Annotated in this window: 61 protein-coding genes and 1 pseudogene (2 of these 62 only partly in view); 15 read left to right on the forward strand and 47 right to left on the reverse strand. The window is 40.0% G+C overall.

Going from position 1 to position 57,671, the window contains the following annotated elements; all coding sequences use genetic code 11:
* From accD to dnaE, 4 genes are all read right to left on the reverse strand, one after another.
* Positions 1–75, reverse strand: the 5' portion of a protein-coding gene (gene accD, locus LIT25_20170; GenBank protein USK32878.1) for an acetyl-CoA carboxylase, carboxyltransferase subunit beta. Its footprint begins 789 nt before the window's first position; 75 of the gene's 864 nt are visible here — the first part of the coding sequence; its start codon is at positions 73–75; its stop codon lies beyond the left edge, outside the window.
* 216 nt (positions 76–291) lie between these two features.
* Positions 292–954: a GntR family transcriptional regulator gene (locus tag LIT25_20175; GenBank protein USK32879.1), complete on the reverse strand. Its 663-nt coding sequence runs from the start codon at positions 952–954 to the stop codon at positions 292–294.
* A gap of 10 nt (positions 955–964) precedes the next feature.
* Positions 965–2,200, reverse strand: a complete 1,236-nt coding sequence (locus tag LIT25_20180) for an NAD-dependent malic enzyme (GenBank protein ID USK32880.1) — start codon at positions 2,198–2,200, stop codon at positions 965–967.
* 123 nt (positions 2,201–2,323) lie between these two features.
* On the reverse strand, positions 2,324–5,686 hold the full coding sequence (dnaE, locus tag LIT25_20185; GenBank protein USK32881.1) for a DNA polymerase III subunit alpha: 3,363 nt from the start codon (positions 5,684–5,686) through the stop codon (positions 2,324–2,326).
* Between the two features lie 220 nt (positions 5,687–5,906).
* On the opposite strand from dnaE, the gene LIT25_20190 reads away from it, so the two are divergent.
* The 3 genes from LIT25_20190 to LIT25_20200 all read left to right on the forward strand — a co-directional run bounded on the left by LIT25_20190 (position 5,907) and on the right by LIT25_20200 (position 7,095).
* On the forward strand, positions 5,907–6,245 hold the full coding sequence (locus LIT25_20190; GenBank protein USK32882.1) for a YtrH family sporulation protein: 339 nt from the start codon (positions 5,907–5,909) through the stop codon (positions 6,243–6,245).
* Positions 6,242–6,745: a sporulation protein gene (locus LIT25_20195; protein ID USK32883.1), complete on the forward strand. Its 504-nt coding sequence runs from the start codon at positions 6,242–6,244 to the stop codon at positions 6,743–6,745. Before LIT25_20190 ends, LIT25_20195 begins: the two co-directional genes overlap by 4 nt.
* A gap of 167 nt (positions 6,746–6,912) precedes the next feature.
* Positions 6,913–7,095 carry a hypothetical protein gene (locus LIT25_20200; protein USK32884.1) on the forward strand — a complete coding sequence of 61 codons (183 nt, stop codon included), beginning with the start codon at positions 6,913–6,915 and terminating at the stop codon, positions 7,093–7,095.
* Between the two features lie 5 nt (positions 7,096–7,100).
* Here the strand turns inward: LIT25_20200 and LIT25_20205 are convergent, their stop codons facing one another.
* A complete protein-coding gene (locus LIT25_20205) occupies positions 7,101–8,036 on the reverse strand; it encodes a bifunctional oligoribonuclease/PAP phosphatase NrnA (protein USK32885.1) in 936 nt (311 codons plus the stop codon).
* A gap of 147 nt (positions 8,037–8,183) precedes the next feature.
* Here LIT25_20205 and LIT25_20210 point away from each other — a divergent pair, with 147 nt between their 5' ends.
* Positions 8,184–8,480 carry a YtpI family protein gene (locus LIT25_20210; protein USK32886.1) on the forward strand — a complete coding sequence of 99 codons (297 nt, stop codon included), beginning with the start codon at positions 8,184–8,186 and terminating at the stop codon, positions 8,478–8,480.
* Positions 8,481–8,645: 165 nt separating this feature from the next.
* On the opposite strand, the gene LIT25_20215 is transcribed toward LIT25_20210, so the two are convergent.
* The 10 genes and pseudogenes from LIT25_20215 to LIT25_20260 form a co-directional block, all read right to left on the reverse strand.
* The gene (locus tag LIT25_20215) at positions 8,646–9,965 is read right to left on the reverse strand and encodes a CBS domain-containing protein (protein ID USK32887.1); all 1,320 of its coding nucleotides are present in this window, start codon (positions 9,963–9,965) and stop codon (positions 8,646–8,648) included.
* A 69-nt stretch (positions 9,966–10,034) separates the two neighbouring features.
* The gene (locus tag LIT25_20220) at positions 10,035–10,277 is read right to left on the reverse strand and encodes a hypothetical protein (protein ID USK32888.1); all 243 of its coding nucleotides are present in this window, start codon (positions 10,275–10,277) and stop codon (positions 10,035–10,037) included.
* Positions 10,278–10,406: 129 nt separating this feature from the next.
* A complete protein-coding gene (locus tag LIT25_20225) occupies positions 10,407–11,087 on the reverse strand; it encodes a metal-dependent hydrolase (protein USK32889.1) in 681 nt (226 codons plus the stop codon).
* 355 nt (positions 11,088–11,442) lie between these two features.
* Complete coding sequence (locus tag LIT25_20230) at positions 11,443–11,655, reverse strand: hypothetical protein (GenBank protein USK36420.1); 213 nt, start codon at positions 11,653–11,655, stop codon at positions 11,443–11,445.
* Positions 11,656–11,673: 18 nt separating this feature from the next.
* A pseudogene (locus LIT25_20235) lies at positions 11,674–11,889 on the reverse strand (transposase).
* Positions 11,886–12,551, reverse strand: coding sequence for a transposase (locus LIT25_20240; protein USK36350.1), 666 nt, complete (start codon positions 12,549–12,551; stop codon positions 11,886–11,888). The pseudogene LIT25_20235 and the gene LIT25_20240 overlap by 4 nt, the downstream one beginning before the upstream one ends.
* Before the next feature lie 231 nt (positions 12,552–12,782).
* Positions 12,783–13,211, reverse strand: coding sequence for a CHRD domain-containing protein (locus LIT25_20245; GenBank protein USK32890.1), 429 nt, complete (start codon positions 13,209–13,211; stop codon positions 12,783–12,785).
* 122 nt (positions 13,212–13,333) lie between these two features.
* Positions 13,334–13,582 (reverse strand): hypothetical protein, encoded by a 249-nt coding sequence (locus LIT25_20250; GenBank protein USK32891.1) that lies wholly within the window; start codon positions 13,580–13,582, stop codon positions 13,334–13,336.
* A gap of 352 nt (positions 13,583–13,934) precedes the next feature.
* Positions 13,935–14,591 (reverse strand): response regulator transcription factor, encoded by a 657-nt coding sequence (locus LIT25_20255; protein USK32892.1) that lies wholly within the window; start codon positions 14,589–14,591, stop codon positions 13,935–13,937.
* Positions 14,563–15,789, reverse strand: a complete 1,227-nt coding sequence (locus LIT25_20260) for a sensor histidine kinase (GenBank protein USK32893.1) — start codon at positions 15,787–15,789, stop codon at positions 14,563–14,565. The genes LIT25_20255 and LIT25_20260 overlap by 29 nt, the downstream gene beginning before the upstream one ends.
* Before the next feature lie 209 nt (positions 15,790–15,998).
* On the opposite strand from LIT25_20260, the gene LIT25_20265 reads away from it, so the two are divergent.
* The 3 genes from LIT25_20265 (at position 15,999) to LIT25_20275 (ending at position 19,286) form a co-directional block, all read left to right on the forward strand.
* On the forward strand, positions 15,999–17,471 hold the full coding sequence (locus tag LIT25_20265; protein ID USK32894.1) for a beta-lactamase family protein: 1,473 nt from the start codon (positions 15,999–16,001) through the stop codon (positions 17,469–17,471).
* 377 nt (positions 17,472–17,848) lie between these two features.
* Positions 17,849–18,760, forward strand: a complete 912-nt coding sequence (locus LIT25_20270) for a hypothetical protein (protein ID USK32895.1) — start codon at positions 17,849–17,851, stop codon at positions 18,758–18,760.
* 229 nt (positions 18,761–18,989) lie between these two features.
* Entirely contained in the window at positions 18,990–19,286 is a 297-nt protein-coding gene (locus LIT25_20275) for a tyrosine-type recombinase/integrase (GenBank protein USK32896.1), read from the forward strand.
* Between the two features lie 176 nt (positions 19,287–19,462).
* Here LIT25_20275 and ald read toward each other — a convergent pair whose 3' ends face one another.
* Positions 19,463–20,581, reverse strand: coding sequence for an alanine dehydrogenase (gene ald, locus LIT25_20280; GenBank protein USK32897.1), 1,119 nt, complete (start codon positions 20,579–20,581; stop codon positions 19,463–19,465).
* A gap of 178 nt (positions 20,582–20,759) precedes the next feature.
* Positions 20,760–21,518: an SDR family oxidoreductase gene (locus tag LIT25_20285; protein ID USK32898.1), complete on the reverse strand. Its 759-nt coding sequence runs from the start codon at positions 21,516–21,518 to the stop codon at positions 20,760–20,762.
* A gap of 104 nt (positions 21,519–21,622) precedes the next feature.
* Between LIT25_20285 and LIT25_20290 the strand changes: the two genes are divergently transcribed.
* Positions 21,623–21,781: a hypothetical protein gene (locus LIT25_20290; GenBank protein USK32899.1), complete on the forward strand. Its 159-nt coding sequence runs from the start codon at positions 21,623–21,625 to the stop codon at positions 21,779–21,781.
* Between the two features lie 1,527 nt (positions 21,782–23,308).
* Here LIT25_20290 and LIT25_20295 read toward each other — a convergent pair.
* From LIT25_20295 to LIT25_20305, 3 genes are all read right to left on the reverse strand, one after another.
* On the reverse strand, positions 23,309–23,479 hold the full coding sequence (locus LIT25_20295; GenBank protein ID USK32900.1) for a hypothetical protein: 171 nt from the start codon (positions 23,477–23,479) through the stop codon (positions 23,309–23,311).
* A gap of 79 nt (positions 23,480–23,558) precedes the next feature.
* Positions 23,559–24,941 (reverse strand): argininosuccinate lyase, encoded by a 1,383-nt coding sequence (gene argH / locus LIT25_20300; protein USK32901.1) that lies wholly within the window; start codon positions 24,939–24,941, stop codon positions 23,559–23,561.
* Positions 24,938–26,149, reverse strand: a complete 1,212-nt coding sequence (locus tag LIT25_20305; GenBank protein USK32902.1) for an argininosuccinate synthase — start codon at positions 26,147–26,149, stop codon at positions 24,938–24,940. Before LIT25_20305 ends, argH begins: the two co-directional genes overlap by 4 nt.
* A 185-nt stretch (positions 26,150–26,334) precedes the next feature.
* Between LIT25_20305 and LIT25_20310 the strand changes: the two genes are divergently transcribed.
* Positions 26,335–26,646 carry a hypothetical protein gene (locus LIT25_20310; GenBank protein ID USK32903.1) on the forward strand — a complete coding sequence of 104 codons (312 nt, stop codon included), beginning with the start codon at positions 26,335–26,337 and terminating at the stop codon, positions 26,644–26,646.
* A gap of 56 nt (positions 26,647–26,702) precedes the next feature.
* Here the strand turns inward: LIT25_20310 and LIT25_20315 are convergent, their stop codons facing one another.
* From LIT25_20315 to sppA, 9 genes are all read right to left on the reverse strand, one after another.
* Positions 26,703–27,227, reverse strand: a complete 525-nt coding sequence (locus LIT25_20315; protein USK32904.1) for a MogA/MoaB family molybdenum cofactor biosynthesis protein — start codon at positions 27,225–27,227, stop codon at positions 26,703–26,705.
* Positions 27,224–28,069, reverse strand: coding sequence for an EcsC family protein (locus LIT25_20320; protein USK32905.1), 846 nt, complete (start codon positions 28,067–28,069; stop codon positions 27,224–27,226). Before LIT25_20320 ends, LIT25_20315 begins: the two co-directional genes overlap by 4 nt.
* A gap of 243 nt (positions 28,070–28,312) precedes the next feature.
* Complete coding sequence (locus LIT25_20325; GenBank protein ID USK32906.1) at positions 28,313–29,500, reverse strand: acetate kinase; 1,188 nt, start codon at positions 29,498–29,500, stop codon at positions 28,313–28,315.
* Positions 29,501–29,886: 386 nt separating this feature from the next.
* Entirely contained in the window at positions 29,887–30,879 is a 993-nt protein-coding gene (locus LIT25_20330; GenBank protein USK36351.1) for a class I SAM-dependent methyltransferase, read from the reverse strand.
* Between the two features lie 141 nt (positions 30,880–31,020).
* Positions 31,021–31,521, reverse strand: coding sequence for a thiol peroxidase (gene tpx / locus LIT25_20335; GenBank protein ID USK32907.1), 501 nt, complete (start codon positions 31,519–31,521; stop codon positions 31,021–31,023).
* A gap of 185 nt (positions 31,522–31,706) precedes the next feature.
* A complete protein-coding gene (gene ytfJ / locus LIT25_20340; protein USK32908.1) occupies positions 31,707–32,192 on the reverse strand; it encodes a GerW family sporulation protein in 486 nt (161 codons plus the stop codon).
* Between the two features lie 15 nt (positions 32,193–32,207).
* A complete protein-coding gene (locus LIT25_20345; protein ID USK32909.1) occupies positions 32,208–32,909 on the reverse strand; it encodes a DUF2953 domain-containing protein in 702 nt (233 codons plus the stop codon).
* Between the two features lie 57 nt (positions 32,910–32,966).
* Complete coding sequence (locus LIT25_20350; GenBank protein USK32910.1) at positions 32,967–33,482, reverse strand: RDD family protein; 516 nt, start codon at positions 33,480–33,482, stop codon at positions 32,967–32,969.
* Positions 33,483–33,497: 15 nt separating this feature from the next.
* Positions 33,498–34,502: a signal peptide peptidase SppA gene (gene sppA / locus LIT25_20355; GenBank protein USK32911.1), complete on the reverse strand. Its 1,005-nt coding sequence runs from the start codon at positions 34,500–34,502 to the stop codon at positions 33,498–33,500.
* Between the two features lie 245 nt (positions 34,503–34,747).
* On the opposite strand from sppA, the gene LIT25_20360 reads away from it, so the two are divergent.
* Entirely contained in the window at positions 34,748–35,551 is an 804-nt protein-coding gene (locus LIT25_20360) for an NAD kinase (protein USK32912.1), read from the forward strand.
* Between the two features lie 448 nt (positions 35,552–35,999).
* Here LIT25_20360 and LIT25_20365 read toward each other — a convergent pair whose 3' ends face one another.
* The 6 genes from LIT25_20365 to LIT25_20390 all read right to left on the reverse strand — a co-directional run bounded on the left by LIT25_20365 (position 36,000) and on the right by LIT25_20390 (position 42,285).
* Entirely contained in the window at positions 36,000–37,586 is a 1,587-nt protein-coding gene (locus LIT25_20365) for an amidohydrolase (GenBank protein USK32913.1), read from the reverse strand.
* 92 nt (positions 37,587–37,678) lie between these two features.
* Positions 37,679–39,256, reverse strand: a complete 1,578-nt coding sequence (locus LIT25_20370; GenBank protein USK32914.1) for an acyl--CoA ligase — start codon at positions 39,254–39,256, stop codon at positions 37,679–37,681.
* Between the two features lie 149 nt (positions 39,257–39,405).
* Positions 39,406–39,543 carry a hypothetical protein gene (locus LIT25_20375; GenBank protein ID USK32915.1) on the reverse strand — a complete coding sequence of 46 codons (138 nt, stop codon included), beginning with the start codon at positions 39,541–39,543 and terminating at the stop codon, positions 39,406–39,408.
* Between the two features lie 106 nt (positions 39,544–39,649).
* Complete coding sequence (locus LIT25_20380; protein USK32916.1) at positions 39,650–39,853, reverse strand: alpha/beta-type small acid-soluble spore protein; 204 nt, start codon at positions 39,851–39,853, stop codon at positions 39,650–39,652.
* Between the two features lie 88 nt (positions 39,854–39,941).
* A complete protein-coding gene (gene thiI / locus LIT25_20385; GenBank protein ID USK32917.1) occupies positions 39,942–41,141 on the reverse strand; it encodes a tRNA 4-thiouridine(8) synthase ThiI in 1,200 nt (399 codons plus the stop codon).
* A gap of 4 nt (positions 41,142–41,145) precedes the next feature.
* Complete coding sequence (locus LIT25_20390; protein ID USK32918.1) at positions 41,146–42,285, reverse strand: cysteine desulfurase; 1,140 nt, start codon at positions 42,283–42,285, stop codon at positions 41,146–41,148.
* Between the two features lie 261 nt (positions 42,286–42,546).
* On the opposite strand from LIT25_20390, the gene brnQ reads away from it, so the two are divergent.
* The gene (gene brnQ / locus LIT25_20395) at positions 42,547–43,905 is read left to right on the forward strand and encodes a branched-chain amino acid transport system II carrier protein (GenBank protein ID USK32919.1); all 1,359 of its coding nucleotides are present in this window, start codon (positions 42,547–42,549) and stop codon (positions 43,903–43,905) included.
* Between the two features lie 45 nt (positions 43,906–43,950).
* Here the strand turns inward: brnQ and ezrA are convergent, their stop codons facing one another.
* Complete coding sequence (gene ezrA, locus LIT25_20400; GenBank protein ID USK32920.1) at positions 43,951–45,654, reverse strand: septation ring formation regulator EzrA; 1,704 nt, start codon at positions 45,652–45,654, stop codon at positions 43,951–43,953.
* A gap of 228 nt (positions 45,655–45,882) precedes the next feature.
* On the opposite strand from ezrA, the gene hisJ reads away from it, so the two are divergent.
* On the forward strand, positions 45,883–46,704 hold the full coding sequence (gene hisJ, locus LIT25_20405; GenBank protein ID USK32921.1) for a histidinol-phosphatase HisJ: 822 nt from the start codon (positions 45,883–45,885) through the stop codon (positions 46,702–46,704).
* A 21-nt stretch (positions 46,705–46,725) separates the two neighbouring features.
* Here the strand turns inward: hisJ and refZ are convergent, their stop codons facing one another.
* Positions 46,726–47,364, reverse strand: a complete 639-nt coding sequence (gene refZ, locus LIT25_20410) for a forespore capture DNA-binding protein RefZ (GenBank protein USK36352.1) — start codon at positions 47,362–47,364, stop codon at positions 46,726–46,728.
* Between the two features lie 136 nt (positions 47,365–47,500).
* On the opposite strand from refZ, the gene LIT25_20415 reads away from it, so the two are divergent.
* Positions 47,501–47,980, forward strand: a complete 480-nt coding sequence (locus LIT25_20415) for a GAF domain-containing protein (GenBank protein USK32922.1) — start codon at positions 47,501–47,503, stop codon at positions 47,978–47,980.
* 36 nt (positions 47,981–48,016) lie between these two features.
* Here the strand turns inward: LIT25_20415 and megL are convergent, their stop codons facing one another.
* Both megL and LIT25_20425 read right to left on the reverse strand, forming a co-directional pair.
* Positions 48,017–49,201 (reverse strand): methionine gamma-lyase, encoded by a 1,185-nt coding sequence (gene megL, locus LIT25_20420; GenBank protein USK32923.1) that lies wholly within the window; start codon positions 49,199–49,201, stop codon positions 48,017–48,019.
* Positions 49,179–49,679, reverse strand: coding sequence for a hypothetical protein (locus LIT25_20425; GenBank protein ID USK32924.1), 501 nt, complete (start codon positions 49,677–49,679; stop codon positions 49,179–49,181). The genes megL and LIT25_20425 overlap by 23 nt, the downstream gene beginning before the upstream one ends.
* A 472-nt stretch (positions 49,680–50,151) precedes the next feature.
* On the opposite strand from LIT25_20425, the gene rpsD reads away from it, so the two are divergent.
* The gene (gene rpsD / locus LIT25_20430) at positions 50,152–50,754 is read left to right on the forward strand and encodes a 30S ribosomal protein S4 (protein USK32925.1); all 603 of its coding nucleotides are present in this window, start codon (positions 50,152–50,154) and stop codon (positions 50,752–50,754) included.
* A 296-nt stretch (positions 50,755–51,050) separates the two neighbouring features.
* Here rpsD and LIT25_20435 read toward each other — a convergent pair whose 3' ends face one another.
* Positions 51,051–51,170, reverse strand: a complete 120-nt coding sequence (locus LIT25_20435; protein ID USK32926.1) for a hypothetical protein — start codon at positions 51,168–51,170, stop codon at positions 51,051–51,053.
* Entirely contained in the window at positions 51,160–51,582 is a 423-nt protein-coding gene (locus LIT25_20440; GenBank protein USK32927.1) for a VanZ family protein, read from the reverse strand. Before LIT25_20440 ends, LIT25_20435 begins: the two co-directional genes overlap by 11 nt.
* Before the next feature lie 336 nt (positions 51,583–51,918).
* Between LIT25_20440 and LIT25_20445 the strand changes: the two genes are divergently transcribed.
* Entirely contained in the window at positions 51,919–52,293 is a 375-nt protein-coding gene (locus LIT25_20445; GenBank protein ID USK32928.1) for a YmaF family protein, read from the forward strand.
* A 295-nt stretch (positions 52,294–52,588) separates the two neighbouring features.
* On the opposite strand, the gene LIT25_20450 is transcribed toward LIT25_20445, so the two are convergent.
* From LIT25_20450 to LIT25_20475, 6 genes are all read right to left on the reverse strand, one after another.
* On the reverse strand, positions 52,589–52,807 hold the full coding sequence (locus LIT25_20450) for a hypothetical protein (protein ID USK32929.1): 219 nt from the start codon (positions 52,805–52,807) through the stop codon (positions 52,589–52,591).
* 255 nt (positions 52,808–53,062) lie between these two features.
* Positions 53,063–53,869: a histidinol-phosphatase gene (locus tag LIT25_20455; protein ID USK32930.1), complete on the reverse strand. Its 807-nt coding sequence runs from the start codon at positions 53,867–53,869 to the stop codon at positions 53,063–53,065.
* Between the two features lie 79 nt (positions 53,870–53,948).
* A complete protein-coding gene (locus tag LIT25_20460) occupies positions 53,949–55,229 on the reverse strand; it encodes a serine hydrolase (GenBank protein ID USK32931.1) in 1,281 nt (426 codons plus the stop codon).
* 15 nt (positions 55,230–55,244) lie between these two features.
* Positions 55,245–56,441, reverse strand: a complete 1,197-nt coding sequence (locus LIT25_20465; GenBank protein ID USK32932.1) for a phosphopentomutase — start codon at positions 56,439–56,441, stop codon at positions 55,245–55,247.
* A 5-nt stretch (positions 56,442–56,446) separates the two neighbouring features.
* Entirely contained in the window at positions 56,447–57,598 is a 1,152-nt protein-coding gene (locus tag LIT25_20470) for a YhfX family PLP-dependent enzyme (protein ID USK36353.1), read from the reverse strand.
* Between the two features lie 7 nt (positions 57,599–57,605).
* Positions 57,606–57,671 carry the end of an aminotransferase class V-fold PLP-dependent enzyme gene (locus tag LIT25_20475; GenBank protein ID USK32933.1) on the reverse strand. The gene runs 1,050 nt beyond the window's last position, so the window shows 66 of its 1,116 coding nt (coding positions 1,051–1,116); its start codon lies beyond the right edge, outside the window — the gene reads right to left on this strand; its stop codon occupies positions 57,606–57,608.

The following is a 57,671-nucleotide window of genomic DNA, read 5'->3' on the forward strand; positions in this document are numbered from 1 at the left end:
TGGAACATCATACTTTGCCTGCTCAGAGGGAATGGATGCATATTTCTTCTTTTTCGAAAATAAATCCTTTAACAAAACGTTGCCTCCTTTTCTATGAAAATAATTCGGTGTCTTTAGAAAGATCGTCTGACTGATTAGAAATGATCTCTTTTAGCCATATCTATCTACTTTAACGAACCATCTTCAATTTTTTTGTAAAAAGGTGTCATGTCCTATTCGACATTTTCTTTAAACGATCGGAATTCATATTAATTCCAGCATCTATGTCAGCTACAGCGCCTAACTCCTCGGTCAGAGCTTTTTCTGCCTGTCGGAGCTTGACAAGGCGCTTGCGTTTTTCTTATTTGTTAGAGTGTAAAAAGATTCAAAAACCATCTTTTCATCTTTTGAAGCAAGTCCGTCAATTATTTTCTCATAAACGATGTCGCTGCCTGAGCCTGAATGATGATCTGTCTGTATTACTTTTAAATACTCATTCAGAACAGACCATATCCGGAGTAAAAGATAGTTGTCCGACAGCTGCATGAACTTAGCCATAATGTCCATATGTCCCAGGTTCTGCTCCTGAATAGCGATGGCGAGATTCTTTAACTCTTCTTCATTATTATCTTTCTCAAGCAATAGCTTTAATGCATTTGATTCCAAAAGAACATTCATTTCAATTAAATCTGCGATAGCATTCTTATCCTGTAAAATAAACGTTCCGAGAATTTCAACAAGACCATGTTCGCGGAAATTCTTAATATACGTTCCTTCACCGCGTCTTGTTTCAATCATCCCAAGCAGCTCGAGCGCCCGAAGTGCTTCTCTGACAGATGATCTCCCTGCATTTAAGCGTTCTGCGAGCTCTCGTTCAGATGGTATTTTATCTCCTGCTGATAGACCGTCTTCGTGGATAATGGACCTGATTTGACGAAGTATCTCAATATATACTTTCGACTTCGGTTCACTCACTGTACACCACTCACTTTGTTTCGATGATCGCTAACTGTTTAGTCTTCTCAGCTATTTCATTTGGGTCAGCCTTTAATCTTGCCACACCAGTTTCCATCGCCGCTGTAGCTACTGCTGCAGCTACAGCAGGAGCAACACGTGCATCGAATGGAGCTGGAATGACATAGTCAGCGGATAATTCTTCTGCGCTTATTAATGAAGCAATCGCTTCTACAGCGGCAATTTTCATTTGCTCGTTAATATGTGTAGCACGCACATCAAGTGCACCTCGGAAAATTCCCGGGAACGCAAGAACATTGTTGACTTGGTTTGGGAAATCTGAACGGCCGGTGCCAATAACCATCGCTCCTGCTTCTTTTGCATCACTTGGCATGATTTCCGGTACTGGATTCGCCATCGCGAAAATGATTGGATCGCTTTTCATCGTAGCAATCATTTCTTTTGTTAACGCACCCTCAACTGAAACGCCAATAAATACGTCCGCATCTTTAATGACATCTGCCAATGAGCCTTCAGCACGGTCACGGTTCGTAAATTTCGCTACTTCCGCCTTCACGTTATTCATGCCAAATGAACGTCCTTCAAAGATCGCCCCTTTTGAATCGCACATAATAATATCACGCACGCCATAGCGGTATAAAAGCTTGATAATTGCTATTCCTGCTGCACCTGCTCCATTTGCAACCACTTTAATGTTAGACATTTGTTTTCCTGTAAACTTAAGTGCATTCACAAGTCCTGCAACAGTAACAATAGCAGTTCCGTGCTGATCATCATGAAAAACAGGAATGTTTGTTTCTTTCTTCAATCTCTCTTCAATAACAAAACAATTTGGTGCTGCAATATCTTCAAGATTGATGCCTCCGAATGTAGGCTCAAGCAATTTGACCGTTTCTACAATTTTATCCACATCTGTCGTATTCAAACAAATCGGAAATGCATCAACTCCCGCAAAGCTTTTGAACAGTACCGCTTTGCCTTCCATTACAGGGAGTGCTGCCTCCGGCCCGATATTTCCAAGGCCAAGCACGGCAGTGCCATCTGATACTACTGCCACCATGTTGCCTTTCATTGTATAATCGTACACTTTATTTTTGTCGTCATATATTGCCTTACAAGGTTCAGCGACCCCTGGAGAATAAGCTAAGCTTAAGTCTTTAGCATTTCTGACTGGTACTTTTGATTTTGATTCTAGCTTTCCTTTATGAATTAGATGCATATGTAATGCTTCTTCTCGCAATGACATCTTCTCACTCCTTAGGGTCATATTGGAGGTGGTCTGACCACTCCAGCCAATAATAAATCATAACATATTTTTAGTTATTGTAAAGTCTTGTATTTTTTAACTTACCGTTTAAATGTGCCGAATCTAATCTTTCACTGCAATATTCTGATTGCCCAAAAGGTCTTTCAGCTCCGATAAACATCGGTCATTCGCATCCACAAAGTAGTCTCTTGGCAGCTGGACGGTTCTTTTGTCCTTCTCGTAATAAAGAAAAACAGGTGTGCTGCCGCGATGACGTTTGAGAGTATCTTGTACAGTCTGCAGTTTCCCTTCAGCCAGATGAGTCTCTTCGATTTTAAGGAATAGTGTTTTCGTTCTTTTCTCGAGATCCTGGGTGGTCTCTGCATCAGATATAATCAGCTGCATCCGATCGTTGCGATTCTCAATCTTCCCGCTTAGTACAGCGACTTTACCTTGAGAAAAAATATCCCCTGCTTTAGTATAAACAGACGGAAAAGCGACCGCTTCAAGTTCCCCGCTCTCATCACTTAATGCAAGAAAAGCCATAACTTCGCCTTTTTTTGTCCGGATTGTGCGTATCGCTGTAATAAATACCCCTACCTTTACCTTTTGATGAAGCAATTGCCGGGCATCACTGATTTTTACAATCCCAAACCGATTAAATAAGTATGAGTGCGCTGATGCAGGATGACTTGAAAAGTAAAATCCCAGTGCTTCCTTTTCGAATTTAAGCATTTCTTCAATTTTGAACGGTTCAACTTCTATATATTTCGGCTTTATACTGAATTCTTCCTCTTCTAAAAATAAATCATATTGATTTTCATCATCTGAAGAAAAAAGGGCAGCATGCTCGATAGCTAAATCAAGACTTGCAAGGAGCGTAGATCTTTCCACCTCAAACTCATCCATTGCTCCGGAAAAGACAAGAGATTCCATCACTTTTCGGTTGACGATTTTCGTTGATACCCTCACACAAAAATCAAATAGATCGGTAAATTCCCTTTTCTTTCTTGCCTGATATATTTCTTTAACAGCATTTGTTCCTACATTTTTAATTGCATTCAGACTAAACCGGATGCTGCCTTTTTCTACAATAAAAGGATATTCGCTCTTGTTAATAGACGGCGGCAAAACAGCCACACCGTGCTGCTTGGCCTCTCTAATATATTGAGCCACTTTTTCATCATTGCCGATCACACTTGTTAAAAGCGCCGCCATAAAATAAACAGGGTAATGGGCTTTCAAATAAGCAAGCTGAAACGAAATCATGCTGTAGGCAACTGCGTGGCTCCTGTTAAATCCGTAGTTGGCAAATTTAACAATTAAATCATAAATACTGTTTGCAGAGGCTTCATCATAGCCGTTATCTATGCAGCCTGATACAAAATGCTCTCTTTCCTGATCAAGCATTTCTTTAATTTTTTTCCCTACTGCTCTTCTCAATAAATCAGCTTCACCCAAAGAAAACCCAGCCATTTTCGAAGCTATTTCCATGATCTGCTCCTGATACACGATGACGCCATTGGTTGTCTTTAAGATAGGCTCTAAAGCAGGGTGCGGGTATTCGATCTTTTCTCTGTGATGCTTCCGATTTATAAATAGAGGAATATTTTCCATTGGACCCGGGCGAAAAAGGGCATTTACGGCCACTATATCCTCAAGATCCGTTGGTTTCAGCCTTCTAAGAACGCTCCGCATTCCATCAGACTCCAGCTGAAAGACCCCAGTTGTATCTCCTTGTCCGAGCAGTTCAAATGTTTTTTCATCCTTATATGAAATTTGGGAGAAATCGATTTTCTTTTTCTCATTCCGTTCAATAAGATTTGTTATTTTTTCGATCAGCGTCAAGTTTCTCAATCCAAGAAAATCCATTTTCAGCAATCCAAGGTCTTCAAGATAATCCATCGAAAACTGAGTTAAATAAATCCCATTATGCCCATCCTGTATGGGAATGATGTCCGTTAACGGCTCGCTGCTTAGCACTACCCCGGCAGCATGTGTGGATGTATGGCGCGGAAGCCCTTCTATCTTCATGGCCGTTCCATAAATTTTCTTATAAAGATCCGACTCCGAAAGAAGGTTTTGCAGATCTTTGGACTCTGAATAAGCCTGCTTTAAAGTCGTACCTGGTTTAGAAGGAATGAGCTTGGCCAGTACATCTGCTTCTTTTGCTGATGCTCCCATGACTCTTCCGACATCCCGAAGTGACGCTTTAGCTGCAAGCGTTCCGAATGTCACAATTTGAGCAACATGCATGGACCCGTATTTTTCTGCAACATAGGCAATCATTTCATCCCGTTTTGTATCTGGAAAATCAATATCTATATCGGGCATGTTGATTCGTTCCGGATTTAAAAACCGTTCAAATAAAAGATGGTGCTCTATCGGATCTACATCTGTAATCTTTAATACGTACGCTACAAGGGATCCTGCAGCAGACCCCCTCCCAGGCCCCGTCAAAATGTGATGATCGTGGGCATACTTCATAAAGTCCCAAACAATTAAGAAATAATCACTGAACTTCATTTGTTTAATAACATCCAGTTCATACTCGAGCCTTTTAAAATATGTATCCTTCGCTTCTGAAAAACGGTGTTTCAATCCTTGCAGGCAGAGTCTCTCCAAATATTCATCAGCGGATTGGCCGCCTGGTGCAGGGTATTTTGGAAGCTGTGTTTTTCCAAGCTCAAGTGATACATTACATTCATTTGCAATCTTCAGCGTGTTCTCCAAGGCTTCAGGACAATCTTGAAAAAGTTCAGCCATTTCAGACGGTGATTTAAAGTAATACTGATTCGAAGGCAATGCATAATCGCTGTCATCTTCCATTTTCGAACCATTTTTAATAGACAGCAAACAATTATGTGCAAAGGCATCCTCTTTTTCTATATAATGAACATCATTTGCTGCTACAAGCGGAAGGCCTGTCTGATTGCTTATTTGGAGCAGCTCTTCAGCCATTTTAAGATCCTCTTGAAGGAAATGCTTTTGAACAGATAAATAAAAGTCTCCTTCATTAAAAAGGCTTCTATATATCTTTAAAATCCTGACTGCTTCTTCACTGTTTCCCTCTTGTATATACTTTTCAGCTAGCCCAGTTCTACCAGGGGTAAAAGCCATTAAACCGCCGCTGTATGATTTCAGCCATCTGCTCTTAATTCCTTCAGGCGATTTTGTTTGAAGAACACTGCTGATTTTCAATAGATTCCGGTAGCCATCGTTATTTTTCGCAAGCAATACCAGCGGATACCCTGTACTTTCACCGGTCTCTTCTAAGATGACTGAAGCCGTCAGTCCGATAATCGGCTTTATGCCGTGTTTTTTGCATTGTTTATAAAAAGCAACCGCTCCATACATCGTGTGAAAATCTGTAATAGCGAGAGCCTTTAATTGAAATGATTCAGCTTTTTCAATTAACTTGTTAATTCTTGCTGAACTATTCAGCAGACTGTAGGCACTTTGAACTTGAAGGTGAACAAATGGCAATCTATGTTCCCATCCTTTCTGACAGCTGTATATTGTATAAAATTTTGTTCATCTATGTCTAGCTCCACCGCCTGATTCCTCGGGTCAGATCGGCTCCGCTTTTCTTACAATCTCATAGTAATATTATATTCCTGTTTGAAAAGTGACACAAATTGAAGATTTCTCATCACATACTTCCCTCTGTTTGTCCATATACATGTTAGTAAGGGGATGATGAAAAATGGAGGTTAAAGAAGCTTTTATACCAGCCTTTATTAATAGTTATTTTATAGCGCTCGGAGTAATCTTAGGCGGTTCAATCATCGGCGGCGTAGGAGCATACTTAGCCGGAGAGCCTCCTCTGTCAACGATTTACAGTCTTGCAAACAGATTGAAAATTTGGGCGCTTGTCGCTGCTATCGGCGGTACGTTTGATACGTTTTACAGCTTTGAAAGAGGATTTTTTGAAGGTGAAACACGTGATGTCATCAAACAGATTCTGCTTATTATCTCAGCAATGGGCGGGGCACAGACAGGCTGGCTTCTTATTTCATGGCTGACTCAGGAGCAGCCGCAATGAGAATACCGCCTTTATACAAAAGACCTTCCTGGCAGCGACTATTCGCAGGAATGGTTCTCGGCGCCGTCGTCAGCTGGTGTATCTTTCTCTACATTTACGGTGAATGGCAGGAAGAGCTTATTACCAAGATTGAAGATCAGGCATATACAATTGAGGAATTAAAAAAAACAAATATAAGCTATAAAGAAGAAATTGAGACTCTCAATAAAATCAATCAGGAAAAACTAAGAGTCCAAAACATCCATGTGACACTGATCAATGGGGAAAGGTATCAATTCACGTCACTTATGACCTATATGATCCAAGATCATGTAAAAGAGGATATTTCTGATGTCATTGCAAAGGATTTGGAAAGTGTATATAAAAGCCGGAAGCTGATGAAAAAAGCCATTGAAAATAAGGTATATAAAATTGATGACAAGCAATACAAGGTGGAAATTGAGGAAATGTTCATATACACCACCCTATTCATCGAGCTTAAAGTAGCATTCGCAAAGTAGAAACCGGGACTTACGAACCGAACAGATGGATCCTGTATAAGCATATCTAAATAAATTGAATTATTTTTTGAAATTTCAATTAATTAAATCGCACTCCCTCGCGTCTTTGGGGTAAAATGGTGATAGCATCAGACCCGATCACCCACTATAAAGAAGGAGGGAATGTGATGTATGTATTAAATCACAAAAAGATGGCCCGCGAAAAAGCAGAACGGCTGAAAGAAGGTTTCTCCGCTTATGCAGAGTCTGCGGAGCTCGCTTCATTAATTAAAAAAGAACTGCTTGCACAAAAACTGACCTTCCATGAAGATTCAACAGAATTTGGATATTGGTTTATTCCTGTAAAATAAAGCGATTAACCCTGACACACCTTTTCAAGATCTGCTAGAACCTGCTCTGCTTCTTCCCAGTTATAGATCGATGCCCCTGAAGCAAGCGGGTGCCCTCCGCCGCGATATTTCTTTGCCAATTCATTGATAATCGGCCCTTTAGATCTTAAGCGCACTCTAATTTGATCGGATTCCTCTACAAAGAAGACCCATGCCCGAAGACCTTCAATATTGCCAAGCATTCCAACCAATTGAGAAGCCTCAGATGCACTTACTTCAAATTTTTCAAGAATTTCTTTTGTAAGGATCATCGATGCAGCACCCGAAGATGACAGTTTAAAATTTTGCAGAACGTATCCGCTCAGCTTTGCTGCATTCACCTTTGTCTTATATAACCCATCATAAATTTCTGTGAAAGCAAAGTTATACTCAACTAGCTCACTTGCGTATCTCAGCGTTTTTTTCGTCGTGCTCGGAAAAAGAAAACGGCCTGTATCTCCCACTATGCCTGCATAAATAAGCTGAGCTGCTTTATCAGGCAAAACGAGTCCATCTTCTTTCCCTGAAAGGTAAAATTCATAAATCATTTCACTGACAGAACTTGCATTAGTATCAACCCATAAGAAATCTCCATACGGATCTTCATTAGGATGATGATCAATCTTAATTAATTTAGCGCCTTTATGGTAGCGCTGATCGCAAATACGCTCCTGATTGGCTGTATCACAGACAATCACTAAAGCGCCCTCAAAATCCTGGTCTGTTACGGTGTCCATCTTATACAAAAATTCAAGAGTCGGCTCCCCAAGTCCCGCAAGTAAAACTTTTTTATCAGGAAATGATGCTTTAATGATTTCAGCTAATCCGCACTGTGATCCGTATGCATCCGGATCAGGCCGCACATGCCGGTGAATAATGATCGATTGATATTCTTTTATGGCTGACAGTATTTCACTTTTCATATGTAATCTCCTTTGCATACCTGCTTATAGACTAATTAAATCATAAAAACCACCGTGCAGAAAAGCGAATCTTCTCTTTGGTTATGGCAATTCACTTCAAGAATGATTAAAATAGAGGATGTAAGTTTAATATGGAGGTTATACTTAATGCCTGTACTCGTAATTCTGATTATCTTTGCATTTTCCTTTTATCTCTTCTATAAAGTGAAATTCTACAGAACAAAAAAACCTATGGAGAAGCAGTGGCTCTCTGCAAAATCAAGCATTGCACTTGGAATTTTCGTCTTTTTCTTTGGACTCAATCAATTATTTCTTTTTCATTCAACTGTATCATTAGTCGTTGGAATCATTTTTATGATCGTCGGAATCGCCAGCAGCTGGGCAGGATATAAAGCTTATAAACATTATTTGCCTTTTGCCGTTAAGGAATCCAAACAAGGCTGATTAGAAAGCGGAAGCACCTTGGTCAGCGCAGGCATGGCGGATCTGCTCTGACCGAGGTGCTGGGAGCTGGGAGCTGCCACTTGCCATCCATACGCAAAATGTTATCCTTTCTTATTGCTTAAAAAAGAAAAAGGACGGCTCTCCGTCCTTTTTTATATTCCTGCATTAACTTCTCTCAATAAGCTGGACCATCATCATTGCTTTTCCAACAACAACGCCATTGCTGAACACTTCAACATCTATTTTTCCAAACTTGCGTCCGACTTCAAGTATTTTCGGATGAATCTCAAGTATACTATCCATCTGAACAGGTTTCATGAAATAAATGGTTATATTCTCAACAACAATTTCGCCTTTTTTTTGTGCTCGCAAATAGCGGTTGGTTGCTTCTGTGACGACTATTGTAAACACTCCATAAGAAATCGTGCCAAGATGATTGGTCATTTGGGGACTGACCTGAAAGCGATACACATTTGCCTTTTTTGCATCCTCGGCAATCACCACAAATTGGTTTGTCACAATATCATCCAGTTTTTCGCCGATTTGAGGTTGTCTTTGAATCATCTGCAGCGCCTGGAGCACGTCCTGACGGCTGATCATTCCTTCAAGACGATTGTTCTGATCGACAACCGGCAATACTTCGATGCCTTCCCAGACCATCATTTGTGCTGAAGATGCTACGGATGTTTTTCCGATAACGGTAATCGGGTTTTTCGTCATCACTTTTTCTACAAGGACATGGCGATCATACCCCATCACATCTTTAGATGTAACCATTCCCTGTACTTTTAAATTATGATCGACAACAGGAAAACGGCCGTGGCCTGTTTTATAATTATGCTGATACCATTCCTCAATTGGATCGGTTGTTTTCAGGCATACAGTCTTATCCAGCGATGTTAAGATGTCCTCTACAAGAACAATTTCTTTTTTAATAAGCTGATCGTAAATGGCCCTGTTGATCATGGTTGCAACAGTAAAGGTGTCATAGCTCGTTGAAATAATCGGAAGCTCTGCCTCATCGGCAATTTTTTTTACATGCTCGTCTGTGTCAAAGCCGCCTGTTATCAGCACGGCGGCACCCGCCTCAATTGCAAGCTGATGGGCATTCGTGCGGTTCCCTACAATCAGCAGGTTGCCTGCGCCTGTATAACGCATCATTGCTTCTAATTTCATTGCGCCGATGACAAACTTATTCAGCGTTTTATGAAGTCCCGCACGACCTCCAAGTACTTGTCCATCAACAATATTTACAACCTCAGCATAAGTGAGTTTTTCGATGTTTTCTTTTTTCTTTTTTTCAATGCGTATTGTTCCAACCCGCTCTATCGTGCTGACATACCCTTTGTTTTCTGCTTCTTTTATCGCACGATAAGCTGTACCCTCGCTCACACTCATATCTTTTGCAATCTGCCGGACCGAGATCTTTTCTCCGATCGGGAGGGAATCAATACGCTGCAGTATTTGTTCATGCTTCGTTGCCAAGCTTCTTCACCCTTTTTCATCAGCCATTCTAATCTTCCAATTTCATTATAAGGGTGTGAACGCTTTATATCAACGAGCGGCTGCACGCTGCTTTGTTTTTGCCTGGTATTTACGCACAGCTGAATGTTTTGTTAAACGTTTTTTAGGAGTATAAATCAGTCCCGTCATATTGCCGCCTATCACAAATAAAGCAAATATCAGCCAAACGAGAGAAAATAAGCTTTCAAGTGAACTGCTGCTTGAAAAATCCAGACGGGGCAAGGCAAAATACACAACAGCTCCCGCAAGTAAGATATAAAGAATACGCATCATTGACCAACTCCTTTTTACAGCTTGTTTCATTTTATGCGCTGGTGCTCTCATTCATGCGAAAACACCTGGGATATAAGAGAAGAAAAATAGACATAGAAAAAAGCGGAGGAATAACCCCCGCCTGCGTTTTTACAGTTTAATAGATTCTCCAGCTTCCATGACTTTTCCGGTTTTGCCTGAGAGCCTGCTGACAAATTCTTTTGGATCCTGTTCAATGACAGGAAACGTATTATAATGTATTGGAACTACGGTCTTTGCTTTAATCCACTTTGCTGCAATCGCCGCATCCTCAGGACCCATTGTAAAATTATCCCCGATTGGCAAAAAGGCAAGGTCTATATCTTCAAATTCGCCAAGAAGTTTCATGTCTGAATAGAGAGCTGTATCCCCTGCATGGTAAACCGTTTTCCCCTCTTTTTTAAAGAGAATTCCGGCTGGCATGCCTGTATAAATGATTTTTTGTTCCTCTTCCTCATAGCTAGAACCATGAAATGCCTGTGTTAATTTAACCGTTCCAAATTCAAATTTGTGCGATCCGCCAATGTGCATAGGATGAACATTTAATCCTTTCCATCCTAAATATGTAGCAAGTTCAAAAGGAGCAACAACCAGGGCATTGTTTTGTTTCGCAAGCTGAATGGTATCGCCGACGTGGTCATTATGACCATGCGTCAGTAAAATAACATCAACTTTCAAATCTTCAACCTTCAAGTCTGTCTGGCCATTTCCATTTATAAATGGATCAATGACAATCGTATGTTTATCCGTTTGAATTTTTACAACTGAATGTCCATGGTATGAAACCTTCATTTTCTCACTCCTAATCCTTTGATAATTTTATCGTACTAGATATGACCATTGATGTCACATTATAACCTCCCATAAAAATAGGAAACTAGAATATCCTTAAAAACTTGGCTCGAAGGCAAAGCGTTGACGGTGGTATACATACTGATATGCGTGGGTTGGCTACCACATTTCATTCCATCCGTCATGGAGCTGCCTCGGACTAACGGCGCACGTTCAGTTCTTCGACCTAGTGCATAGTTGAACATGAGGGTTCTCCTTCCCGGGGATTTGCCTCCGAGCCAAATCTTCAATCTCATCATAAATACCTAATTGGAAAAATTAACAGTCAGATTTACGCAGGGTAACATTAATTTACTTAAGCAACTTTCGATTCACTTACTTGTTTATTTTCAATGGCACAACCAATAGCCCAAATAAATCCAAGCAACTCTCTAGCAACAGCTACGACAGCTACTTTTCCACCTTTTCCTTTAGCAGAGATGCGATGATATTTCATATGAAGACGGTGTTGAGCCTTCCAAGAAATACGTTTTGCCTCTGGATCTTGACCTTCTTGACGTTTAAGCAATTCACCTTTAAGAGATGGTCGATGACGATATGACCAACAAACTTCTACTATAGATCGTCTAATCTGAGCGTTTCCCGTTTTAGTAATAGAACCTTGCCAACGATTGGACCCACTAGAGTACTCTTTAAGAACGAGACCAGCGTATGACATCAGTTGCCTTGGATTTGAAAAGCGAGAAAACTGCCCAATTTCAGCGACCAAAGTAACGGCTGTGACTTCTGCGACTCCTCTCAATGTTTGAAGGCTTGAATGACCGGAGCATGTTCACTTTGAATAGCTTCTTCATGAATTTGAGTTTCTAGTCGTTTCATACGCTCCTCAACCTCATAGATGGCATGAAGATATTCTTGAAAGACAATCCGTTGTGAAGGTCTATCAAAAGTTAATTTATTTAACCATTCTCGATGTTTTACCGTCCAATTACGAAGTCCTTGCGGAAAACGTATTTCATGGCGAAGTAAAAAGTGTACAAGTCTCTGACGAGAACTTTGTAAATCTTCTCGAGCATCATGACGAGCACGGATTAAATCACGCAGAGCTTCATGATCTTCATCTGGAACCCAAACAGAAGTAAGCTCTCCAGCACGAAGTAGCTGGGCCAATCGAATAGAATCTCTTTTATCTGTTTTCACACGGTCGCCCGAGCGCTTTGGGAAAAGGGAAGGTGCCACAACTATACATTCAATGTCCATAGATAGAAGTAATCGATAAATTCCATATCCAGAGAATCGGGCTTCATAACAAACTAGTAGATTTTCAGGATTTCCTACCTTTTTCATTAGTTTGCATATGTTTTCTGGATTATTTTGAATGGTCCCATGAAATCTAGGTTCGCCACGACCTGAATCTGCAATCGCAACAGCAATAGTATCTTTAGATACGTCAAACCAACAAATTTTTGTACATCCTTCATAGTAATCGGCTCCTTTTCGCGTGTAGCTCTACACTTGGGTTTTTATTTTGGTAGTAACATTATGACCAAGTGCAATCTACGTTAAGCGATGGGGCCGTTTCGTTCATTATGACTAACTGAGAATCTAATATAAATAGAGAAAAAGGATGACTAAAAAAATGTGTTATGTGCAACCTTTTAAGCCATCATCTTAATAAACTAACAGTGTGAAAATTTAAATTGGTACAATTTTACCTCTAATTTCACCTGATGGATTTTGTTCAGTATGAGCATTAGTATAAGTTAATTCTTGTTCCATGAATTTTAATAAATCTTCTACAGTTTCTATACCTACGTCATTTTCTACAATATCGTCATCCGTAATAGTTCCTGTAACAACGCCTCTTCTTGTCGTTATACCATTTTGCTCCTCAAGCGTTTCTAAGTCAGCACCAAAAAGGAACACTACTACAGGTCCATTTTCACCACGTTCACCAAAGTGGATGTGTGCTTGAACAAAGTTTTCAATGTTTTCAACTTCTAGTGCAAACTTTATCTTAGTTCTTTTTTTATTAGCTACAAATTTTGCAAAACCAAAAGCATTAGTTTCAACAGGAGGGACTTCATTTTCACCCTTTAATCTTGCTTTAAAGAATTTTAGCATGTTAATCACATCTCTTTCATATAATTAATACAGTCTATGTAAGGTAATATTGATTTGTATAGGTTGGGTAACTAAAGAATTTTTAGTTTAAACAATTGAATTGAAAATAAAAGATAATTATGTCAATCAGCACAAAAGGATCTTCGATTGAAGATCCTTTTTTCATTGCCGATAACATCGCTTATGTTGACTATATTTGTATAGAGGGGTCCAGACACATACCCATCAAGCTTGTGTTGTATTGCAACTTCGGCAGCTTTTTCTTTTGCGATATTTCTATTATGAATAGAGGATGCTGTACAACTTATTGTTAAAACTATAATTGCTACAATGATTAAAATTATTATATTATTCTTTTTTAATTTACCCACATTTTCCCTCCTAAAATTGTTTCATAGTTAATATGATAAATCTTTTTTAGGAGGGAGAAGGTTTAAAAAGAATGATATGTTATGTTTTTGTGTTCGAAAAGGCATTAAATTCCAGAAAGGAAATTTATAAAAAACATCATCAAACTGGGGAGAGTCTTGTTACTGAAGGCTTTTCCTATTCGTTATAGAATTAAAATTGAAAATAACATGATTGAAAGATGGTGTTATCGTTTTTTCAAAAGTGGAATTAGAAGTTTCCGTACCCCAATATAGTTTTTATCGCCCCAAGGGTATCATGGAAGTAGAATAGTTACAATGATATGAAGTGGATAGGCTGGAATTTCTACAAACTTCAAATGATCCCTTCCTGATGAGCTTTCATCGACGCCTGAACACGATCCCGAACTCCCATTTTCGAATAAATGCTAGATACATAATTTTTCACTGTTCCCTCTGATAAAAAAAGCCTCTGAGCAATTTCGCGATTATTTAATCCTTCGGATACGCAGTGAAGAATCTCCACTTCCCGTTCACTTAATCCGTATTGGGGAATCGATTTTTTTTCAGAGGCTTCTACAGCTAGAGGATTCTTTAATTGTCGTACCAGCATTTGAGCGATTTCTTGTGGGATCAGCGTCCCTCCTTGAAAAACCCATTTGATTCCTGCTGCCAAATCCTTCGGGTGAATGGCTTTTAGCAGGTATCCTTCTGCCCCCGCTGCTAAAGCATCGACGACAAAGTCAATTTCTTGGAATGTGGTCAAGATGATCACGCGAATATCCGACCATCTTCTTTTAATCTCTTCGGTTGCTTCTACTCCGTTCACTTTTGGCATATGTAAATCCATCAATACGACATCCGGTTTCTGTTCTTCACATAACTCAATCGCTGTTTGGCCGTTTTCAGCAAGACCAATGACTTCCAGCTCTGGCTCCATATCCAGAACGATATACAAACTTTCACGAATCAACTCTTGATCGTCAACGAGCAGTAATCGGATTTTTTTCATTTACGGATACTCCTTTCGGAACGGTCCATGTAACAGTCGTTCCCTTCCCTTTAGAAGATGAAATTGCCATAGTTCCTTGGATTGCTAAAAGTCGTTCTTTCATCGAATTGAGTCCAAACCCAGGGCTGATTTGGTCGGCCCCGATTCCATCATCTTTTACTAAAAGCTCGATACCATCTGCAGTAAAAGATAAAGTCACCTCAATCGTTTCAGCATTGCCATGACGCTTGGCATTGGTTAGCGCCTCCTGCAGGCAGCGGACCAATACTAGCCGGATCGGTTTCGACACGGCCGTTTCCTCTCCGTTCAGCTGAAACTGAACGTTGGTCTGTGTATGAACGGCAAACTCCCTTGCGCGTTGGGAGAGCTCATGATGAAGGGAATGCCCCTCATCATAGGGGGAAATTTGGTGAATACTCCTCCTCACCTCATCAAGTCCTTTCCTTGTCACGTTACTTAATGTGATTAACTTCTCCTTGGCTCGTTCGGGATCTTTTTCCAGTAAATAGATAACGGCATCCATTCCCATGATGACAGAGGTAAATGTATGACCGACTGTATCATGAAGCTCTTTTGCCATCCGATTTCTCTCCTCCAGAATTGTTACCTTTTCAATTTGTTCACTATACAGCTCCAAAGCACGATTCTGCTCCTTAATCTTCCGATACTGGCAAAGATTTTTTTCATATAATTGTTTCATTTGAATGCTTGTCTCGGAAAGTCTTTGAATGCAGTATCCCATCCCGAGAGCAAACGAAGCATTTAAAATTTGAAAGGCCAAATGGATATAAACATAGGTCAGATCTACGAAAAAAAATTCAGTAATAGGGACACCGATTACAAAGATCAGGATGATATACCACCATGTCCACCGGTGGGAAAGGAAGCCAACAATAATTAACGAAAAAGATAGGATATTGGCAAACATATGCATGGTATAACTTAGGTAGATTTCTAATAAACCATACGTCAAAAAAACGATGAACGGAAACCATTTTCGGTTAATATAACCAGATCTCCAAAACAGAAGCGGCAGGGCATAACTGATGGCCGTCCAGATGAAAAACTGGAAATATGGAACGGTTTCATTTTCTAATATGATAAAAGGATAAATCGAAACAAGCCCATATGAACAGGTATAGGTAATAAAAAAAAGCCATTCGATCCACAACCATTTTCTCTTCTCGACAAACTCCATGTTACTCCCCCTTATATTCTCATTCTAGTTAATTATTGGTAAAGAAAAAAGTGAAATTCGTCAGATGACCACAGTCATAAGAAAACAAAAAATATGACTCTCTTCATTACCTTCACCACTATAATCACAAGGAAAAGATAAGATACGCTGTTTCTCGGAAAGAGGAAATTCAGAGATTTATAGACATTAAACTCAAGGAGGAAGGAAATATGTTGAAACGTTATTTCAGACCTAGTGCTTCTATCATCGCAGTATTGCTGGCATTCTCGACCTTGCTCGGATCTGTCAGTGCGCAGCCAGCACAAGCTGCCAATCCTAAAGGTAATTCCGGGCCAGCGAATGCGGAAGAAATCCAAAAGTTTGCCGATCAATTTTTTAAAAAGGAAATGGAGAAACTCAAAATTCCTGGTGCCGTGTTTGCTGTCGTCAAAGACAACAAGGTACTTTTTCAAAAGGGATACGGCTACTCTAACTTGGAGAAAGGGATTAAGATGGATCCAGAAAACACCGTGTTTCGCGCGGCTTCGGTTGGAAAAGTCTTTACTGCCACAGCTGTCATGCAGCAAGTTGAACAAGGAAAAATTGATTTGAACGAAGATGTGAACTCCTATCTTGGAGACATCCAGTTGAAAAATAACGTGAATGAGCCGGTCACGATGAAACACCTGCTCTCCTTTACGACTGGATTTGATAACCCTGATAAAATTAACCCGGTTATTTTTGATCTCACAGAACGTCACGAGCTTCGCGATATCATCATCAAGGGGATGCCGACAGTCGTCCGGAAGCCAGGAGAATCTTATATGTACGATAATTACGCTTCTATGCTGCAAGGGTATATTGTGCAAAATTTGTCAGGAATGTCGTACCAGCAATACATGGATAAACATATTTTCCAGCCGCTTGGGATGAACAATAGCAATATTGTGATGACCCCACAAATCGAAGCGAAACTTGCAGCTGGGTATGATATAGATGGAAAGCCTATTCCTCCGTATACAATCGTACCTGCAGAAGCCCCTCAAGGAAGCATGTTTACTAGCGCGAGCGATATGACGAAGTTCATGTTAGCACAGTTAAATAACGGGAAACTTGGTAATACTCGAATTTTAAAACCAAAATCAACAAAAGAAATGCAAAAAATCCATTTTGCGGTTCATTCTAAAGTTCCGAATATGGGTTATGGCTTTGAAACATTTTTCCATGCTTCCCATAACGGACAAAAGGTTATTGGGAAAGGCGGAGATCTCCCTGGATACCATTCCTGGATGTGGCTCTTGCCGGAACAAAAGCTAGGTGCGTTTGTGTTTTTCAACAAGGATGACGCGAATTGGCCTGACATGCGCGCCCAGGTGTTCGGGGAATTTATGGACCGGTTTTATCCTGAAAAGGAAGAAAGGCCAACTTACTTAAAACCTACTTTAGAGGAGTTACGCAGATTTGAGGGGACTTACCGTGACCTAAGGTTGCCAGAGCATTGGGCGACAAAAATTACGGCATCCCCAGATGGAACACTAATAGTAGAGGATGCGGCTACAGGAAAACATATTGTACGTCAGTTGGAACCGCTCCTGTTTGAGGATGAAGATGGAAATCCGCTGGCCTTCAAAGAAAATGAGGACGGAACGATTGGCTATCTTTACTACGCTGACCCTGTCGCCATGGCACAAAAAATAGAGTGATAATAGCCTTATTCGGAACCCACTATTTTGGCACGTAAATGGATGGAAATGAAAAAATGGTAATTTAAAAGGTTCCTAGTTCATAGATTTCAGAAGTGGGTATTCGAGAACATGTTAGTAAGTTGTACCATACGATTTTTGAATCTCTAACTTTGAAAATGGAAAGAGTTGAGTTCTTAATGCTAAGGAAACAGCAGCACGTTTTATTGGCAAAGGTTTACTTATTACGGTTGCGGAGGTATTGAATTTACCTGAATTAATCTGTGGAATTGATAATGAAGAGTAAAAAAGAAAGGAGTAACTACACTTTCTTTTTTTACAAAAATATTTATTTATTAATAAATAAAAACAAAATAATTTGAGAGAAGTGATTATTCTTGTCAAAATTTATGAAAGCTGTTCGAAATGATGTTGTTGAACCGCCAATGAAAATATTTGAAGAAGAAAAATGGCTTGTCATCACAGGTATCTTCGGAATTATCCTTTCAGTAGGAATCGCTTTTTATATCTTTTTTCAAGGTCCCATTATTTTACCTGAAGGCAATATGGGCGATGCTTTCTCTTTTAATGCAGCAATCGGTATTTTTCTCCTTTCCATTGCTATGATTTTACCTTTTGCAAGACTGGGAACTCGTAAAAGGAAGACGATTCGATGGCTTTTTATTACAGCAGCCCTTTATTCCTATACAATTGAAACGGTTCAAAATTTTCGGGGTTTTAATCCAAGATTTTCTCTTGAAGGAACTATCGTTGATACGATCGGTGGGATGCTATTTGGAGTTGTTTCTTTATTGCTTGTAATCTTAACCTTATTGCTTATGATTCAGTTTTTTAGAATGAAACCTCCTTATGAAAGGCCATTTCTTATAATGGGAATTCGTTATGCATTTCTTTCTGTCCTAGTAGCCAATATTGCTGGAATATGGATGATATTGCTTCAAGAACGTTTTACAGGAGATGCGGGAAATCTAATCGTATTGCATGGAATTGGATTTCACGCTTTACAAACTTTAGTCCTACCAGGATTGCTTTTGGAAAAAACTCATGTTGATAAACGTTTGAAAAAATGGTTGATCCATTTTGGTAGTATTACTTGGATGCTATCGATAATATTGATAGGCTTCCAAACTGCATTGGGTCGCTCTGTTTTCGAACTAACTGCATTGCCAATCCTTGCGAGCATACTGTTGCTAGTTTGGCTTGGAACAACGATTGCTGCTTGTGTGCTTATGATATGGAAAAAGAGCTCAAATAAATCATTTTCCCATAATGACAATTTAGCGAATTAACCTCAGGTATAATACTCGGCATGCTGATTATGAAACCAAAATGAATTAATTTAATTATAAACACAAGCAAAGATTAAAAAAATAATTAAATGAAAAAGTATAGGAAAGCTTAAAGTATAGACTTCTCTTTCCTTTTCATTTTGATATTAGGTGACAGGGACCTAAAAAGCTTCTGTCACTACTGGTTATAACTAAGAGAAAGCTTTTATTCGGAGACAAGTATTCTAAATTGAATTTTGTATTTTGCAAAGAAGATGGCATGCGTTTAAGGGATAGAACAATTCAAACTGCATTTGAAAGACTAAAGAAAACTAGCAAGGTACCTAATATTAAAATTCACGATCTAAGGCATACTCATGCTGTAATGCTGCTGAAAGCAGAAGTTTCTTTAAAAGAGATTCAAGAAAGATTAGGACATAAGGATATTATGACAACCGGAAACATTTATTCCCATGTTACAAAATCAATGGAAGCCAAATCAATAAATAAATTCTCGGAGTATATGGCCGACTCAAACACATTTTAGCAAGGAATGTGGTCAAAATGTGGTCAGTTTTTATACCCCGAGAACTAATCAATTACCTAATAAGGAAAGTAGCGTAAAACCTTATTCCTCTAAGTGTTTTTCAAGCTTAGCTTTAACTTCTTCAAAACCTGGTTTCCCAAGTAAAGCAAACATCTTTTTAATGTTCGCTTTTTGTATTATTCTCCCAGCAGTGCTTTTGCATCTGAATAGGCTAATCCATGAGATTCCGCAACGGCTTCATAAGTTACAAACCCATTTAATGTATTGAGACCTTTTAAAAGCGGTTCATTCTCCAAGCAGGCTTTTTTATACCCTTTATTCGCAATCTGCACGGCATAAGGAACAGTTACATTTGTAAGGGCAATCGTTGATGTTCTTGGTACCGCTCCAGGCATATTGGCCACAGCATAGTGAAGGACGCCATGCTTTTCATACGTAGGATTGTCATGAGTTGTAATTCTGTCTGTAGTAGCAAAAATACCGCCTTGATCGATGGCAATATCAACAATGACTGAACCGGCCGTCATACTTTGGACCATTTCTTCGGATACAAGCTTTGGCGCTCTTGCCCCTGGAATCAGCACCGCTCCAATGACAAGATCCGATTGGCTGACAGCATAACCAATGTTATAGGGGTTTGACATAAGCGTGGTGATTTCTTTTCCAAAAATATCATCCAGCTGGCGCAGACGATCCGGATTCACATCGAGCATGGTAACATCGGCTCCAAGTCCGACGGCAATTTTGGCAGCGTTCGTTCCGGCTACGCCGCCTCCTATTATGGCCACTTTCCCGCGCTTCACTCCTGGAACTCCTGACAATAAAATACCCATTCCGCCTTTTGGCTTCTCTAAAAATTGGGCTCCAATTTGCGAGGCCATTCTTCCTGCCACTTCACTCATCGGTGTTAATAGAGGCAGTGAGCGGTTTGGAAGCTGAACGGTTTCATATGCTATTCCAACTACTTTCCGGTCAATCAGTGCACGCGTAAGCTCAGATTCAGCAGCAAGATGCAGATAGGTGAATAAAATTAAGCCTTCACGAAAATGCTGGTATTCAGACGGAAGGGGCTCCTTCACCTTCATAACCATATCCATCGCCCAGGCTTCTTCTGGCGAAGCTACAATTCTCGCACCTGCTTCAATATACTGATGATCCGGAAAACCAGACCCTTCCCCTGCGTTTTGCTCAATATAAACATCATGGCCCGCCTGAATAAGGGGGATGACGCCGGCAGGGGTCATTGCCACACGGTTCTCATTATTTTTAATTTCTTTAGGTATGCCGATTTTCATCGTTTTTCCTCCTATATCATTTCCAATTCATTCCGGTACAATTTTTAGTATTTCCTTAATTCATCATATGGAAACTTAGTATAAATTGGAAATACATTCTAGGAAATGTGCGTTTTTCTTACTATTTTAAATAGATTCCTCAATCTTTTTAAAAAATCCCAGCTAAGTTGAGGTGACATTATGGTCTTCGGTTCAATACATTGACAGCTCCGGTAGCCTCAATGACAGCGCCTGTAATCATATCTGAATTTTCACTGCATAAAAACGCAATCAGCCTTCCAATATCTTCTCCCGTTCCGGATCTGCCAATCGGAGTCTCCGGATCTCTTTTCTCTCTTGCCTGAGAAATAGTCGCTTCCTTCATCTCTCCTGTGATATTGCCAGGGCAGATCATATTTGCTGTAATGCCGTATTCTGCTTCCTCAATGGCAATGGTTTTTGTGAGAGAAGCAAGCCCGGTTTTTGCTGCACTGAAGGCTGAACGATGGAGCCAGCCGGATGATGAATCAGCTCCTTGAAAACCGTAGGTGATAATGCGCCCGTAGTGCTGTTTTCGCATGATGGGAATTACTTTTTTCAAAAGATGAAAGACAGCGGTCAAATTGCCGTCTATCATTTCATGCCATTCCTCATCCAGATAATCAGCCAGTTTTTTTCTTTCAAATATGTAAGGACCGGCATTATTAATTAAACAGTCGATGCGGCCAAACTTTTTGAATGCCTCATCGACTAAATAAAGCAGGTCTTCTTTTTTTGTTACGTCCCCTTTAATAAAGAGCATGCGGTCCTCAAGATGTGCATATTGTTTCTTTAGCTGCGCAGCGGCAGATTCATCACTACGGTAATTAATTGTGACAGAGTAGCCTTTATCCAGGAACAGCTCCGTCACTTTTCTTCCTAAACCTTTTGAACCAGCTGTTATGATGGCATGTCTCAACGTTAAAATCCTCCTCGGTGCACCGGGATATATTATACTTTTTATCTTTTTCATTGTATTGAAATGCAAGCAATCTTACAATACGAAAAGCGGAACAGCCTGTTTTGCGCAGGCAGACAGATAAGAGTTCACCCGAAAAGTCCGGGTTTGACTTTTTGGGGGAATTTGTTCTGGCCGAGGATTTGGCGGTGGAGCTGGACAGTACGAAAAGCGGAACAGCTCCTAGCGCAGGCGACTTGAATCAGCTGAAGGTCGTCAATTAAACTATTTAAAGGCTTCATACGGATCCTTTGGTTACCCGATTCATTGATTTTAGCTGTTTTGGGGACTCATACCCATCCTATGATTACCCTACTTATCAATTTTAGCTGTTTTGGGGACTCATACCCATCCTATGATTAACCAACTTATCGACTTTAGCTGTTTTGGGGTCTCATTCTCATCCTATGATTACCCAATTCATTGATTTTAGCTGTTTTGGGGACTCATACCCATCCTATGATTACCCAATTCATTGAATTTAACTGTTTTGGGGACTCATACCCATCCTATGATTACCCAACTTATCGAATTTAGCTGTTTTGGGGACTCATACCCATCCTATGATTACACAATTCATTGATTTTAGCTGTTTTGGGGACTCATACCCATCCTATGATTACACAACTTATCGACTTTAGCTGTTTTGAGGTCTCATTCGCATCCTATGATTACCCAATTCATTAATTTTAGCTGTTTTGGGGACTCATACCCATCCTATGATTACACAACTTATCGACTTTAGCTGTTTTGAGGTCTCATTCGCATCCTATGATTACCCAATTCATTAATTTTAGCTGTTTTGGGGACTCATACCCATCCTATGATTACCCTACTTATCAATTTTAGCTGTTTTGGGGACTCATACCCATCCTATGATTACCCTACTTATCGACTTTAGCTGTTTTGGGGTCTCATTCTCATCCTATGATTACCCAATTCATTGATTTTAGCTGTTTTGGGGACTCATACCCATCCTATGATTACCCTACTTATCAATTTTTAGCTGTTTTGGGGCTTCATACGTAATCTATGATTACCCGGTTCATTGATGTTAACTGATTTGGGGCTACATACGGATCCTATGATTACCCAATTATTGGAGTTTAAAGTTGGCTTTTTTAAGTAATACATCTAATGCAGGCAATTTTCTTCTTCCCGCATTGACGGTTATGGAAGGAGGACTTTTTTTATTTCAGGCTTTTTCTGCCTTTTTTGCTTGCTGGACAAGGATTTATTCTCTATTTGTATTTTACTACAAGGTCTGCAGGGCCTTCAGCCTTTGATGCCCGCAGAAACAAATTCTGCATTTTTGACGATGGCCCTTTATGCAAGCCGTGTTTTTGTTCAGTATATTTCAGGTGTCAGCGCCTCAGCTGATATGGCGAGATGCGCGAAATCTCCTAAGCATGGCTTTTTCGGCTTATACGCCTCAATCTTTTTGGATTTTTCCTGACAGTATGCTTTGGGGCTTTAGTGCCTTTTATTATAACCAGCTGAATCCATTCATATCAGCAAGCTCTTTATCCGATTCATGCCGATCGTGATGGTTATTTTCTTTTGATTTTATCCATTTTTTCCATTAATTTGAACAATGAGGGCAATTGTTTGCGGGATCTGTATATATTTCATTATTCCTGAACGTTTTTCACTAGGCTTTATCTTCTCTTGCTTGCTCTACTGGATCCTAATAAAAACAAGAAAAAAGTCATCATGATTGATGACTTTTTTCTTGTTTTCATGCGGCTTCACTATTCTATTTCTGCTTCTCTCGGCTGAAGATTTTCCTGAAGGAAATTTTGCTCGTATTGCTGCTCAACTACCCCGCTTGAATAAGCATCTGTAATAAGCTGTGAAGTTTCATTTTCACCCTCATAATCATAATAAGCAGATTGATTTTTCGGATCTTTTTCTTTTCCCATCGATATCAGCTCCTCGTATTCAGATAGTGTCTCTGTACTATCGTTTGTGAAAATGGACCTGTTTACGATGGTAAAACCTTCAAATTTTACTCAGTAATACTTTTTCAGCCTTAGCTATCGCTTCAATTACCTTTGAAAAACCTGTACCGCCATCACTGTTTCTTTTTGCAACAGCAGTGTATGGATCAATTGTTTCGAATATATCCGAAGTAAATAAAGAAGATGCATCCTGATATTCTTCGAGTGAAAGATCTTTTAAATAAATGCCTTTTTCAATGCACGTATAAACAAGTTTCCCAACTACTTCGTGTGCTTCTCTGAAAGGCATGCCTTTTTTCGCAAGATAATCAGCAAGCTCCGTCGCATTTGAAAAATCTTCTGTTGTAGCTTTCTTCATTTTCTCTTTTTTCACTTTCAGCGTTCCGATCATGCCAATAAATATCTGCAGACTTCCTTCTACTGTGCGGACTGTGTCAAACATGCCCTCTTTATCCTCCTGCATATCTTTGTTATATGCGAGCGGCAATCCTTTCAAGGTCGTCAGCAAAGCAAATAAATGGCCATAAACCCGTCCCGTTTTACCGCGGATTAATTCAGCCATATCCGGGTTTTTCTTCTGCGGCATCATTGAGCTTCCCGTTGCGTAAGTATCATCCAGCTCTACAAACTGAAATTCCTGGCTGCACCATAAAATCAGTTCTTCGCATAAGCGTGATAAGTGCATCATCATCAGGGAGCTGTTGCTTAGAAATTCAACAATAAAATCACGGTCGCTTACTCCGTCAAGGCTGTTTTCATAAATCCCTTCAAACTCAAGCAGTTCAGCAGTTAAGTGACGATCAATCGGAAACGTTGTCCCTGCAAGCGCCCCGCAGCCGAGCGGGGAAATATTTATGCGCTTTAAGGATTCATCAAAGCGCTGTTTATCCCGCTCAAGCATCCAGAAATAAGCTAAGAGGTGATGAGCAAACGATATCGGCTGTGCACGCTGAAGATGAGTATAACCAGGCAAAATCGTTTCTACATTCTCTTTTGCTTTTTCTAAAAGCGTCTGCTGAAATGCTGTAATCAGCTGGGTAATTTCCTTTACATGATTTTTCAAATAAAGGTGCATGTCTGTAGCAACTTGGTCGTTCCGGCTTCTGCCGGTATGCAGTTTCCCTCCGACAGGTCCGATTTCATCAATAAGCAGCTTTTCAAGATTTAAATGTATGTCTTCATAATCAACAGAAAACTGAAGCTCGCCGTTTTCAGCCTTTTCTTTTAAAAGAAGAAGGCCTGTTTTAATTTGCTCTGCTTCAGCAGGTTCGATGATCCCGCATTGTCCGAGCATGTGAACATGCGCAAGACTTCCCTGTATATCTTCTAGAACGAGTTCTTTATCAAATGAAATGGATGCTCCAAATTCATCCACCCATTTTTCAGGTGTTTTTTGAAAACGTCCACCCCACAGTTTTTTCATACGTTCACCTTCTTTTTTCCCTGTACCATGCTGCTTACTTTGGTAGGAAGTCCATAAAGAGAGATGAACCCAACTGCTGCCTGATGATCAAACGAATCCTCAGTTGTATATGTTGCAAGCTTTTCATCATAAAGAGAGTATGCAGATTTTCTTCCTTCAACAATGGCATGGCCTTTAAAGAGTTTTACCCGAACCGTTCCTGTTACATAAGTTTGGGTCTCTTTCAGGAATCCAAGCAGGGCATCCTTGAGCGGAGAAAACCATAAACCGTTATAAATGAGCTCTGTCAGCTTCATTTCAATAACAGGTTTAAAATGTGCCACTTCTTTTACAAGAGTCAGATCTTCTAATTCTTTATGAGCTTTAAGCAGCGTAATTGCAGCCGGACATTCATATACTTCACGCGATTTAATTCCAACAAGGCGGTTTTCTACATGATCAATTCTTCCGACTCCATGCTTGCCTGCAAGTGCATTTAAATGAAGAATTAACTCTGCCAGGGGATAAGAGGCACCATTTAATGAAACCGGCACACCCTGTTCAAATTCGATCTCCACCATGTCAGGTGTATCAGGTGTATTCTCAATGGAATTTGTCAGGTCATATGCTTCTTCGGGAGGAGCTGCCCATGGATCTTCAAGAACTCCGCACTCATTGCTTCGGCCCCATAAGTTCTGATCAATTGAAAACGGACTTCCTAGATTAATTGGAATAGGAATATTGTTTTCCTGTGCATATTGAATTTCTTCCTCACGCGACCAGCTCCACTCGCGGACTGGAGCAAGCACTTCAAGGTCAGGGTTCAAAGCTTTAATAGATACTTCAAACCGAACCTGATCATTGCCTTTTCCCGTACAGCCGTGCGCAACTGCGATGGCATTCTCCTGCTCAGCAACCTCTACAAGCTTTTTAGCTATCAACGGACGTGACAGGGCAGATATAAGCGGGTATTTCCCTTCATATAAAGCATGTGATTGAAGAGCAACCAATGCATATTCATCAGCAAATTCCTTTTTAGCATCAATTACGTATGATTTAGAAGCTCCGACCTGCAGCGCTTTGCTTTGAATAAATGCAAGGTCTTTTCCTTCGCCGACATCCAAACAGCATGCTATCACCTCATACCCTTGATCCTGAAGCCACTTGATTGCTACTGATGTATCTAACCCGCCTGAATAAGCCAACACTACTTTTTTATTTAAATTCAACTTAATTTCCCCTCTCAGATGTATAAATATTAATTAAGATTTATAACTATTCATTTGATAAATACCACTTTAACAAGTTATTCACTGTTTTTCAATAGGTTTCTCAAAACTTTTTATGAAATAATCGTGAACTTTATGCACGTGTCATGTAGAATAAAGGAAAGCTTACGCACGGGGGAATGACAATGAAACATTTTCGTTTTAGCGAGCGGCTTGGAATCAATCTTCCAAACCTCGAAATGGAGTGGGAAAAAATTCACCCCCATGAACAGGAAGCGATCCTGATGCAATGGGAAAAGATCCGGGGGAGCATACCGGATCAAATCGCAAAAATAGAAGAACAGATTAACTCGAAACAGGATGAACTGAACAATGAAGAGGATTTTTCAAGATCCTGCAGGCTTAACGCTGAAATATCCGAGCACGCATCTATTATTAATGATTTATGGCTGTGGTTCAGACTTCATCAGCATGTATCAGAACGTGTGCATTATTAAGGTATAGAAATAAGATAATTATGCATAAAAAAACATCACCTGAGACGGTGATGTTTTTAAGTGCATGATTTCAGATCTTTATTAACTTCTCTTACTACATGTCCCAATTCCGGAATGATCAGCTTTTCCATTGCCAGTTTAACAGCACCAGCCGAACCTGGCATAGAGAAGATAACTGTATCATCTGAAACGCCGCCTATAGCTCTGCTCAGGATGGCTGATGATCCAATGTCCTCCTGGTAGCTCAGCATTCTGAACAGCTCTCCAAAGCCTGGAATTTCTTTTTCAAGCAAGCTCTGAACTGCTTCAATAGTTACGTCTCTTTTTGCAATTCCAGTGCCTCCATTTAGAAGGATCACGTCAATCTTACTCGATTTGCACCCTCTGTTAACAGCGCTTTTAATTAACGTTTCTTCATCAGGAATGATTTCATATTGAACAACTTCATGACCTGCTTTTTTAATAAGTGCCGAGATTAGCTGACCGCTTTTATCCGTATCTGCCGTTCTAGTATCGCTGACCGTTATAACTTTGCAATATACCTTTGAAGGTGCCTGCAATTTATGTTCAATTGCACTCATAAATCGGCATCCTTTTTTTCAAGCAGCAGCCTGTAGCGGTAATATTGATGGGCGAAATCTGTAATTTGTCTTGTCAGCTGGTAATTGACACCGGCCCCAATGGCCATGCCGATCAAGGGAATACCGCCAATCATCTTTTTTCTCAGCATAGATATAGCTGATACTTTTACAAGCTGTTTAAGTAAATGATCAATGCTCGCCTGATTTGCAAGCTTGTCTTCTCCCTCATAAAAAAACGGATTTTCATCATTGTTATTCAGGTCTTCTGTCAAAGCAACCCATTGCTTATAGCGCAGATGCTTGGGAAGAAGTGCAGCATGGTAAACTTTTAAAGATGTCATCATTTCAAAAGGAGAATTCACTTCATAGCCGTAGCTTAGAGCCGTCATTTGTACAGCACGCAGGTTTAACAGCATTTGAGCTGGAAGATCAATCCCCATTAATAGGAATCCCCCTGTCCCTGCTAAACCGCCTTGAACGAATGAATAAAGACGATGCTTGGATAATTGTAAATCTGATATGTAATGCAGCTGATCTACACTGAGTTTTTTCATGTCATAAATGTGATGAATGTCTTCATCAAATGTTTTTGCCGTCATGAGCAGCTGCTGTCTTGCATCATGCTGCACATGTGAGTTTTGAATGAAAGAATGCAAATGAAAGAGGATATCGTCAAACTTATCGAAGAATTTCCGTTTGATCGGCTCTGGAATGCCGTTAAGCTTTCGGTTTAGCCACTTGTCATACGTGCGGCCAAAATCTGAGCGAAGATCCTCCCCCAAGTGCTGTTCCCACACTTGTATTTCTGCAAGCAACTGACTTTCCCGATTTGATAGCGTCATTTTCCTTCCTCCCGTTTTCAGACATCACCATTGTTATTTAATTATATCATATTGGATCGTGCAGTTTCATGGATGTTAGCAGGCTGCTTTTTGCTTGAATCAATTTAATAAGAGACCTGCGGCAACATATAATATGGCTGCAGGTAAAACAGGGCATTTCCACTAATGCAATTTGCTTTCATGAAAGGAAGAATTCAAAAAAAGACAGCCATCAATGATGACTGCCTTTCTATCGTTCAATTCTTATTTAGCAATGCGTTCAACATCGCGCGCAATCATAACTTCCTCATTTGTCGGAATTATGATGACTTTTACTGGTGAGTGAGGATAGCTTACGAACGCCTCTTCGCCGCGTACATGATTAAGTGCAGGATCCCAGTATACACCCATGAATTCTAATCCGCGAAGTACACGTTCGCGAATATTGATGCTGTTCTCACCGATTCCGGCTGTGAAGATGATGGCATCTACTCCTGACATGCGTGCTGCATAGGAACCGATATATTTGTGGATTCTGCTTGCAAATACTTCTAATGAAGTTCTTGCACGATCATTTCCCTCTTCTGCAGCTTTTTCGATGTCGCGAAGGTCGGATGATAATCCTGAAATTCCAAGCAGACCGCTTTTTTTGTTTAAAATGTCCAATACTTCTATTGCAGAATGACCAGTTTTCTCCATGATGAATGGAATTAAAGCAGGATCGATATTCCCTGAACGAGTTCCCATCGCTACACCAGCAAGCGGGGTAAAGCCCATAGATGTATCAATGGATTTTCCGCCTTCAATCGCAGCAATACTTGCACCGTTCCCTAAATGACAGGAAATAAGACGAAGCTGTTCAATCGGACGGCCTAATAATTCAGCTGCTCTTTCTGAAACATACTTATGAGATGTTCCGTGAAAACCGTATTTACGAATGCCAAATTTCTCATAATACTCGTATGGAAGGCTGTATAAGAAAGATTGTTCCGGCATTGTCTGATGAAAAGCTGTATCAAAAACAGCTACAGCAGGCACGTTTGGAAGAACCTCTTTAAATGCTTTGATACCGACAACGTTAGCCGGGTTATGAAGAGGAGCAAGTTCTGAAAGCTCTTCTATTTCTTTCAATGTTTCAGGAGTAATAAGTACGGAATCATCGAATTTTTCTCCGCCGTGAACAACACGGTGGCCAATTCCTTCAATTTCATCCAACGAACCGATAATTCCAAGCTCTGTTAATTTAGAAAGCAGAATTTTAACAGCAACAGCATGATCTGGAATATCTGTTGTTTCTGTTATTTTTTCCCCGTTTACTGAAATCGTAAATACGGCTTGATCTAAACCGATTCGTTCTACAAGACCAGCCGTTAAAACGTCCTCAGCCGGCATCTCGAATAATTGGAACTTCAAAGAAGAGCTCCCTGCATTAATTGCAATTACTTTTGCCATTATGTTTACCGCTCCTTTTTATATAAAGCACTTTGCATATTTAATAAGAAATGTTCTCTTCCTTATTCTTTACAAATGAACCCGAATATTATCTGCCTTTCTCATTTAAACATTGCATGTCAGACATTTCAAGTACATTTCCAGCTTGCAATCGTTTTCAGGTTATATTCGTTTTATTCAGATTTTTCAAGTGAAGCAGAACCTTTCAGGTTGTTTAAAAATTCATACAATGGCAGAGATGAAAATGTACCCTTTCATTTTTTTTACATCTGAAGAGAGGTGCTCAGCTCAGCAAAAAAACGGGGAGACTTCTGCTGTCTTCCCGTTTTTATTCCGAGCTATTTTATTTCAAATTGAAGCAGTAAATTTAATTTTTCATCCTAACTTCACTTTTTATTCTCAGCAAACCAGCTGTCCAGCTGTTTCATAATGGACTGCATGCCTGCTTTATCTGAGAACTTCGGAAGTTCGGCAAGCATTGCGTGTTTAGGAGCAGTGACGCCTTCTCCCTTTTTCTGAAGGATAAAAATGCTTTTAGCATGCTGTTTGTCTTTGAACAAAGACTCTGGCAGCTGAAGAAGGCCTTGGACTATGACATGTTCTTTTAAGTATTCCTTTAGCTTTGGAGCTTCTTTTGATTCAAATAAATGATTTGGCACGATAAAGAAAAGATATCCGCCTGCTTTTGTGTACTTAATGCTTTGCTCAATAAAGAGATGGTGGGAATAGGAGTGGCCGCTGTCTGCCTTGAGTTCAAATTTGTCTGCACCAACGTCATTCGGATAATAGCCGATCGGCAAATCACAAATGACATAATCTACAGGATCAATATAGAGGGGTTCCAGAGAATCCTGATTGTAAAACTGAACGGAGTGCTCTCCCAGATTTGCATTTAAAAAAGCAAGCTTTATAAGAAGGTCATCTACTTCTACGCCAAAGCTTTCCGTTTGCTCTTGCTTCAAGTGATTCAGAACAGTTGTTAATAAATTCCCAGTGCCCACAGCTGGATCGAGAAGGGAGATTTCTTTTTGATATGAAGCAAATTTATTAACTAGATATCCGGTGAACAAGCCCACCGTATCAGGGGTCATTTGGTGATTGGCATGGGCGCCTTCTTTCAGCCCTTTTAAGATAACGAGCTGGAACGCTTTGCGGATTTCTTCTTTTTCATATGAACGGATATTTAATTGCTCATATTTCTTTGCAAGGTTCTTTTTGGCGATTTCGCTCATATCCTCCTGAAGTACTTCATTTTGAAATAAATTCTCTCCAGTTTCGGCTACTGCCTCTATGTATGTACAATTTAATTCTTTTGAAATTAATTCGGCTGATTCGTTCATCAAACTAAACAGCTTCTCTACTTTCGAAACGGCTTGCATGGTCGTTTCCTCCTTCAATATTCGTATCCCCCATTCTACTGATCGGCATTATATATTTCAAGCCGCAAACCCCAAGTCCTGCTTTTTTGCATATAAAAAGAACCTCAGTGCCCCGGGGCCGTGAGGTTCTTTTGGCAATTATCAGTTTGCAGCTTTAGCAGCCTCAATTGCAGCATCGTAATTAGGGTGATCTGTTGCTTCACTTACGTATTCAACGTATGTCACTTTATCATTGCTGTCAACAACAAATACAGCACGGGCCAGCAGTCTTAATTCCTGGATATGTACACCGTACGCTTCGCCAAAAGAAAGATCGCGGTGATCAGAAACCGTTTGGACATTTTCAATGCCGTTAGCTGCACACCAGCGCTTTTGTGCAAAAGGAAGGTCTACACTGACAGTTAATACTTTTAAGTTATCCAATTTAGCTGCTTCTTCATTGAAACGGCGTGTTTGTGCATCACATACACCCGTATCAATGGAAGGTACAACAGATAGAATACGGACTTGACCTTTAGAATCAGATAATGAAACTTCAGACATATCATTTGCAAGCACGGTGAAATTCGGAGCCGTGTCCCCAACCTTTACCTCATTGCCAATAAGCGTTACCGGATTTTGTTTAAATGTAATAGATGCCATAAAAAAACTCCTCCCCAATAAGTATGTACAGTGTTAATATAGCTTGATTAAAGCGAGTTTGCAATGTTTACGTCTATCTATTTACAAAATATTTAAATTATTATAAAGGAAATAAACCTTTTCTCAAACATGTGACGCGGATTTCATAAAAAAGTGCCAGTCAATTAACTGACAGGCACCTGTTATTAAATATCAAAATCTTCTTTTTGCTGCTGCTGATCCCCTGATTGATTCTGATCACTGCGATTTTTTTTGAAAATCCCCTGAATTTTCTCTACTGCCTGAGGAGCAGTATCCAGAATTTTTTCGTATAAATGCGTGCTTTCATCTAAATGCAGCATCTTTACGCCATTTGTGCCGACAATTAAAAAAGCAATCGGAGTGATGGAAACACCGCCGCCGCTTCCTCCGCCAAAAGGTAATTTCTGACCGCCCGCTGACCCGCCTGTTCCTGTTCCTGTTCCTGTTCCATTATGCTTTTTTTCCTCGCTGCCTGAGGCGTTAAATTCACTTCCCCCAGCTGCAAAACCAAAGCCAACCTTTGAAACTGTTAAAATGACGCTGCCATCAGGTGTTTCTACAGGATCACCAACGATCGTGTTCACATCAATCATTTGTTTCAGATTTTCCATAGCTGTTTTCATAAGTCCTTGAATCGGATGATCACTCATGATAAGTAGCCTCCTCTAAGCTGGTTTATTTTTCTTTTCTTTAGAAAGAAAAGAAAGTTGCTGATTAATAATGGTTGGACGTCCGCCTCTCCAATATTTGAGCAAGCGTAATCCCGCCACTATAGCATGCCCTGTTCGAAAGTGAAGCATACATGAAAGGATTGTTTTTGAACTCATTTGATAAAAATTCGGTTCGATAGATAAGATTGGCCGGCTTTTCAGCTTCATATAAGTACTAATAATCGCAACAGCAGCGCCTTTTAATGTCCAGCCGGGACCAATAAGCATCCCTGTAGTCGCAGCATCTCCGGTTCCTAACTGAGAGCGCCATTCAAATTTAACAATTTGCACATGCTGTAAAAATTTTCGAATAATAGCATGTAAATGAACAATATGCTCAGTCAGTTCTTTAAAATCTTTTATATTCGTCAAAATATCATCAGGAGAGATTTTCTCATCTATTCCTTTCTGCTTGCTCGCCTTACCCATTTTTTTCTCTTCCTTTAAAATGAGATTTGGGCCATTGGGATCTACTTTTATTAGAGGGATTTTGATGGTATACTTCAGCAGCCCGAATACGGCTTTCAGCTTGACTTTTATTTCATCATCGTCACCTACATGTTTTAAATCGAAAATAACCGTTATTTTCATAAAAGCAAGGAAAAGAAAGAACAAAAAAAGTGCACATGCAATAATCCAGATCCATAACACCTTCATTCACAACCTTTCAATCTTTCATTATCACCCTCCTAAAAAAAAATAAACCTGCAGCCATTATTCGGCAGCAGGTTCATGTTTTTTCATATAATCCGTTATAACAGCTGTATCTGCAAAGAGATCATGTACTCCCTGCTTTTTAGGCGTAAAGGCAGTGACGGCATATCCGATCCATGTGAATTTTGAAATAAAACGTCCGATCAGCTCTCTGAATAATATGGTACTCCACGACAGCTTTTCATGCTTAAGAGATATGACCTTAAGCCCAAATACCATTTTCCCCAATGTCTGACCCAAGTACTTTGTCATCAAGACAAAGTACAGGTAGAAAGAGACAGCCGTACAAATTTGGATGGGGGAGAAAATGAAGTTGTCTGATATCGGAAGCTCAAGCCAAGTAAACAACGGATGAAAGACGATGCGATTTACGCTTCCAATGACAATTAAATCAATTAAATATGCCCAAAACCGGAGCCAGAAGCCTGCGTAATGAACATTCATTACTGGATGGCTTTCTTCTATTCTCTGAAGAGGCTGCTCATGGTTATGTCCTTCTTCATACGTAGCATCCATTTGCAAATCCTCCTCTTATTCTGAATACAGGTACATCATCCGCGGTGAATTAGATTGTGAGAAAAAGTGGTATAATCCCATCAGCTCAAATTCCTCGCTGAACACTTTATTGGCGCCAAGTGCAAGCAATGAATCGAGGCCTGCACTTGTTTTATATTCAATAACGTGAGCGCCTTCTAACTTCAGATCTTTTTTCATACCTTTAAGTGCATCATCGGAAAAACCAAGTTCATCAATTAAGTTTAATTCCTTAGCCTGACGTCCATCATAAATTCGTCCATCAGCAAGTTTGCGCACTTCCCCTTCAGACAAACCGCGTCCGTCGGCGATCACATCAACAAAGCCCTGATATGCATTATCAACCATCGTCTGCAGAATTTCTCTGTCTTCTGGCGTCATTTCACGTGCAGGAGACATAATGTCTTTAAACTCTCCGCTTTTCACCGTTTCAAATTTCACGCCGTACTTCTCTGCAAGACCGCTGTAGTTAATACCCTGCATGATAACTCCTAATGAGCCTGTCATTGTATCAGGCGCCGCATAGATTTTATCAGCTGGAGCTGAGATATAATATCCTCCAGAAGCAGCAGTGGTACCCATAGAAACATAGATACTTTTCTTGTGTTTTTCTTTTGCATCGATTAAATGCTTATGTATTTCTGCACTTTCAACGACACCTCCACCAGGAGAATTCACTTTCAGCATAATGCCGCGAACACTTTTATCTTCCGCAGCAGCATCAATCATATCTAAAAATTGCTGATGCTGATAACCCGCCGTTTCAAAAAATGAAGTGACATTTTCGCCTGTATCCTGAATGACTCCGTTTACTTCAAGGACAACAATTTTTTTAGATTCATTTCCGGGTTCCAAAACCGTTTCTGTAAACTCTTCATTCGCAGTGAGGGCATTTGTAAAAGCATTGCTGTTTGCCAAAGCCATATTGGTTAAGCTGACTACTACTGAAATACCAAACAGGACAGCAGCAATGACAAGAGCCCCCCATCGTTTTCCATTCATGATGATTCCTCCCTGATTTTCGCAAGACTTAACTGTTTTCGCATTTTATTGTTGTTTTTTAAAATTTGTTCCCGTCTACGGACTTATCTTACGCACTTTAAACAACCAATTTTACGAAAAGAGATCATAAAAAAACGTGCAATTCTTTCAATATTTATGTTAGAAATGGTAAACTAAACACCATAAAGTATTGTAACACCATTTGCTAAGATTGTGTAACTTTTCCAACATTAAGGAGGACTAACATGACAGATAATCGCCGCAACGTTTATTTTTATTACAAAAAAGAGGACGAACTCGTACATAAAGTGAAAGGGCTTACCTCTCTTGCTGAAGAACAGGGTTTTAACGTTGTAACGGATTCAAAACAGGCAAATATAATCGTAAGCATAGGCGGTGACGGCACGTTTCTTCAGGCTGTAAGAAAAACGAATTTCAGAGATGACTGTCTGTATGTAGGTATGTCAGTTAAAGGAACGGTAAGCCTATACTGTGACTTTAAAATCGAAGAAACAGATAAAATCATTGAAGCAATGAAAGAAGCGCAAATCGAAGTAAGACGCTATCCGATTCTCGATGTTACAATTGACGGCCATACGACCTTTCAGTGTCTGAATGAATGCTCCATTCGCTCTGGCATTATCAAAACGTTTGTCATTGATGTTTTCATTGACGACCTTCATTTTGAAACATTCAGAGGAGACGGCATGATTATTTCCACGCCAACAGGAAGCACCGCCTACAATAAATCTGTACAGGGTGCTGTAGTGGATCCGCTCCTTCCATGTCTTCAAGTAAGTGAGCTTGCGTCACTTAATAACAATAAATACCGAACACTCGGATCTCCATTCATCTTAAGCGCAGACAGAAAATTGACTCTGAAAATTGTCCAGGATGGTAATGACCATCCCGTAATCGGCATGGATAATGACGCACTAAGCATCCGCCACGTCGAAAAAATTGAACTGTCACTAAGTCACTCAATAATTAAAACGGTAAAACTAAAAGATAATTCATTCTGGGAAAAAGTGAAGCGGACGTTTTTATAATCAGAAAAGCGGAACCGACTGTTTAGCCCCGACAAGCAGATAAGGATTCACCTGAAAAGTCCGGGTTTGATTTTTTCGGAGAATCTGTTCTGACCGAGGGGGCAGGAGGTGGAGCTGGACGCCACGAAAAATAAATGCGTCTGGTCAGTTAATAATCTGCATAAAACGGAGTCGGTCTGGCAAAAAAACATTAATCGCATCTGCTTATTTAGCGGAAATCCCAGTTTTATTAGCGGTAATTTGATTTTATTTGCGGATTTATTGAATTTTCTAGCAGACGATTTTTTTCCTTTCGCCTATATTATTAGGATCTAGCTAAATCCTAATTTCCCAGCCGAAATGACCTTTAATTAGCCAAGATTCAGTGATTCATTGGATCCGAAAATTGGCCAAATTAAGTAGCACTGAAAGCTGTTCCAGCAGTCAAAAAAAGAGAAAGACATGCAGCTTAATTTGCATGTCTTTCTCTTTTATATACAATGGTATTGTCTACAACCGTCATAACCACTTCTGTTTCGAGCAATGCGTCATCTTTAAAAATATCCCGGTTCAGCACAGTGAAGTCAGCTGAAAATCCCTTTGCAATACATCCACGGTCATTTTCGTGATGTATGGCATAAGCGCTGCCTTTTGTGTAAAGCTCTACCGCTTCATACACAGAAAGCTTCTCTTCAGGCATATATACTTGTTGATCGTAAATGCTTTCTCGCTTGACTGCAGAATAAATTCCGAGAAGAGGATCAATTGGCTCAATAGGGGCATCTGAACCTCCTGCACATTTCAATCCTTCTGATATCAGCGTTTTCCAAGCGTAGCAATCCTTCATTCTATCCTCACCAATTCTGTCAATCACCCATGGAAAATCACTTGAGACGAATCGAGGCTGAATATCCAATAGAATCGGCAGTTTTTTGGCTCTTTCAATTAAGTCTCTTCTTAAGATTTGGGCATGTATGAGCCGGTCATGCTGATTCTTTTTCACAGGAGGATATGCTTCAATGGCATCAAGAGCCTTTTCGAAAGCTAAATCGCCAATCGTATGAATAGCCGCTTCCATTTTGTAGTTTCTTGCTGTTTGAATCAGACGTTTCAGGTTTTCATCAGAATGAATGCTCACTCCGTTTGTTTCAGGATCATCGTAGTACGGACCGCTTAATAGAGCTGTTCGCCCTCCAAGAGCACCGTCTGCAAAGAGCTTCATTGCCCCAAATTCAATAAATGGCCCAAGATTTCTTTCCTTTTGCTTAAATTCATCTGCCACTAAATGATGGATAAGCAAATGAGCTCTGAATTTCTTTTTTTCATGATTCATGACTTCATCATACGCCATCAATGTATTTTCAAGGCTTCCATAATAGGCCAAATCCTCTGTATGTCCGCCTACAAGACCTTTTTTGTGGCAATCCTCTATCGATTTCATCAATGCTTCTTTTAAGTAAGCATCAGATACTTGAGGCTGCGCCTGAAAAACAAGTTCTTGAGCCTGATCAAGCAAGTAGCCTGTCGGATTTCCGTCAGGATCTTTTACGATAACTCCGCCTTCAGGGTCTGGGGTAGCAGGAGTTATTCCGGCAAGTTTCATTGCTTTGGTATTAACGATGACTGCATGATGGCAAATTCGTTTCAGCATCAAAGGGTGAGAGCAAGTTACTTCATCAAGCTCTCTGCGATGAATAATCTTTTTATCCTCAAACTGATTTTCATTCCACCCTTCACCAACAATCCACGTTCCCGGCTCAAGTCCTTCTGCCCTCTCGCGAAGACTCTGAATGACCTGATCAGATGAAGTCATGCCAGTAAAATCCAAGCGGATCAGTTTTTCACCATGACCCATTAAATGCATATGGCTGTCTGTAAATCCCGGAATCATGATGCTGCCTTCAAGATTTATTTCATCCGTGCACGGGTAATCAGTCCGGAGTTTTTCCTCATCCCCGGCAGCCACTACAAGGCCATTTTCAACATAGACCGCTTCAGCCGTATCGTTTTCTTCTATTAAAGTATAAATTGTTCCGCCAAACCAAAGCGTGCCCACGGTGACATTCCTCCAGCTTTCTTTTTCAATATATGTTATCACTCGGCGCATGGAAAAACCAGACAGTGTCATCCGTCTGGTTTATTTGCCTATTATGCTTCTGCAAGCTCCTTCTGCCTTAATTCAATTCTTCTGATTTTGCCGGAAGTCGTTTTAGGCAATTCAGAAACAAATTCAATTTTGCGTGGGTATTTATAAGGGGCTGTCAGCTCTTTCACATGATCCTGCAATACAGGTATAAGTTCCGGCGAGCTCTCATCCACATCATCCTGCAGGACAACATACGCTTTTACGATGCTCCCGCGAAGCTCATCCGGACTTGCGACAACAGCGCACTCTTTTACAAAAGGATGTTTGACGAGTGCGTCTTCAACCTCAAACGGCCCAATTGTATATCCTGAACTGATGATGATATCATCCCGTCTTCCCTCAAACCAGAAATAGCCGTCTTCATCTTTTCTTGCTCTATCCCCGGTAATATAAAAGCTGCCTCTAAATTGCATAGCCGTGCGCTCGGCGTCTTTATAATATTCTTTAAATAAAGCTGGTGTATCAACATGGACCGCAATATCGCCTACATCTCCAACTTTGCAGATGTTTCCTTCATCATCAATGATTTCGACCTTATTTCCAGGAGTAGGCTTGCCCATTGAGCCTGGCTTTACTTCCATGCCCTTCATCACACCGACAAGCAGGGTATTTTCCGTCTGTCCGTATCCATCACGCACTTCGATGTTAAAGTAATTTCTAAATGTATTAATAACTTCCCTGTTTAAAGGCTCACCAGCTGAAACAGCACTGTGCAGAGAAGGAAGAGAGTATTCTTTTAAATTGTCTACCTTAGCCATCAGACGATATTCAGTCGGTGTGCAGCATAATACGTTAACGTTATAATCCTGCAGCAGCTGAAGATATTTCTTAGGCTCAAACCGCCCATTATAGACAAGTCCTGTTGCACCTGATCCAAGCACCGATAAGAAGGGACTCCAGATCCATTTTTGCCAGCCCGGTCCTGCCGTTGCCCATACCACATCATTTTCTTCAATGCTCAGCCAATTCGCAGCTGCTGTTTTTAAATGAGCAAAAGCCCAGCCGTGTGTATGTACGACCCCTTTGGGATTGCCTGTGGTGCCTGACGTGTAGGATAAAAAGGCATGACTGTCCCTTTTGGTCTCAGCAAGCTTTAGCTCCCCTGATTCCTTCGCTGCTTCATCTTCAAGAGAGTACCAGCCTTCAGCTTTTCCTCCAATTGAAAATTTAAGAAGGGAATCAAATTCATTTATTCCTTTGCATTCCTCTGTGAAATCCGTATAAGAGATGATGGCTTTCACATCTCCGTGGGTCACACGATATTGAAGATCTTTAGTGCGCAGCATTTCCGAGCTTGGGATGACAACAAAGCCAGCCTTTAATGCCCCTAAGTACGCTGCATAGGCTTCAGGAAAACGGGGAATGATGACAAGAATTTTATCTCCCTGCATTAGACCTTTATTTAATAAAGCGCTTCCAATTCTGTTTGCTTTATCAAGAAGCTGTTCGTATGTAAGCTCTTCTTTATCGCCTTTTTCATTCTCCCACTTCAATGCGATCCGGTCTGCATCTTTTGCATGCTTTTCTACTTCTTCTACTAGGTTATAGTTTTCTGGCGCAATTAGCTCATCTCTCAGCATTGTGACCCCTCCTTTGTTATCTCACAGCAATTATACATAATATTTTAACATTTTTGAATATTATTGCAAGATATCTTATATTTTTATTGAAATCCTAGTTTCAACAGCTCCATAAAAAAAGCGCGGAAACATCATCCGCGCTCTCTAGCTCAGCTTTGCTCATTCGATTCAACTGCGTTTTTAGGTTCATTTCTTCTTTTTCGGCCTTGCTTTTTAGACTTCTGGAGTTTTTGGTCCTGCTCCTGTCCGCCATCAAATTCAATATTTGGACGATTATTCTTTGTCATGATGAAAAACCTCCTCTATTTAAAATGCTCCGCAAGCATAAAAAAAGCGAATAGAAAAGAGCGGGGTATGATCCCCACCCTTCGTAGCCATATCTATTTAGTTCAATTATTTTGAAAAACCACTCATGTTTTGTTGAGCGAAAGATACTAAACGTTTAGTGATCTCTCCACCTACAGAACCGTTAGCACGAGAAGTTGTTTCAGCTCCTAAGTTCACTCCGAACTCAGTTGCGATTTCGTATTTCATTTGGTCGATCGCTTGTTGTGCACCTGGTACTACTAATTGGTTTGAGCTATTGTTGTTTGCCATGTGTTTTCACCTCCTTGTGAGTATAGATTGTGTAAAAACACATGGCTTCATTCAAACTAATTTTGGTAATTGTTCACAATTTTCTTGACTAAAATAACCTTTTTAATTCTTTATCTTCAGCAGACGAAATGACGATTACATCCGTATCTTCAACAGCTTTATCAATCAGCGGTTCAAAATCCAGGAAACTTTCGAACCTTTGTGCTTTTTCAAGTTTTGGTTTTGTAGTTGGCGACGCCGGTGTAAAGATGGTGCAGCAGTCTTCGTAAGGCAAAATGGAGGTATCATGTGTTCCAATTTGCTTTGCTATAGTTATGATATCCGTTTTATCATAAGTAATCAGCGGACGGATAATCGGCGTGCTCGTCACCTCATTTATAGCAAACATGCTTTCTAACGTTTGGCTTGCAACTTGTCCAAGGCTTTCTCCGGTAATTATAGCTAACCCGCCCTGTTTTTCGCGGATTCTGTCAGCTATTTTAAGCATCATCCGCCGTGTAGATGTCATGTTATAGCTTTCAGGCACTTGCTTTTGTATCGTTTCCTGTATTTCAGTAAACGGCACAATATAAAGCTTGATTTTCCCGCTAAAAGATGTAAGCTTTCTTGCCAGGTCAATCACCTTTTGCTTGGCACGTTCACTCGTATATGGAGGACTGAAGAAGTGAACCGCTTCAACATCCATACCGCGTTTCATTGCAAAGAAGCCTGCAACGGGACTGTCAATCCCTCCTGAGAGCATTAATACCGCTTTTCCGCTTGCCCCTGCAGGGAGACCGCCCGCTCCCTGATAATCTTTACAGGTCAAATAGGCAGCTTCCTCACGGACTTCAACTCTTAAATCAATATCAGGCTCATGCACATCCACTGTTAAGCCTTCCGAATTTTGCAGAATGTGGCTGCCGATTGCGTGATTAATTTCATTTGTAAGAAGCGGAAATGATTTATCCGCTCTTTTTGCAGATATTTTAAAGGAATCTCCAGGTTTATATTGCTCAGACATCAGCTCAAGTGCTCCATTTTTAATAGCCTCAAGCTCATTTTTTGTTTTTAAAGCTAAACTAAAAGAATGTATGCCGAAAACATTTTTCAGTTTTTCAAGAATCGGTTCGTGATTTTCACCGTGAAGCCTGATATACATACGGTCCCTGTTGCTGCTGTAGCCTAAGGCCGGAAACTCATGCAATACCAGTTTTATATTTTCTTTTAATTGATCGATAAACCGTTTTCGATTTTTTCCTTTTGTAGAAATTTCTCCATATCGAATTAAAATATGATCATAATTCATCTTACTACCTCGTTAATTTCGTTAATTTTTCAAGAGATTTCATAAGTGCATCCATAAATTCTTCCAGCTCTTCATTTGTATTTTCATAAGAAAGACTGATTCGGATCGAACTTGATGCGACAGCTTCTCCTTTTCCCATAGCGAGCAGTACTGTGCTGCTTTTTTTCCTTTTCGACGAACATGCAGAGGTTGTCGAGACAAAGATTCCGGATTGTTCAAGCATATGTAAAAGCACTTCTGCCTGAATACCTGGTGCAGAAAAATTAATAATATGGGGTGCAGACTTATTCGCAGATGTATTTACGGCAATACCTTCTATTTTATTTAATTTTTGGATCAGAATCGTTTTCATCGTTTGCAAATTCTCTATACATTTTTCATTTTTTTCCATGGACATTCTTAATGCTTTTGCCATTGATACCGCAAGTGCGATGCTCTCCGTGCCTGAACGGGCCTGCTTCTCCTGTGCCCCTCCCGACAAAAGGGGCTCGAATTTCATTCCTTTTCGGGCATACAAAACTCCGCAGCCATTAAGTGCATGAAATTTGTGGCCTGATATGGTACATAAATCAATCCCTTTAAGTGAAAGAGGAACTTTAGCCGCTCCCTGTACATGATCAACGTGAAAATAAATGTCCGGAAAATCATGCAGCAGCACGCTGATTTCTTCTATTGGCTGAATCGATCCTGTTTCATTATTTACATGCATGATTGATACTAAAATGGTTTCTTTTCTGATGTTTTTCTTAATATCTTCTACTTCAACAATTCCTTCTTCATTTACAGGCAGATACGTTACGTCAAAGTCAAATAGCTTTTGCAGCTGTCTGCAGCTTTCAATGACAGAAGGGTGTTCAATTTGTGTGGTGATAATATGGTTCCCTTTCTTTTTTAAAGAAAGTGCCGTCCCTTTTATAGCTAAATTATTTCCTTCAGTGCCCCCGGATGTAAAAATAATCTCTTGTTCATCTGCTCCTAAAAGACCAGCCATTTGTTTTCTTGCCTGTGCTAATAGATTTTCTGCTTCTGCACCGAGACCGTGCAGCGAGGAAGGATTGGCAAAATAACGGGTTGCAACATGTGCAAAAGCATGCAATACTTCTTCATATGGTTTTGTGGTTGCACTATTATCAAGATAAATCAAAATATTCAATCCTCCAATACATTGAAAAACAAGGAGTCCTTTAGACTATATATTTAAATAAAAAAGTAATGGTGTACGAAACAAACAATCATAATAACATAAAACCGACAAATAAGAAATAAATGTTTTACTATTTGACATATTAAATTTTTTGAATATAATAAAAACTGATTAAATATTATTTTTCGACAAATTTTTCAGATTGTGTGGTAGGATGAAAACGTATACATTTCTAATACTCAGTCTTCAGGGGGATTTTTCATGTCAAAATCATTGCCATTAAAAGAAACTTTAACTATAGGACTTATGCTCTTTGCCCTATTTTTCGGAGCAGGTAATTTAATCTTTCCGCCCAGTTTGGGCCAGCAAGCTGGTGTAAACATGTGGGAAGCGATCATTGGTTTTCTGATTACTGGTGTTGGACTCCCGCTCCTTGGGGTTGTCGCGATTAGCATATCAGGCAATGATGTTCAATCTCTGGCAGGCAGGGTTCATCCCGTTTTCGGTTTAGTATTTACGTTTGTTTTATATCTAGCCATTGGTCCTGTCTTTGCCATTCCAAGAACAGGAACGGTCACATATGAAGTAGGTATATTACCTTTCTTGCCCGCTGCAGCAGCAGACAGCAGTTTGCCTTTGTTTATATTCACTATTATCTTTTTTGGAATTACGCTTTGGCTGTCACTCAATCCTGCGAAGATTGTAGATACAGTCGGGAAGCTGTTAACCCCAATCTTACTGATTGTACTTGCACTAATCTCAGTTAAGATGTTCATAACACCTATGGGAGAAATGCAGGCTCCTAAAGGAGAATATGCAGATGGTGCCTTTTTCAAAGGATTTTTAGAAGGATATTTGACAATGGATACTCTTGCAGCATTAGTTTTCAGTATTGTTGTCATAAATGCGGTTAAAGAACGAGGGATAACAGACCGCGCGGCCATTGCAAAAATCTGTATCAGATGCGGATTAATTGCAGCTGCTGGTCTTGCTGCTGTTTATATTTCCCTTGCGTATTTGGGGGCTACGAGCGTCAGCCAAATTGGTTATTTTGATAACGGCGGTGCTGTTTTGTCTGAATCAGTCTATATCCTATTTGGTTCACTGGGAAATGTGATCTTAAGCACCGCTATTACATTTGCTTGTCTGACAACAAGTATTGGCCTGGTTTCAGCGTGCGGCAAATACTTTTCAATGGTCTTTCCAAATGTTTCATATAAACTGATCATCACAGTTATTTGTTTATTCAGTACACTTGTAGCAAACGCGGGATTAACGAAGCTGATTGCTGTTTCTGTTCCCATTTTGATTGCTTTATATCCGGTTGCAATTGTTCTGATCATTCTTTCTTTTCTTCATAGATATTTTAAAGGTGCACCTGAAGTTTACATCGGCAGTTTAATCCTGACAACAGTCATCAGCATTGCTGATGGATTAAAAGCTGGAGGTCTGCTCCCAGGCGCAATTGACGAGTGGCTGAAATCCATCGTTCCGTTATTCGACTACGGCATTGGATTTTTAGTCCCTGCTATCATTGGCGGAGTGATTGGGTTAATCATCTCCTCCACCCGGACTAATCAGAAAAACGGTGCAGCCTTTGCAAGCTCGCGAAGAAAATAGAAATGGATAAAAAACCTCCCGTACCTATTGGTACGGGAGGTTTTTTTATGAGGATGGTTTTGTTTCTTCATCCAGAATGATCTGAAGCTTTGAAAGTGAACCTGGCTCAACTTGTTCGAGAGCTGCGGCTGCTTTTTCAAGCGACTTGCTGTATTCATATTTCCGGAAATGAAATTCCGCCTCTTTTAACTGATCAGCTACTGTTCCATTTCTTCTTCTGTATTTATTGCCATATTGAATAACTTTTTCAGCCAAATATACTTGTTCAATCATTTCATCCGCCTGTTTAGAGAAAGTATCAATGTTCTTTGCAGCCTCATCTAGCATTGAATTAACCACAATCATATCCAATGGAATCTCTTCAAGCTTGCGTGAAACATGAGAAATCGATTGCTTTGCTTCCTGAAGCAGCTGCGCAAGACTCTTAGGCAGTCCAGGCACATTGCTTTTCTGGATTTTTCTGCTGGAGTCGTGAAGCTGCTTTCTTGCATCTGCCAATGCTTGTCTTGCTTCCCATTCTTCCTTGCGGAGTGCCTGAAGCAGCTCACTGAAATCCTGATGCTCGGTTTTGACAGAAGCAATATGCTTCTCAAGTTCTTCAAGCTCTTCTTTTAAAATAGAATGGGCAAGCTGTTCTGTCTGCAGGTTATTTTGAATATGCGAGAACTGCTTATAGAGAGAATTAATCTGTTTTTCCAGTTTTCTTTGTTTATCCAAATCAACTTCAGAAATCTGGTAGCTCTGTCTAACAAGTTCTGCTTCTTCCTGCGTTTCTTCACGCTTAGTGAGAAGCTCTGAAATCTGCTGATCAATCTTGCTTGTTGCCGCTTGCACATAATGATGGGCAAGAACTTCTTTTTCCAGCAGATCATAGAATGTGTCAATTGCTTCCTGAATTTCTTCTAAGCTTTCTTTTACTTCAGCTGTATTTGTTTCAGCGAGGAGCTCCATATGCTCTTCAAGCTGCTTCGTCATTTTGAGAAGCTCTGTTTCAAACTGAATATGCTTTAAATGGAAGCCATTATCCAGCATTTCCTGATAGCCCTCAGCAAGCTCTGCAAGCTGATTCGGAATAACAGTGTGACACTCTGCCAAAAGTTTTGGTATGTCATCAACCTTAGAGAGCAAGATCAGAATTTCTTCTTTCTGAACGAGCAGAATCTCTCTTGCAGCCAAATAGTTGCCTCCCTCAGTTTCTGCTTCAAACTGTTTTAAAGCTTCAACGATCTCACCAAGCTTTGCATCAAGCTTTACATGAGCTTTGCCAAACGTATGGCTGTGTGCAAGAAGCTTCTTTTTTGCTTTTTTCACATTTGCCCTTACGTCCTCTATCTCTGTGCTGTTCTTTTCTTCGCTCGTAATCAGCTCATTGATCTCAGATATGATGATTTCAATTGATTCATCAACAAGCTTCAGTGTTTTTTCGATGTGTTCCAAAACCTTCTTGGATTTAGTAAAACGGTATTTATCAGCATAGTCCTCTGCATCAAACAGAAGCTCCTCCACTTCAGGAAGCTGGGCAGTAATAATCTCATCCCATTCCTTCCTCCACCGTTCAAATAATTCTTCGGCTTGCCCTGTCATTTTCAAATCTTTGACTTTTGAAAGTTCATCTACAATCGACCGGTTCATACTCTCAATCTTCAAGGCTTCTAAACGATCTACTTCTTTGTATATGTTTCTTCTGATAACGTAGCCGACACTAAATAAAGCCAGCATAATGACAATAAGTCCAATAACGACTTCCATAATGAGCCCCCTCGTTGTGTTCCAGCAAATCGTCATAACAAGGTATAATATTTTTATATGAATGTAAGTAACGATTGTCGAATTCTTATGTAAAGTGTATTTATTTGTGAATGATGTTATTTCATTGTATTTATGATACCATGTAAACGACAATTTTTGACCGATAATTTAAATTTTTTTACATAATTTATCGCCATATTTCGCGGTTTTCGAGAGGTGTGACAAAGCATGAAAAAAAAAGACGGACATGTCCATACGCCATTTTGTCCTCATGGTACAGCAGACAGTCTTGAAATGTATATCGAAAAAGCTCTTAATATTGGGTTGGAAGAGATAACATTTACTGAGCATGCTCCCCTGCCTGATGGTTTTTCAGACCCTGTTCCTGATAATGACAGTGCAATGAGCAGGAGACTTTTAAATGACTATATCTCACAACTGTTAACAGTAAAAGAAAAATACTCAAAAGACATTAAGGTTAACATTGGATTTGAAATTGATTATATTGAGGGATTTGAACAAGAGACACAGGCATTTCTGGATGAATACAGCAAGTATGTTGATGATGCTGTGCTTTCGGTTCACTTTTTAAAAATAGGAGACCAATATTATTGCGTGGATTTTCATGAGAGTGCGTTTCCTCATATGATTGAAGCTGCAGGCAGCTTGAAATCACTTCATAAAAAATATTATGAAACCATGCTTGCGGCAGTAAAATCGAATCTTGGGCCATATAAACCGAAAAGGCTCGGGCATCTCACTCTCATCAATAAATTTCAAAAGCGGTTTCCTGCAGATTTTGATCTGAAAAACATGCAATATGACTTGCTGCTTGCCATTAAAGAACAGAACATGGAGCTTGATTTTAATGTTGCAGGATTAAGGAAAGATTTATGCGGGGCCATTTATCTTGATCAATGGATGATTAACGAGGCAAAAAAACAAAACATCCCTCTCGTATACGGGTCTGACGCCCATAGTGCAAAGGATGTTGGTGCACACTATTCCCTTTTTAATGAGGCTCTTTTCAAAGATTCCTATGCAGAATGATTGGGTGGAATCCAGTATTTCTTAAACAATAGCTTCTTTCTGTGCAGGTTCGCACAGCAAATGATCGATCCATATTTCAATTTCGTGGAAGTATTGTTTTACAAAATAGGTTTCATGTGTCTGTATATAGAGCACTTCAGTCATATATTGAGTCTGAAGGTAGGGCATATTCAGCAGGCTCTTTAGCTGCACTAAAATGTGCACCATTGGGGCCTTGCGGAAATAGCCGGTTTTAATGCCTTCTTCAAGAATGGCTTTTAAAAAATACTTTTCCTTCGTCAGATACGTGGTCATGACTTCTCTTATTAAAATTGAGTCCAGGGTAACTTCTCTAAGCACAAACCTCGCAAGTTGACGATTATGATGCTGGTAGTTTAAAATGTCCTGAATTAAGAGAAGAAGACAATTTTTCGGTGTTTCATGGCTCATGCGAATATAGCCTTCTTCAATGACAGAAAGGTATCCTTCATAATACTTGGAGACAAGGTACTCCAAGAGGCCGCCCTTTCCATTAAAATAGTAGGAGATATGAGCAACATTCACATTTGCTTTTTTGGCGATTTCCCTGACAGAAGTCCCATTAAAGCCCTGTGTGTTGAATAATGCAATAGCTGCGTCAATGATCTTTTCTTTCGTTTGATTGGGGACGGTCGGCTGCATTGACATAATTCTCACCCCTTTCATCATTACTATGTTATTTCAAGGAAGCAGGAGGTTTATCCTCTAATGTTTTCTCGACAATGTTTGTCCGGCTCTTTATAAATTGCTGAAAAATACACAAAGGTGGGGAATAACCGTGTTTCATGTCGAAAAATACAGCGGCAAACAAGAAGAAAATTATCAGCTGCTTATTAAGCAGCTGAAGGCTCTTTTAGAAGGAGAAAGCGATCAAATCGCCAATTTATCAAATGCTTCTGCATTATTGAATCAATTTTTGCACGAAGTGAACTGGGTCGGTTTCTATTTATATAAAGACAGCGAGCTTGTATTAGGGCCATTCCAGGGTCTTCCTGCATGTGTCAGAATCCCTATGGGCAGAGGAGTTTGCGGAACAGCCGCAGCCAATCAAAAGACTGAGCGCATCGCAGACGTTCACTCTTTCCCTGGCCATATTGCATGTGATGCAGCATCACAGTCTGAAATCGTGATACCAATTGTAAAAGATGGGCAGCTGTTCGGTGTGCTTGATATCGACAGCCCTGTAAAAAACCGTTTCAGTGAACTGGATCAAGAATATTTAGAAAAATTTACAGTGGCACTGACAGATTTTTTATAAGAATCACAAAACCGGAACCTTCAGGGTTCCGGTTTTTTATTTTCTCTCTAGTGCATGTTTTAAATCTTCCCAAATATCCTCGATGCTTTCAAGACCTACCGACAGCCGGACTAGATTATCTTCAATCCCCATTTGTTTTCTTTCATATTCCGGTATCACCGAATGTGTCATAGTTGCCGGGTGCTGAATCAAGGACTCTGCATCTCCGAGGCTAACAGCAATTTTTATCAGCCTGAGCGAGTTTAGGAAAGCTTGAGTTGCTGATTTATCATGGTATTTAAGTGTAAAGCTAATGAGTCCTCCGCCTTTTTTCATTTGCTTCTTAGCAAGAGCAATCTGCCCTGGTTCTCCCAAAAATGGATAGGCAACACGTTCAACAGCTGGATGAGCAAGCAGCCTTTTTGCAATTTCCCCTGCATTTTCACAGTGGCGATCCATTCGGACAGGCAATGTCTTCAAACCTCTAAGCAAAAGCCAGGCATCAAATGGAGACATAATGGCGCCGATATCTTTTCTTTCTGTCATTGCAAGCTGGTGAATGTATTCTTTCTTTCCTGCAACAAATCCTCCGATTACATCCCCATGGCCGCTAATATATTTTGTTGCGCTGTGCAGCACAATGTCGCAGCCGTGCAAAAGAGGCTGCTGAAGATATGGTGAACAAAATGTATTATCAACTATTACTTTTAATTTGCGTGACTTTGCAGCAGCGGTAACTGTTTCCAGATCAATCATCTGCATAGTAGGATTAATTGGCGTTTCAATATAAATGCATGAAGTCGTTGGTTTAATTGCAGCTGTTATTTCCTCTATACTGTTCAGTTCTGAAAATGAATACGTGACCCCAAATTTTTCTTCAAGCATTTTCAGCAATCCAAATGTACATCCATAGATTCCTTTAGAGCAAAGAATATGGGAACCTGTTTTGACCATAGACATGAGAACCGCTGATACAGCTCCCATACCGGAACCAAAAGCAAGTGCTGACTCAGCCTCTTCAAGTGCTGCTATTTTCTGTTCGGCTAATTGTACGGTTGGATTTCCTAATCGAGAATAAACATGACCTTCTTCTTCTCCTGCGAAACGCTTTTCTCCAGTTTCGGCCCGGTCAAATACAAATGTCGCTGTTTGATAAAGCGGAGGCGTTAAACTGTTATATGGGTCCATCATTTGTTTATGTCCGTGAATAACCTTTGTTTCAAAGCTGAATTCCTTCCCCATGTTCTCTCCTCCTTCTCTTCCTACATTCATTATCATATGATAGTTCTATAAATTTTGAAAGCGCTTTCTTTACAAAAGAAAAAAGATAGGCAGGAAACATTGTTTGAAGAGAAAAGATTAATTGATTCAAAACTTCGTCCTTGCTCATAGTAGAATGAAGTTTTTCTGTCAGCTGAGACAGTGATTTATGTTTTGCGTCGCTCTCCTTTTTATTAAACAGCCTGATAAAATAGGAAAGGAACTGATCACATTCACTTTGAAGTTTATCGTAAAACTCTTTACTGAATGAAATCTTTTCTTCTTCTTTTATCACTATAAGAAATTCTTCCAGAATTAATAGTTCAAACTCACGATCATGCATTTCTACTCGATTTTGCTGTTTAACAATGCGATTGAATTGATAAAAGCCGGCAGTTGCAGCCAGCAGAACAAACTTATGATTCTCATATTTAAAAAGCGCAACATCCTCTGAATTCATTGCCTCCTGCAGGGTGCTGACAAAATATTCTTCATGTGTTTTGCTGTTTTGCAGGCTTTCGCTGCTGATTTAATCAAAGAAAAGACTCTTAATAGACATTAACGTATACTCTGTTAAGTGTGTCACAAAAATCCCCGTATTGTCGAATCCTGCATTATTTATTTCAGTATAGCATAGAATATTTTCCAATTTATCTATTTAATGTTTTTTTCGAAAGATTCATCACTGCACCTTTTTCAAATGTTCCCTTGACTTTATATTATTAAAATCATATAATGTTCGTTGTGTAAAATAAATATTCGCAGCCTATTGATACCACTGATGTGATTTCATTTTGTTCCTCCATCGTGAGGTGTATCGTGTAACTCTCTGCTGCTGGAGCGAGGATATATGAAAACAAAATGTGCATGTCAGTCAGGATCAGTCTGTTTTTATTTTATGCCAAATAAAAACATGTAAGGAGGAGACATATATGTCTCGTTATACAGGTCCAAGTTGGAAACTTTCCCGCCGTCTGGGAATTTCATTAAGCGGAACAGGTAAAGAATTAGAAAAGCGTCCATTCGCGCCAGGTCAGCACGGCCCGACTCAACGCAAAAAATTATCTGAGTACGGCTTACAATTACAGGAAAAACAAAAGCTTCGCCACATGTTCGGTGTGAACGAGCGTCAATTCCGCAACACATTTGACAAAGCTGCTAAAATGACTGGTAAACACGGTGAAAACTTCATGATTCTTCTTGAGTCTCGTTTAGACAACGTTGTATATCGTCTTGGTTTAGCTCGCACTCGCCGTCAGGCACGTCAAATCGTTAACCATGGTCACATCATGGTTGATGGAAGCCGTGTAGACATTCCATCATTCCAAGTGAAACCAGGTCAAACAATCACTTTACGTGAAAAATCACGTAACCTTGACATCGTTAAAGAATCAATTGAAGTAAGTAACTTCGTTCCTGAATTCTTAACTTTCGATGCTGATAAATTAGAAGGTACTTTCACTCGCTTACCTGAGCGTTCTGAATTGCCGGCTGAAATTAGCGAAGCTCTTATCGTTGAGTTCTACTCACGTTAAGTAAAGTGGATCTTAAATAGCATTTATAAAAACCCTAGAAACGTTGATATAACGTACTTTCTAGGGTTTTTATTTTTTAATTTCTTTTAAAATAACCTAAATAAACACTTCTATTTGGGGGGATTGGGGGAGGTTTTGGGGGAATAAAAAAGTGGACAGATTACCTCCCCCTCCAACTGATAGTTTCATCGTTTATTAAAGGTATTACATCAGGTCAACATAGCTGAGGGAACTCCAACTTATTTGGCGTTCCTTAAGATAATACGTACGCACCCGTTAGTTCAACAAGCCCAATCTTAATTTAATTGTTTTTGAATTGAACTAAATCCTATAATTTTTTCAATACTGGTTAATTTTAAAAGTAAGAAACCTACCATAGTCCCTAATACATTTAATATAATATCATCAACATCCAACGCCCTGTTGGGTAATAGCAGTTGAATAATCTCTATATAAACCTACTAAAATCACAGTTAGCAAATTGTTTATTCTTTTGAATTTCAAAACAAGCATGAAACCTAACGGCATAAATAATATGATGTTTCCTAAAATATTTTTTAAGGGAACTATAAAATAAAAGTGATTTAATAACTCTTTAATACTTGAAAATGGCACAAAATTATTAGGTGAATCGTATTCAGAACCAGTAGCTATTTCAATAGGGAAAAGTGTTAGTCCTATTATTCCCATTACACTAATGAAATAGAAAAGATTCACTACTTCTCGCTTCAAGTCCAATTTCTTTTTAATGAAAATTATTATAACAGCTTTAAAGATTAACCATATAATCGTTATAGCAATTGCAGGGAGGAGTAAATAAATTCTCAAAATCACACATCCTTTTTTTGTAAAAATTTCACAATGAACAAATTATATCATTCCAAAGTGATATGTAACCAATAATAAAACTTTTTTTGTTCAACTCCCTCGGTTAGATGGACTCTTGCACCCGTGAACAAGCACCTTCTCTTCCATTTCAAATTATCTTAGAAGCTGCTAAAGAAGCAGGCTTATTTTAATTTAATCGATAGCTCACTTTTTGGGGAGGTATTTTATTTATTAATTCTTTAAAATATCAATTTCATTTAATAACTTTTCCCAATCTTACATCTTTTGTTTTGTCCTTGAATAATGTGTTAAAAAGTATTTAAGGAGTGGTTATTAATGGATATCCCTGTTACTGGATTCATGTATCATTCAGATGATTCAGACCCTATGCATTCCCATCAGCTCTTTATAACTTCATGGGATGGAAGGCCTATTCATACCCACGAATTTAAAGGCATTACATCTTTTGAAGACGGACACAGTCATCAATATGCTGGAACTACTGAACCTGCACCAAGTGGAGTCCAACATACACACAGATATTTTACTTTTACTTCTATTGATAACAGACATAGACATCAAATACGTGGTATAACTGGACCAGCAATTCCTGTTCCGAATGGTGGTCATTATCATGAATTTAGTGGTGTTACCACTGTCGATGGAACTACACCACATAGACACAGATATAGTGGAAGAACAAGTCTATAACATAAATTTCTTAACTCACCGATAAGGTGAGTTTTTATTATTAAGTGAATCAATTTTCACGATAATTATTCTTTACACCCCTTCTCAAATCGTAAGAATGCTAGTGTTTTGTCTGCTATTGAGTTCTACTCACATTAATTGAATTGCTAAGTTAACGAAATATTTAAAAGCTCTAAAAACCTTATTTTCTCTAGGTTTTTAGGGCTTTTTTATTTTTTGCATTGTAAACGTTGATAAAACGATTTCCAGGGATAAATCGACTGCAATTTCTATTCTTAAACCTTAAAACCGTTTTCTAGGCAAATTTCGCTTTCCTCTTTGGCATAGCAGCTGATAAAATATTACTTGTTTTGAAGAGCCTTAATTGTTGCTTTGTGAAACAGTAAGCCTTAATATAATTTTCTTTTACTTCATTAACAATGATAGTTCTTTGCGTAATTAATCCTTTTTCAGAAAGGTATATAATTTCAATCGGCATCTGCTGATTTTTTGATTTCTCCAATAAGACCTTCATAATATCAACTCCTTTATTCTCCTTTCACCATATGAGAACAAACGTTCTGTTACAACAAATATTACAAATTTATTTTCGTGTAATTTTTGGAAAAGGTAAGATATTATATATTTCAGCATTTTTCCTGCTGTTCTGATAAATTTTTCTCCAAACCGATTTGAAAAACTCCGCCTGTCTTCCTACACTAATTCTTCAATTTTCATGCCAAGTCTCAAGAGCTTTTTTCTAGTGATTTGCGTGATACACTGGAATTTTTTATAAAGAAGTCATAAACCGTTTTCTTTGCCTAAAAATAGCCCATTCTTTAAATCCTATTTCTTTTAGCACACTCTGCACCTCCTCAAATTCATCTCCGACACGTGCAGGGGTGTGGGCATCTGACCCGAATGTGACCTTCACTCCATGATAAAGCGCTCTTTCCAGTATTTCGTCAGAAGGATACCATCCTCCGCAAAATTTGTTTTTGCCGGATGTATTGATTTCAATCGCTACATCACACTCTGAAATGATGGTTAACGTCCGGTCCACCGCCTCGGTTTGAATCGCTGAAAATTCGGGATAATAACCTTTCATGGCGTCTATGTGACCAAGAATTTGAAATACGCCACTGTGGGCAGATTTCTGAATCAAGGTGTAATAGTTGTCCTTCGTCTTCTGTTTCTCCTGTTCAGTGAGCCCTTCCCAGCGATCTTTTTTAAAGATATTCAGCCCTTCTACATGATGTACCGATCCAATCACATAATCGAATGGATACTTTTCAAAATACTGCTTGTACATATGGATATGCTCCGGAAAAAAATCAGACTCTACACCGAGAAGAACTTCGATTTTGCCTTCATACTCTTTTTTCAGGCTCAGCACTTCCTTCACGTATTCTGGAAAATGACTTTTTGCCATCGCAATATTCGGATACAAATGGTCTTCTTCGCTGTATAGATATGGAGAATGGTCCGAAATGCCAATTATATCCAGTTTCTTTTCCAATGCCGCTTCCACGTAATCGCGAATGGAGCACTCTGCATGTCCGCATCTTTCATGGTGAGTATGGTAATCAAATTTCATTTTCTGCACCCCGCTTTTCTTTTATTAGTAGTGTATCAATTTTCCGTCATGCTAAAAAGACACCTATTTGTAAGGTGTCTTATCGATTAATCGAAGAATAAACGATGTTGGCGATTTTCTTAGACAGAGGTCCTGTGCTCGCATAGCTTCCGCTCGGGAGCTGTCCATTGTTTTGTTTGTTGGTGAGCAGGATGATCTGCAGGTTGTATTCCGGATCTATGATGACTTGAGTTCCTGTAAATCCTGTATGACCAAAGGCTTTTTCCGAATACTGGTCACCCATGTACCAGTTTTTCGCTTTCTCAAATCCATACCCTTGTCCGAACGCTTGATCAGAAGTAAAGGTGTTGACCGTTTCCTGATTGTAAATTTCCACTTTGCCATAGGACCCGCCATTCAGCATGACCTGTCCTAATACGGCTAAATCCTTTGCCGTTGAGAACAGACCGGCATGACCGGCAACCCCGCCGTTTCCATAAAAGCTGTTGCCATCATTCACTTCTCCAACGAGTGTATAGTCCCTCCAATAAGGAAACATGTCCGGATCTTCCTCTACATCGTATCCAAAGTCAGGATCATCAATCATTTTATACTCATATGGATTTCCCCATGAAGTGGCGGCGATTTTCTTTTTCTGCTTCGCATCAGGCGTGAACATCGTATTCTTCATTTTGAGAGGCTTGTAGATTTCGTTTTCCAAATATCGATCAAGGTGCTGCTTAGTGATTTTTTCAATTATAAATCCAAGTGTCATAAAACCGAAATCACTGTATTTCCGCTGCGTGCCTGTTTCATATTCAAGTGGCAGCTTATTAATATAGTTAAGTACTTCTTTTGAATTGCGGGCGTAAAGATAGGTAGGGTACCAAGGGGTTAATCCCGACGTATGCGTTAATAAATCTGCAATGGTCACATGCTCTTTTCCATTTTGACCAAATTCAGGAATGTATTTAGCTGCAGGATCGGATAGGGATAATTTATTCTCATACTCCAGCTTCATAATCCCCTGGGTTGTGCCCATCACTTTTGTAACAGAGGCTAAATCAAAAATATAATCCTTTTTCATTTTTCTGGGATGATCGAGAAGGTTCCCCATATCGTATTTTTGAGCATCACCGTATGCTTGTTCCTTGAGTATTTTTCCGTTTCTTGCAACGAGCACGACCACTCCGGGTGTAATTCCATCTTCTATTGCCCGGTAAACGGCACCGTCGATTTCTGATAGAATCTTTGGATCCATACCTTCTGTTTTAGAATTCCCATAGCTTAGTTTTCCTGGCTTTTCTTTAGCTGATACGCCGGCTGCAAATGGAGCTGTAAATAGGAAGATGATCATCAGATATACACCTATCTTTTTCATTCTTTGCCCTCCTTTTTAGTTCGCATTCAAGATTTCTCTCAAAAAACTTCTTCCATATTCAGGTGCGGGGATTTTGGTATATTCAGCCATGGTTGCCGCAATATCTGCCATCGTTTCCCGTTCTCCGATTGACACTGGCTTGACTTTGTTTCCAATCACAAGAATTGGCGTTTGCTCTCTTGTATGGTTGGAGTGGCCGATTGTCGGATCGTTTCCGTGATCAGCTGTGACGATCAGCAAATCATCATCTTCGAGTTTTTCCCGGAATGCTGCAAGAAAGGAATCGGATTCCTCAAGCACCGAGCGATACCACTCGCAATCCTGTTTGTGTCCCGCAAGATCGGTTTCCTGAACATTTATAAGAAAAATCGCATCCTTTTCTGCTTTCCGGTAGTGATGCTCAAAAGACGAAAGCACTTTGACGGTTTCAACAGCTGGGTCACTGAATCCCTTTGCCAAAACGACATCGGCGGTTTTCCCAATCCGGTAAACTGGCAGACCTTCCATCTCTGCCAGGTGGGCAAACTGTCTGCTGTAATCCACTCCAAATCCAAGATGCAGCACATGGTAGCCTTCGCCGTATACATGGGCATTCGGACTGTCCACTCCCCACTGACCGTTCGGCTTGTTCATTACGGCTGATAATATTTTTACAATAGACGTTTTTTCATTCCCAAATACGATGACCCTGCTCGTGTCCACGCATCTTCTTACAATTCTTGCAATCTCACATGCTTCTTCAAATGCAATTTGATTTAAATCGCATATTAAATTAATAATGTTTCCAGGTGAGGACTCCAGATTGTCGCCAATTAAAATACAGCCATTCACCAGTAAAAGCGGAGCTTCCGGAACCGGATACTCTGCACGGCAGCCGTTTTGGATCAGCTTCGACTTGATGCGCCTGCTGACTTCTTTCATCAGCCGTTTTTTAGGAACTCCAGGTTTGCTGCCCATCAGCTCCTGGTGCCCCATAAACGTATCCGCTCCGTCATGTGCAAGGTTGCTTTTTCCATAAGCAGCCGCTGGCAATCCGGTTCCATCAGCCAGCTGATTTAATCCGGAGTTATATAGAAAAGGAATGTTCAGTTCAGATGCTTCCTTCAAGTGTCGATATGTGTTCGCATTCATGTCCTCCGGCTTGGCAATTGCACAGTCCTGCATCGCTCCTATGCCGAAACCGTCCAAAATAAATAACGATACCTTTCCCATTTTCCCTACACCCCTCTCCTCTGAAAATGAACCACCTCAGGAGTTTTTGAATCTGCATTTTTAAGAAAAGCCACGTGGGATCTCGTAACAAAAATCTGCGTTCGGAAAGCGTAAAGAACCGTATCTCCAACATTCATCTTTGGACCCCGCTTCAAGCTTCCGTAGTAATCAATGTTTTCTGAAGAAGCCGGATGAACCGCTGTTTCCTGATCCAAGCGATCTCCAAAGAGTGCCTTTTTCATATTGGAACGGGCATAAAACCCGCCTGCAATGGTGTACGCCTGATCTTCATCCATATGCGAGATTTCCGATAAATAAGTCATGCACGGTTTCTCTATCAGATTTTCAGTATACGCATGCAGAGGAGTCGTTCCTGTCAAGGCATGCCCCGGCTCACCGTGCGTAATCCCATATTCGCGAAGAAGGGGGATCGTATGGCAGCTAGTGGAACTCGGCGCATTAAGATGAGTTACTTCTATTCCCTGGTTAGCAAGAATGTCTCTGGATTTTAGCAGGGTTTGCAAATTACTGGTGAATTCAAAATCGGTTTTGGCCTCGTTCAGCTGCAAGACCGGAAAACACGTTGCTCCAATGACGTTTATTCCCGACATCAGCTGCAGCTCACGTATACTCGACTCTAAGCTGTCAATTAAAAATCCGCCGTATTGACCCGGATAAATGAAATCATGCTGGCTAATCACCCTTAATATAACGTTCTGTTTCAGTCCCAGTTTGAAGGCTGCATCTGACAGCTGTCTGGCTCTTTCCAGGGAGAAAAGTGTGACCACTTCAGGCCGGAGCTGTTTTAGGACCATTTCCCATTGATGTTTTCCAGGCTGTACAAGATGACCGAGATTCCCTATTTTGCAGCCTGCCTCTGAAAGATTGAATGCTTCATCAATATCAACTGCAACCGCTTTCTCGATACCGTTTCGCTGGATGGTCTTCCCGACAAAACCGCTTCGTCCAATTTGTTTCGTCATATAAAACAGCTTAACGCTGTTTGTCTCGGCTGATTTTGCAAGAGCCCGTACATTTGCCTTGAATGAGTCCAAGTCGATGACGTACGTATTCGGAGGGATAGAACCACTCTGATGCAAGGCAGCTGCTGCCTTAATTAATGCAGGGTTTCGTTTCTGTATCATGTCTAAGAACAAGGCTGTCTCATCCCCTAACGATCTCATTAACTGAAAGCTCAAGTATCCGTAAAATGGTTTCCGCAGATGCTTT

The organism is Bacillus sp. F19 (assembly GCA_023823795.1).
Classification (GTDB): domain Bacteria; phylum Bacillota; class Bacilli; order Bacillales; family Bacillaceae; genus Bacillus_P.

Coding starts and splice junctions, on each gene's coding strand:
- LIT25_20205 (USK32885.1), bottom strand. CDS start 8,036: ATGAAAAGTGAAATACTGTCAGCCATAAAAGAATATCAATCGATCATT.
- ald (USK32897.1), bottom strand. CDS start 20,581: ATGAAAATCGGCATACCTAAAGAAATTAAAAATAATGAGAACCGTGTG.
- ezrA (USK32920.1), bottom strand. CDS start 45,654: ATGGAAGTCGTTATTGGACTTATTGTCATTATGCTGGCTTTATTTAGT.
- LIT25_20345 (USK32909.1), bottom strand. CDS start 32,909: ATGAAGGTGTTATGGATCTGGATTATTGCATGTGCACTTTTTTTGTTC.
- megL (USK32923.1), bottom strand. CDS start 49,201: ATGGGGAAGGAATTCAGCTTTGAAACAAAGGTTATTCACGGACATAAA.
- ytfJ (USK32908.1), bottom strand. CDS start 32,192: ATGAGTGATCATCCGATTCAAGGACTTATGAAAACAGCTATGGAAAAT.
- LIT25_20455 (USK32930.1), bottom strand. CDS start 53,869: ATGAAATTTGATTACCATACTCACCATGAAAGATGCGGACATGCAGAG.
- LIT25_20245 (USK32890.1), bottom strand. CDS start 13,211: ATGCTAAAATTCTTTAAAGCAAGATTAAAGGGTGAAAATGAAGTCCCT.
- LIT25_20350 (USK32910.1), bottom strand. CDS start 33,482: ATGGATGCTACGTATGAAGAAGGACATAACCATGAGCAGCCTCTTCAG.
- LIT25_20375 (USK32915.1), bottom strand. CDS start 39,543: ATGACAAAGAATAATCGTCCAAATATTGAATTTGATGGCGGACAGGAG.
- LIT25_20260 (USK32893.1), bottom strand. CDS start 15,789: ATGGAGTTTGTCGAGAAGAGAAAATGGTTGTGGATCGAATGGCTTTTT.
- argH (USK32901.1), bottom strand. CDS start 24,941: ATGAAAAAACTGTGGGGTGGACGTTTTCAAAAAACACCTGAAAAATGG.
- rpsD (USK32925.1), top strand. CDS start 50,152: ATGTCTCGTTATACAGGTCCAAGTTGGAAACTTTCCCGCCGTCTGGGA.
- LIT25_20425 (USK32924.1), bottom strand. CDS start 49,679: ATGAATTCAGAGGATGTTGCGCTTTTTAAATATGAGAATCATAAGTTT.
- LIT25_20330 (USK36351.1), bottom strand. CDS start 30,879: ATGCAAGCCGTTTCGAAAGTAGAGAAGCTGTTTAGTTTGATGAACGAA.
- sppA (USK32911.1), bottom strand. CDS start 34,502: ATGAATGGAAAACGATGGGGGGCTCTTGTCATTGCTGCTGTCCTGTTT.
- LIT25_20220 (USK32888.1), bottom strand. CDS start 10,277: ATGATGCGTATTCTTTATATCTTACTTGCGGGAGCTGTTGTGTATTTT.
- LIT25_20210 (USK32886.1), top strand. CDS start 8,184: ATGCCTGTACTCGTAATTCTGATTATCTTTGCATTTTCCTTTTATCTC.
- LIT25_20320 (USK32905.1), bottom strand. CDS start 28,069: ATGACGCTATCAAATCGGGAAAGTCAGTTGCTTGCAGAAATACAAGTG.
- LIT25_20465 (USK32932.1), bottom strand. CDS start 56,441: ATGGGAAAGGTATCGTTATTTATTTTGGACGGTTTCGGCATAGGAGCG.
- LIT25_20370 (USK32914.1), bottom strand. CDS start 39,256: ATGCTGAGAGATGAGCTAATTGCGCCAGAAAACTATAACCTAGTAGAA.
- LIT25_20325 (USK32906.1), bottom strand. CDS start 29,500: ATGGCAAAAGTAATTGCAATTAATGCAGGGAGCTCTTCTTTGAAGTTC.
- LIT25_20450 (USK32929.1), bottom strand. CDS start 52,807: ATGAAGGTCTTATTGGAGAAATCAAAAAATCAGCAGATGCCGATTGAA.
- LIT25_20195 (USK32883.1), top strand. CDS start 6,242: ATGAGAATACCGCCTTTATACAAAAGACCTTCCTGGCAGCGACTATTC.
- LIT25_20180 (USK32880.1), bottom strand. CDS start 2,200: ATGTCATTGCGAGAAGAAGCATTACATATGCATCTAATTCATAAAGGA.
- LIT25_20265 (USK32894.1), top strand. CDS start 15,999: ATGTTGAAACGTTATTTCAGACCTAGTGCTTCTATCATCGCAGTATTG.
- brnQ (USK32919.1), top strand. CDS start 42,547: ATGTCAAAATCATTGCCATTAAAAGAAACTTTAACTATAGGACTTATG.
- LIT25_20445 (USK32928.1), top strand. CDS start 51,919: ATGGATATCCCTGTTACTGGATTCATGTATCATTCAGATGATTCAGAC.
- LIT25_20200 (USK32884.1), top strand. CDS start 6,913: ATGTATGTATTAAATCACAAAAAGATGGCCCGCGAAAAAGCAGAACGG.
- refZ (USK36352.1), bottom strand. CDS start 47,364: ATGCAGCCGACCGTCCCCAATCAAACGAAAGAAAAGATCATTGACGCA.
- LIT25_20460 (USK32931.1), bottom strand. CDS start 55,229: ATGAAAAAGATAGGTGTATATCTGATGATCATCTTCCTATTTACAGCT.
- tpx (USK32907.1), bottom strand. CDS start 31,521: ATGGCATCTATTACATTTAAACAAAATCCGGTAACGCTTATTGGCAAT.
- hisJ (USK32921.1), top strand. CDS start 45,883: ATGAAAAAAAAAGACGGACATGTCCATACGCCATTTTGTCCTCATGGT.
- LIT25_20225 (USK32889.1), bottom strand. CDS start 11,087: ATGAAGGTTTCATACCATGGACATTCAGTTGTAAAAATTCAAACGGAT.
- LIT25_20295 (USK32900.1), bottom strand. CDS start 23,479: ATGGGAAAAGAAAAAGATCCGAAAAATCAATCTGCTTATTATGATTAT.
- LIT25_20310 (USK32903.1), top strand. CDS start 26,335: ATGAAACATTTTCGTTTTAGCGAGCGGCTTGGAATCAATCTTCCAAAC.
- LIT25_20255 (USK32892.1), bottom strand. CDS start 14,591: ATGAAAAAAATCCGATTACTGCTCGTTGACGATCAAGAGTTGATTCGT.
- LIT25_20380 (USK32916.1), bottom strand. CDS start 39,853: ATGGCAAACAACAATAGCTCAAACCAATTAGTAGTACCAGGTGCACAA.
- LIT25_20315 (USK32904.1), bottom strand. CDS start 27,227: ATGAGTGCAATTGAACATAAATTGCAGGCACCTTCAAAGGTATATTGC.
- LIT25_20190 (USK32882.1), top strand. CDS start 5,907: ATGGAGGTTAAAGAAGCTTTTATACCAGCCTTTATTAATAGTTATTTT.
- LIT25_20360 (USK32912.1), top strand. CDS start 34,748: ATGACAGATAATCGCCGCAACGTTTATTTTTATTACAAAAAAGAGGAC.
- thiI (USK32917.1), bottom strand. CDS start 41,141: ATGAATTATGATCATATTTTAATTCGATATGGAGAAATTTCTACAAAA.